Source organism: Pseudomonas sp. TE12234 (assembly GCF_054061835.1).
In genome coordinates this window covers 1-40,881 of the sequence record NZ_JBSSEP010000030.1, presented here as the reverse complement: position 1 = coordinate 40,881, position 40,881 = coordinate 1, and the positions used below count along the sequence as shown (strand labels likewise).

Here is a 40,881-nt window from a genome sequence, read left to right as displayed (position 1 = left end):
CCTTTTTCCGCCTGTTGCCCGCACAAAAAACAAACGCCCCGAACAAGTCGGGGCGTTTGTTGGGCTGGCCTTCAGTGTGTTTTCACACAGTCTTCTTGTGGGCCTTTTTGCTTTTCCATGGGCGAAAAAAAGGGGCGGTTTGACCCGCCCACATTTTTTCCTTATTCCCTTTGTTCCTTTTCATCGTCCTGATGAATCGCTTCCTGCGATGTCCCTTCCCTTCGTCCTTGAAGGGCGTGTCTGTCCGTCGACACAGCCCGAATACTAGAGCGTTCAGCGGTAAGAGCAATCGGGCTCCGGGGCTGGCCCGGCTTGTCATATATCGTAAATCTTAAGTTTTTTACCTACGTTTCAATGGGATAGATCTTCTCTGTCAGATGTATAACCGACGACTGCCCTGGAAAAATAACGAACACTTACGAAAGAGTAAGCAATGACTTACAACGCAAGACTACGAACCAGAGGTCATGCCCGGGGATGCAGTCGTTTTCTCTCCAACAACAAAAAGCCCCGAACCAGTCGGGGCTTTTTTAGCTACGAGACAGTTACTGGAACAGCGACTCGCTGGACAGGCCGTTTTTCTCCAGAATCTCCCGAAGACGCTTCAGGCCTTCAACCTGAATCTGTCTGACTCGTTCCCGAGTCAGGCCAATCTCAAGGCCTACGTCTTCAAGGGTGCTGCTTTCGTGGCCGCGCAGACCGAAACGCCGCACCACCACTTCGCGCTGCTTGTCGGTCAACTCTGAAAGCCACTGATCGATGCTCTGGGACAGGTCGTCATCCTGCAACAGTTCGCATGGATCGGTTGGGCGATCGTCAGTAAGGGTATCCAGCAGGGTTTTATCCGAATCCGGACCCAGCGAGACGTCGACCGAAGAAACCCGCTCGTTCAGGCCCAGCATGCGCTTGACCTCACCTACCGGTTTTTCCAGCAGGTTGGCTATTTCTTCGGGTGAGGGTTCATGGTCGAGTTTTTGCGTCAGCTCCCGTGCGGCCCGCAGGTACACGTTGAGCTCTTTGACCACATGAATCGGCAACCGGATGGTCCGGGTCTGATTCATGATTGCGCGTTCGATGGTTTGACGAATCCACCAGGTTGCGTAGGTCGAGAAGCGGAAGCCGCGTTCAGGGTCAAATTTCTCTACCGCGCGGATCAACCCCAGGTTGCCCTCCTCGATCAGATCCAGCAACGACAAACCGCGATTGACGTAACGCCGGGCAATTTTCACTACCAGCCGCAAGTTACTTTCGATCATGCGTTTGCGTCCGGCCGGATCGCCACTTTGCGACAGGCGCGCAAAATGAACTTCTTCTTCGGGGGACAATAATGGGGAAAAACCGATTTCATTGAGATACAGCTGCGTGGCATCGAGTGCACGCGTGTAATCAATGTATTTGTGCTGCTTTAACGACGCGGAGTGTTTGGATTTGGCACGAACGGAAGGTGGAGCCGCCCCTTCATCATTCGACATCGAATCCGTACCGATGCCGGTCTCCATAAGGAGAACCTCATCGTCGATGTCAAACTCCGGCACTTCTTTACTGAGAGCCATTGTTATAGTCCTTTGGTGAGTTCGACCTCAAGCTCAAGCGGCGCCTTTATCCTTGGCAACGCTGGAGCCTGTCCCCTCTACGATGGAACAGGCTGGTAAGCGATCAACGACGTGGCAGGAATTGCAGCGGATCTACAGGTTTACCTTGCCGGCGAATCTCAAAATGCAGTTTCACCCGGTCCGTACCCGTTGACCCCATTTCGGCAATTGTCTGTCCGACCTTGACCTGCTGCCCCTCCCGAACCAACAGCCTGCGGTTGTGTCCGTAGGCACTGACGTAGGTTTCGCTGTGTTTGATGATCACTAATTCGCCGTAGCCCCTTAAGCCACTCCCGGCGTATACGACAGTCCCATCAGACGCAGCTAAAACAGGCTGTCCCAAATCCCCGGCGATATCAATTCCTTTATTCAAACTACCGTTTGAAGAGAATTTTCCAATTAAAATGCCATTAGATGGCCATCCCCAGCCGGTCGGGGCCGGGCCCGGGGGAGGCAATGGTTCGGGAGCCGGCTTGTTGGCGACGGACGGTACCACCGTCGGCGCAGTGGTGGTCGAACCGTTTACCGGACGACGGATCACCGTGGTTTTAATCGAGGACGATGGCGTTGAATTTGACGAACTGACTGTCGTTGTCGACGTTGAATCGCTGCGTCCGTCGAAGCGAATCGTCTGACCCGGATGGATCGTATAAGGCGCAGGAATGTTGTTGCGCGCCGCCAGGGCCTTGTAGTCCCAGCCATAGCGAAAGGCAATGGAAAACAGGGTGTCTTTGGGGCGAACGACGTACTGCCCCGTCGTCACGGCCGGACGCTGGGCCACGGCATTGTTGCGATCGACCACGCGTACATCGCTGGATTTGTTGCTGGAACATCCGACCAGCAAGGTGCTCAAGACAAGGCCAGTCACCAGGCGCTGAAAGCTCGTTATACCCATACGCTGCGCAATGACTGTGAGACTCACCCGCCGCTCCCTTTATGGTGGCTGAAAATGTGATTTGCCGTGTTTAGGCATGAAGTGTCGCAAGTATAACGGGCCGGGCACGCTTTACCTTTAATGAAGCGAAATGGCTTCGCGCACACGTTTGCTGCCCGATAAAACAACCTGTTTAACTGATCGACGCCGCTATAAGACAAAGGCAATCGAGGAGAATTCAGCGGGCCGAAACAAATGCTCAGGCCAGTGGCCCGTTGAGCAACGGAACGAAGCGCACCGCCTCCAGAACGCGCCTGGAAAAGCCGTGTTCTTCTCGAATGATCAGCAGCAACTGCTGAACCTCTCCCGACCCCACCGGGATCACCATACGCCCGCCGGGTGCCAGTTGATCGAGGAGCGCCTGCGGGACATCGGTCGCCACCGCTGTCACGATAATGCCATTGTACGGCGCCAGCGCCGGCCAGCCTTCCCAGCCATCGCCCCAACGAAACACCACATTGCGCAGGTTCAATTCAACCAGGCGTTCCTTGGCGCGATCCTGAAGGACTTTGATGCGCTCGACGGAAAACACTCGTTCGACCAGCTGCGACAAAACAGCCGTCTGATAACCCGACCCCGTTCCGATTTCCAGCACTTTGTCCAATGGACCGGCTTCCAGCAGCAGCTCGCTCATGCGCGCCACCATATAAGGCTGGGAAATGGTCTGGTTATGCCCGATCGGCAGTGCCGTATCTTCGTAGGCGCGGTGCGCCAGCGCTTCGTCGACGAACAGGTGACGAGGTGTGCGGCGGATGACTTCCAGCACCTTGGCGTTCGACAACCCTTCCTCGTACAAACGCTGGATAAGGCGCTCACGGGTCCGTTGCGAAGTCATCCCGATGCCGCGACGCAGCATATCGTCGTGCTCACGAGACATTAGCGCAGCCCCTCCAGCCAGCCATCGAGACTTCTGAAGGCGTCATTGAAGGTACGATCCAGTTGCAATGGGGTAATGGACACATAGCCCTGCATGACCGCATGAAAATCAGTGCCCGGACCGCCGTCCTCGGCATCCCCGGCAGCCGCGATCCAGTATCCGGCCTTGCCTCGCGGGTCGACCACCTGCGTCGGCGCCGCCGCACGGGCGCGATGGCCGAGACGGGTCAACTGGATACCGCGGATGTGGGCCAGCGGCAAATTCGGAATGTTCACGTTCAATACCGTACGCGGAGGAAGTTCAAGTTCAGCATGAGCTTCGACCAGTTTGCGCGCAAAGTACGCCGCCGTAGGAAGGTTCTCGACTTGTCGTGAGACCAACGAAAAGGCGAACGAAGGACGCGCCAGGAAACGCCCTTCGAGCGCGGCCGCCACGGTTCCGGAATACAGGACATCGTCCCCCAGGTTGGCGCCCAGGTTGATCCCGGACACCACCATGTCCGCTTCACGCTCCAGCAAGCCATTGAGGCCCAGGTGCACGCAATCGGTCGGCGTGCCATTCACGCTGATAAAGCCATTGGTCAGCGTCTGCGGGTGCAACGGACGGTCGAGCGTCAATGAGCTGCTGGCGCCGCTTTTGTCCTGGTCCGGGGCGATAACCACGCACTCGGTGTAATCCGCCAGCGCAGCATAAAGCGCGGCGAGACCGGGTGCGGTTACCCCATCGTCGTTTGAAATCAGAATACGCATGGGCTGTCCGTTTGCCCCACCGGCACCAGATCAACGAGTTCGCGCACCAATACAGTGGCGAAGCATCCGGCCGGCAGGACGAATTCCAGTTGCAGAATGTCAGGCTCGGGATAATGCCACGTCAACCCGGCTATGGGCAGTCGCAGGATGCGACGTTCGTGGCTCATTCCGGCGTTAATCAACCAATCGCGAAGGTCGGCTTCGCGGGCGGCGATTGCCTGCTCCAGTTCATGGACAGCGCCCGCGGTCGGCGAGTCACCTTCGCCCCACTGCGGGCCGGTCGGATGCAGATCGAGAATCGCCAGACGCGGGTCGCTGCACTCGGCCTCACCGGCCGGAAAGAAGCTGCGGCTATCGGTGAATGCCAGCAAATCACCCACTTGGGCGCGCTGCCAGGTGCCATCGGCGACACGGGCGGCCAACACCTGGTTGAACAGAAAACTACGGGCTGTGGAGAGCAGGCGCGACCTGACGTTGCGTTGCTCTGGCAAGGCCTTGCGCGCAGCCCAGGCGCGGGCATCGACCACATTGCCGCCATCGTGCCCGAAGCGCTGGGCGCCGAAATAGTTGGGGATGCCTTGTTGGGCGATCAACTGCAGGCGCTCTTCAATGGCCGCCTTGTTGCCGGCGAACTGCGTCAGGCGCAAAGTAAAGCCATTGGCCGAGTGGGCGCCGCGTTGCAGCTTGCGCTTGTGCCGACTGGTCTTGAGGATTTTCAGCGTGTCGTTTTCTGCCGCCGACAGATCCGGATCGGCCTTGCCCGGCAACTGCACGCTGAACCACTGTCGTGTCAGCGCCTGGCGATCCTTGAGCCCGGCATAGCTGACGGTGCGCAATGGCACGCCAGCGGCCTTGGCAATGCGCCGCGCTGCTTCTTCCGTATTCAGGCCGCGTTTTTCCACCCAGATCCACAGGTGTTCGCCATCACCGCTCAAAGGGATATCAAGGACTTCGTCGACCTGAAAATCTTCCGCGATGGCTTTCAAGACTGCGGTGCCGAGGGCTTCACCATAGGCCCGCGGGCCGAGCAATTGCAGTTCGTTCATGCGCGCAGCAACAAGGCAACGGAGTGCACCGCAATACCTTCTTCGCGACCGACAAAGCCAAGCTTTTCGGTAGTGGTAGCCTTGACGTTCACTTGATCCAACTCAACTTGAAGATCCGCGGCAATCAGCGCGCGCATCGATTCGATATGCGGGGCCATTTTCGGCGCCTGGGCGACGATGGTGTTATCGACGTTGCCGACCTTCCAGCCCTTGGCGTGAATCAGTGCGACGACATGACGCAACAGCCCACGGCTGTCGGCGCCCTTGAATTGCGGGTCGGTGTCCGGGAAATGCTTGCCGATGTCACCCAGCGCAGCCGCGCCGAGCAAGGCATCGCTCAAGGCGTGGAGCAGGACGTCACCGTCGGAATGGGCGAGCAGCCCGAAGCCGTGTGCAATGCGCACGCCGCCCAAAGTGATGAAATCGCCTTCAGCGAAACGGTGCACATCATAGCCGTGGCCAATACGCATAAAAAAACGCCCCGATTTTTGTCAGGGCGTGATTCTACCTGCTATTGAGCGGCTAGTGTCCTGTCTCACAAGTACGTTCCTCTTTTGACGACAACAGACGCCGTCAAAAAGGAACAGTACTTGCGAGACGGGGCACTAAAGCATGCGCGTGATGCCGCAAGTGATCATCGATGAAACTGGCGATGAAGAAATAGCTGTGGTCGTAGCCGGGCTGCAAGCGCAACGTCAGCGGATGACCGGCCAGTTTGGCAGCCTGCTGCAAGGCTTCGGGCTTAAGCTGGGTGGCCAGGAAATCATCGCGATCACCCTGATCGACCAGCAGCGGCAACTTCTCGTCAGCCTCGGCAATCAATGCGCAGGCATCCCACTCGCGCCATTTGGAACGGTCTTCCCCGAGGTATCGGGAAAAAGCCTTCTGCCCCCAAGGGCAGTCCATCGGATTGTTGATCGGCGAAAACGCCGACACCGAGAGATAACGCCCCGGGTTGCGCAAGGCGCAGATCAACGCACCGTGTCCGCCCATGGAGTGACCACTGATGCCGCGCTTGTCCGACGCAGGGAAATGAGCCTCGACCAAGGCAGGTAATTCCTGCACGACGTAGTCATGCATCCGATAGTGACGCGACCAGGGTTCCTGCGTGGCATTCAGATAAAAACCTGCGCCGAGACCGAAGTCCCAAGCGCCATCGGGATCGCCCGCCACCTCCGGACCACGAGGGCTGGTGTCCGGTGCAACGATGATCAATCCCAGCTCGGCAGCCATGCGCATCGCGCCGGCCTTCTGCATGAAGTTCTCGTCGGTGCAGGTCAGGCCGGACAGCCAGTACAGCACCGGCAGTTGACCGCCCTGCTCCGCCTGCGGCGGCAGGTACACGGCAAACACCATGTCGCAGCCGAGCACGTCGGAGCGATGCCGGTAACGCTTGTGCCAGCCGCCGAAGCTTTTCTGGCAGGAAATATTTTCCAGGCTCATGGCTGACCTCAGAAATGGATGACGGTGCGGATGCTTTTTCCTTCATGCATCAGGTCGAAAGCCTTGTTGATATCTTCCAGGCCCATGGTGTGGGTGATGAAGGTGTCCAACGGGATTTCCCCGGTTTCGGCCATTTCCACGTAGCTTGGCAACTCGGTACGGCCGCGTACGCCACCGAACGCCGAACCGCGCCAGACGCGACCGGTGACCAACTGGAACGGACGGGTGGAGATTTCCTGACCGGCACCGGCGACACCGATGATGACCGACTCACCCCACCCCTTGTGGCAGCACTCCAGTGCGGCACGCATCAATTGGACGTTGCCGATGCATTCGAAGGAGAAGTCGACGCCACCATCGGTCATGTCGACGATGACTTCCTGAATCGGACGGTCGAAGTCTTTCGGGTTCACGCAGTCGGTTGCACCCAACTGTTTGGCGATTTCAAATTTGGCCGGGTTGATATCGATGGCAATGATACGGCCGGCCTTGGCTTTGACTGCACCGATGACAGCCGACAGACCGATACCGCCAAGGCCGAAAATGGCCACGGTATCACCGGGTTTCACCTTGGCAGTGTTGAGGACTGCGCCGATGCCGGTGGTGACACCACAACCCAACAGGCAGACTTTTTCCAGGGGCGCTTCTTTAGCGATCTTGGCCACGGAGATTTCCGGCAACACGGTGTACTCGGAAAAAGTCGAAGTGCCCATGTAGTGGAAAATCGTTTCACCCTTGTAGGAAAAACGCGAAGTGCCATCCGGCATCAGACCTTTGCCCTGAGTTGCGCGAATTGCCTGGCAAAGGTTGGTTTTGCCCGACAGACAGAATTTGCACTGACGGCATTCAGGGGTGTACAGCGGGATCACATGGTCGCCGACGGTCACAGAGGTCACGCCCTCGCCAATGGCTTCGACAATCGCACCACCTTCGTGACCGAGAATCGACGGAAAGATACCTTCCGGGTCGGCACCGGACAGGGTGTAGGCATCGGTATGGCAAACACCGGAAGCCACCACGCGCAGCAACACTTCACCGGCCTTGGGCATGGCGACATCGACTTCAACAATCTCCAGAGGTTTCTTGGCCTCGAAGGCAACGGCGGCGCGCGACTTGATCATGGTGATTCTCCAGTGAATAAAAACGAGACAGGGAGTGTATTACAGCGCCTTACGGTGAATAATCCGGACAAAAGCAAAACATTATTGCTACACAGGGATAATCCAGGATGTCCGAAAATCGCTGGGAAGGTATCGACGAATTTGTCGCGGTCGCCGAATGCAGTCAGTTCACCGCTGCCGCCGAACGCCTGGGGGTTTCTTCCTCCCACATCAGTCGACAAATCGTACGACTGGAAGAACGCCTGCAAACCCGCTTGCTCTATCGCAGTACGCGCCGGGTCGCGCTGACCGAAGCTGGGCAAACTTTTTTGCAACATTGCCAGCGTTTGCAGGACGGTCGCGAGGAGGCGTTGCGCGCGGTCGGCGACTTGACCAGCGAGCCCAAGGGCATGTTGCGCATGACCTGCGCCGTAGCCTACGGCGAACGCTTTATCGTGCCACTGGTCACGCGCTTCATGGGGCTCTATCCGCAGTTGCGGATCGACATTGAACTGAGCAATCGCCAGCTCGATCTGGTGCATGAGGGCCTGGACCTGGCCATCCGCCTGGGTCGCTTGCAGGACTCGCGACTGGTCGCCACCCGCCTCGCGCCACGGCGCATGTTTCTTTGCGCGTCGCCTTCCTACCTGGAACGTTATGGTCGCCCACACAGTTTGTCGGAATTGAGCCGTCATAACTGCCTGATCGGCAGCTCCGATCTCTGGCAACTGGAACAGAACGGGCGGGAATTTTCCCAGCGCGTCCAGGGAAACTGGCGCTGTAACAGTGGGCAAGCGGTGCTGGATGCGGCGCTACAGGGCGTAGGGTTATGCCAGCTGCCGGATTATTACGTGCTGGAGCATTTGAAAAGCGGTGCGTTGATTTCGCTATTGGAGGCGCATCAGCCGCCGAACACTGCGGTGTGGGCGCTTTATCCACAGCAACGGCATCTGTCGCCCAAGGTGCGCAAACTGGTCGATTATCTGAAGGAAGGATTGGCCGAAAGACCCGAATATCGGGGTTAGGATCGACTAGCCTCGGTTAGCCCAACGTTGACGCAACCACTCCAAATCTTCAGGGCGAGTGACCTTGAGATTATCGGCGCGCCCTTCGATCAGGCGCGGCGCCATCCCCGCCCACTCCATGGCTGAAGCTTCGTCGGTAATGACGGCGTCGGCCACCAGGCTGTCCGCCAGCGCGCGATGCAATGCGCCAAGACGGAACATCTGCGGCGTATAGGCTTGCCAGATCACGCTGCGATCCACGGTTTCCACCACACGCCCCTGCTTATCGACCCGTTTCAAGGTATCCCGTGCCGGCACCGCCAGCAGTCCACCCACCGGATCCTCCGCCAGGTCGCCCAGCAACTTGTCCAGATCATCGCGACTCAGATTGGGCCGGGCAGCATCGTGCACCAACACCCAATCCTCATCGTCCGCACCTAACGCATGCAAGTGCAGCAACGCATTGAGTACCGATCCGGAACGCTCGGCACCGCCGTCAACGCGTTGAATGCGCCGATCGGAAGCACACGCCAGGTTCGGCCAGTAAGGATCATCAACAGCTAGACTGACCACCAACCCCTTGAGGGCCGGGTGATCAAGGAAACAGCCGAGGCTGTGTTCGAGAATAGTGCGCCCGCCCAATTGCAGGTATTGCTTGGGACGGTCTGCGGCCATACGGGCACCGACGCCCGCGGCAGGAATCACGGCCCAGAAGGCCGGTAGAGACACGTTCATTGCGCCAGCTGGTAAAGGGTTTCACCGTCCTTGACCATGCCCAGCTCATGGCGAGCCCGCTCTTCAACAGTCTCCATGCCCTTTTTCAACTCGCTGACTTCAGCGTCCATCACCCGATTGCGCTCCAGCAACGACTCGTTCTCAGCGTGCTGATCCGCGATCTGCTGAGTCAGTTCGGCCACTTGCGCCAGACTGCCATTGCCCACCCACAGGCGGTACTGCAGGCCAGCCAGCAGCAGGAGCAAGACGAGGAACAACCAATTGGGACTGCGCATCGAATATCAGGTATCCAGTGAAAAAAGACAGCCATACCAAAACATGAAGCTACTGATAGCACGAAGCCTGGATGAACCAGGCTTGTGCTTATAAGGCATCAGATTAGTGGTAAAAACGTCGCCGCAGCGATTTTTCCGACACAATCCGGTGTCTTTTTTACTATGTACTGGTTAGCCGCGGAATTCGCTGCGGCCGTTGTACTTGGCTTTGCCGTTCAACTGCTCTTCGATACGCAGCAGTTGGTTGTACTTGGAAACGCGATCGGAACGGCACAGGGAGCCGGTCTTGATCTGGCCAGCCGAGGTGCCCACAGCCAGGTCGGCAATGGTCGAGTCTTCGGTTTCGCCGGAGCGGTGCGAAATCACGGCGGTGTAACCAGCGGCCTTGGCCATCTGGATGGCTTCCAGGGTTTCGGTCAGGGTGCCGATCTGGTTGAACTTGATCAGGATCGAGTTGGCGATCTTTTTGTCGATGCCTTCTTTCAGGATCTTGGTGTTGGTCACGAACAGGTCGTCGCCTACCAGCTGGGTCTTCTCGCCGATCTTGTCGGTGAGGATTTTCCAGCCAGCCCAGTCGGACTCGTCCAGACCGTCTTCGATGGAAATGATTGGGTAACGCTCGGTCAGACCTTTCAGGTAATCAGCAAAACCTTCAGCGGTGAAGACTTGGCCTTCGCCCGACAGGTTGTATTTACCGTCTTCGTAGAATTCGCTGGCCGCGCAGTCCAGAGCCAGGGTCACGTCGGTGCCCAGCTTGTAACCGGCATTGGCCACGGCTTCGGAGATCACTTTCAAAGCGTCTTCGTTGGAGGCCAGGTTCGGCGCGAAACCACCTTCGTCACCGACGGCAGTGCTCAGGCCACGGGCCTTCAGCACGGCTTTGAGGTGATGGAAAATCTCGGTGCCCATGCGCAGACCTTCCGAGAAAGTCTTGGCGCCTACTGGCTGAACCATGAATTCCTGGATATCGACGTTGTTGTCGGCGTGCTCGCCACCGTTGATGATGTTCATCATCGGAACCGGCATCGAGTAAACACCCGGGGTGCCGTTCAGGTTGGCAATGTGAGCGTACAGCGGCAGATCCTGGTCCTGTGCAGCTGCCTTGGCCGCAGCCAGGGAAACGGCGAGGATCGCGTTGGCGCCCAGGGTTGCCTTGTTTTCAGTACCGTCGAGCTTGATCATCGCCAGATCCAGCGCTTTCTGGTCGCTTGGGTCTGTACCTTTCAACAGGTCGCGGATCGGACCATTGATGTTGGCAACGGCCTTCAGTACACCCTTGCCCAGGTAACGGCTTTTGTCGCCATCACGCAGCTCGAGCGCTTCACGCGAGCCAGTGGAAGCACCGGACGGCGCGCAGGCGCTGCCGATGATGCCGTTGTCGAGAAGCACGTCCGCTTCCACGGTGGGATTGCCACGGGAGTCGAGAACTTCACGACCTTTGATGTCGACGATTTTAGCCATTGTTGTAAACACTCCAAAGTTGACGAAAACGACGCAGCTGTAGGAAATCTTTTATCGTCGGCAAGTGATGTGCAGCGGGCAGACTTGCGGACGACAAGGCCCAGACCCGAGGGCCTGAGCGTTAAATCGTGCGGTACTTTACCGGAGAAATGAGGATTACGCGGTTTCTACCGTCGGAAAACTCTTCACCAGTTCGTCCAGGGCTTTTAGCTGGGCCAGGAATGGCTCCAGTTTGTCCAGACGCAAGGCGCAAGGGCCGTCGCACTTGGCGTTGTCCGGGTCCGGGTGGGCTTCAAGGAACAGGCCAGCCAGGGACTGACTCATGCCTGCCTTGGCCAGATCGGTGACCTGGGCGCGACGACCACCGGCGGAATCGGAGCGACCGCCAGGCATTTGCAAGGCGTGGGTCACGTCGAAGAACACCGGGTATTCGAACTGCTTCATGATGCCGAAGCCCAGCATGTCGACGACCAGGTTGTTGTAGCCAAAGCTCGAACCGCGTTCGCAGAGGATCAACTGATCATTACCGGCCTCCACGCACTTGTTCAGGATGTGTTTCATTTCCTGAGGCGCGAGGAATTGAGCCTTCTTGATATTGATCACGGCACCGGTCCTGGCCATCGCGACCACCAGGTCGGTCTGGCGCGACAGGAAGGCCGGCAGCTGAATGATGTCGCAGACTTCAGCAACGACCGCGGCCTGCTCCGGCTCATGGACGTCGGTGATGATCGGCACACCAAAGGCTTGCTTGATGTCCTGGAAAATCCGCATGCCCTCTTCCAGGCCGGGGCCACGGTAAGAGGTCACGGAGGAGCGGTTAGCCTTGTCGAAACTGGCCTTGAACACGTAAGGGATACCGAGCTTCTCGGTAACCTTCACGTACTCTTCGCAGACCTGCATCGCCATGTCGCGGCTTTCCAGCACGTTCATGCCACCGAACAGCACCATTGGCTTGTCGTTGGCAATCTCGATATCGCCTACACGGATGATCTTCTGCGCCATAAGGTTCAAGCCTTCTTCTGGTGTTGAGCCAAAGCGGCTTTGACGAAACCACTGAACAACGGGTGACCGTCGCGAGGTGTCGAGGTGAACTCAGGGTGGAACTGGCAAGCAACGAACCATGGGTGATCCGGTGCTTCGACCACTTCAACCAGCGCGCCATCACCGGAACGACCGGAGATTTTCAGGCCGGCTTCGATGATTTGCGGCAGCAGGTTGTTGTTCACTTCGTAGCGATGACGGTGACGCTCGACAATCACGTCCTTGCCGTAGCAATCGTGAACCAGGGAACCCGGCTCCAGCAGGCAGTCCTGCGCACCGAGGCGCATGGTGCCGCCCAGATCGGACGCTTCGGTACGGATTTCGACGGCACCTGTGGCATCTTCCCACTCGGTGATCAGGCCCACGACCGGGTGACCGCTGGCGCGATCGAACTCGGTGGAGTTGGCGTCTTTCCAGCCCATGACGTTACGAGCGAACTCGATCACGGCCACCTGCATGCCCAGGCAGATACCCAGGTATGGCACCTTGTTTTCGCGAGCGTATTGAACGGCAGTGATCTTGCCTTCCACGCCACGCAGACCAAAGCCACCCGGGACCAGGATTGCATCAACGCCTTCGAGCAGCGCGGTGCCCTGGTTTTCGATGTCTTCGGAATCGATGTAGCGCAGGTTGACCTTGGTACGGTTGCTGATGCCGGCATGACTCATCGCTTCGATCAGCGACTTGTAGGCGTCCAGCAGCTCCATGTACTTGCCGACCATGGCGATGGTGACTTCGTGCTCCGGGTTCAGCTTGGCGTCGACCACAGCTTCCCACTCGGACAGATCGGCACCGCCACATTGCAGGCCGAAACGCTCGACGACGAAATCGTCCAGACCCTGGGAATGCAGAATGCCCGGGATCTTGTAGATGGTGTCGGCGTCTTCCAGCGCGATCACTGCACGTTCTTCAACGTTGGTGAATTGCGCGATCTTGCGACGCGAAGACACATCAATCGGGTGATCGGAACGGCAAACCAGCACGTCAGGTTGCAGGCCGATGGAGCGCAGCTCCTTGACCGAGTGCTGGGTTGGCTTGGTTTTGGTTTCGCCGGCAGTGGCGATGTACGGCACCAGCGTCAGGTGCATCAGCATCGCGCGCTTGGCGCCGACTTCGAAACGCAACTGGCGGATGGCTTCGAGGAACGGTTGGGATTCGATGTCACCCACGGTGCCACCGATCTCGACCATCGCCACGTCGGCGTCGCCGGCGCCCTTGATGATACGGCGCTTGATTTCGTCGGTGATGTGCGGGATGACCTGGATGGTTGCGCCCAGGTAGTCACCACGACGCTCTTTGCGCAGCACATGCTCATAGACACGGCCGGTGGTGAAGTTGTTGTTCTGGGTCATGGTCGTGCGGATGAACCGCTCGTAGTGGCCCAGGTCCAGGTCGGTCTCGGCGCCGTCGTGGGTGACGAACACTTCTCCGTGCTGGAACGGGCTCATGGTGCCCGGGTCGACGTTGATGTACGGGTCCAGCTTCAGCATGGTGACCTTAAGTCCCCGCGCCTCCAGGATGGCCGCCAATGATGCCGATGCAATGCCTTTCCCCAATGAAGAAACAACACCGCCCGTGACGAATATGTAGCGCGTCATGAAAAACCCTAGAAGTCTGCGTTAAAGCGGTCCGAGCCGCCGGGGAAAGCGAAGGAAGGCCGAAGCCCCCGATCACCTGCATTAATCACAGTGCACCTTTCAAAAAAACCGCCGCGTTGGGACAGACCGGAAGATGAAACACCGGTACGTTGCTCGCTACACATTTTTTGGAATCGCCCAGCAAAGACTGCTTGGTAATCGGCAACTCCTGCAATTCAGGCGAATCCACAGAAGTTGTATCAAGAAGGGAGCGTAGTCTACCGGAAAGCCCCTTTCAGCTCAAACCTTGATCTTCGCTCGGCGGTTGCCAACACAATTTCCAGCCATCTGCCGTACTGCCATCCAGCCCCGGAAGGTTCGCCACCGCCAGCAATTGCTGACCTTTGTACAGCAGCGGCAATCTGCCGCGGACGAACAACGGTACAGCGCTTTCGTTGAGCAAACGCTTCAAGTCGCGATGACCCCGACCTGGCAAATCCATCACCTCGCCCCCTTCACGATAGCGGATCTGCAAGGGGCCATCGGGCATTTGCCCGGCAAGGGCAAGCACACCATTGTCGGGTAGGTCCCGTGGCAGCGCAGGGTCGGGCCACGCGCCAACAGCAGGAGGCGGACGCAACCAGGCGCCGGATAACCACCAGACTCGCCCCCCCGCGCGGTGCAACTCACCCTCCGCCAAGCGCCAGATGGGCCGCGCATCGCCAGTGGCATCGCGCAAATCCTCCCAACCCGACCAATGGTCGCTGTCCGGGAGGTTTGTCAGGGGCTCGAGCCAGTGACTCAAGGCGTTGCGTTGGCGCGCGTCGGAGAGTTTTTCCAACGGTGCCAATTCCAGCGACGGCAATCCCAGCCAGTCGAAATCACCGGGCGTGCTGGCCTGGCTCAAGTCGATTTGTGCCAACTCGCCGAGCAATCCTTGCGCTTCGCCCATATGCCTAGCGCTGCGGGCCATGCTCGCGATTGCCTGCGGCCAGCGCGCGGTCAATACCGGCAATACCTGATGACGCAGATAATTGCGCGAGAAGTGTTGATCCAGGTTGGAAGGGTCCTCAATCCATTTCAATTGATGCTCGGCCGCATAGGCTTCCAGATCGGCGCGAGTCGCATCCAGCAAGGGCCGCACCAGATAGCCTGTACCCAGCCGACGTTGGCGAGGCATCCCCGACAGACCTCGCACCCCCGCCCCCCGCAACAATCGGAACAGCAGCGTTTCCGCCTGGTCGTCATGATGCTGTCCAGTCAACAAAACTTCATTGGCCCGGGTAACCTCGACGAACACACCATAACGGGCATCCCGGGCCGCACGCTCAAGGCTGGCGCCGGGCTGAACCTGCACCCGACTCACGTGCAATGGCACTTGCAGTGCGTCACACACCGACCGGCAATGATCCGGCCAACCATCAGCCACAGGCTGAAGACCGTGATGGACATGAATGGCACTCAATGGCGGCAGGGATTCGGTTTTCGCGAGTTTTGCGAGAAGGTGCAGCAGGACGGTGGAGTCGAGACCACCGGAGAACGCGATGTGCCAGGCTTTGGCGTTGCGCCAGGGCGCGAGATTCAGGAGAAGCCTGGTGGGCAGATCAATATTTGACTGACTCATAACCTTCATTCACTTAAATCAAATGTGGGAGCGAGCTTGCTCGCGATAGCGGTATAACAGACAACGAATTGGTTGAATGTTAAGACTCCATCGCGAGCAAGCTCGCTCCCACATGGTAAAGCGAACAGCGAGGTCAGGTCAGAGACCGTAGCTCATCAGACGCTCGTAGCGACGATCCAGCAACGCCTTGTGATCGAGCTTCTTCAGCATCGCCAGTTGCGAGCTCAGTTCGGCACGGATATTGGCAGCGGCCGCCGCTGGATCACGGTGCGCACCACCCAAAGGCTCGCTGATCACTTTGTCCACGATGCCCAGGCCTTTGAGGCGCTCGGCGGTAATGCCCATGGCTTCAGCGGCGTCCGGTGCCTTCTCGGCGGTTTTCCACAGGATCGAAGCGCAACCTTCCGGCGAGATCACCGCGTAGGTCGAGTACTGCAGCATGTTCAACTGATCGCAAACACCGATCGCCAAAGCGCCACCGGAACCACCCTCACCGATCACGGTGGCGATGATTGGGGTTTTCAGGCGAGCCATGACACGCAGGTTCCAGGCAATGGCTTCGCTCTGGTTGCGCTCTTCGGCGTCGATGCCAGGGTAAGCGCCCGGCGTATCGATGAAGGTCAGAATCGGCATCTTGAAGCGTTCGGCCATTTCCATCAGGCGGCAGGCCTTGCGGTAGCCTTCCGGACGCGGCATGCCGAAGTTGCGGCGAACCTTTTCGCGCACTTCACGGCCTTTCTGGTGACCGATCACCATCACTGGCTGGTCATCCAGACGAGCGATACCGCCTACGATGGCGGCGTCGTCGGAGAAGTGGCGGTCGCCGTGCAACTCATCGAACTCGGTGAAGATATGTTCGATGTAGTCCAGGGTGTACGGGCGACGCGGGTGACGCGCCAGACGCGCGATCTGCCAGCTGGTCAGCTTGCCGAAGATGTCTTCGGTCAGGGTGCTGCTTTTATCCTGCAGGCGGGAGATCTCATCGCCGATATTCAGCGAATTGTCATTACCGACCAAGCGCAACTCTTCGATCTTGGCTTGCAGGTCGGCGATCGGCTGTTCGAAATCTAGAAAATTCGGGTTCATAGGCGTCCGTCTTGGGTCGACGTCCAAGAGAGCTTGGGCCGGCCGGTTGTCTATTCGCGCCCTACCTTAAGGGACAGGCGCGTTCAGGTCGAGATTAAAAATTCAGGTCAAGGTCAGGGCGATCCAACAGCCCTGACCGTCAACGGTATTGGAGGAAGACGTTGTCTCGCCCGAACTGGTCACGCAGGGCTTGAATCAACGCATCCGCCGGATCGATTCGCCAGCCTTCGCCGAACTGCAGCAAGGCTTTCGCATCGGGACTGGTGTAGTCCATGGTGATCGGGCACGCACCGCGGTGACGCTTGAGCAACTCACCCAGCCAGCGTAGCTGATCACCTTTCAAATCTTTCGCGTGCAACTTCAGGCGCAGGCTCTCAGCCAGGTTGGTACGCGCATCTTCCATGCTCATTACCCGCTTGACCCGCAACCGCAGGCCGCCTGAGAAGTCATCGTTGCTGACTTCGCCTTCAACTACCACCATTGCATCGGTCTGCAACAGTGATTGCGCGGAATGGAACGCATCGGCAAACAGCGACGCCTCGATCCGCCCGGAACGGTCATCAAGGGTAATGAACCCCATCTTGTCGCCCTTTTTGTTCTTCATTACACGCAGGGCGATGATCATGCCGGCGACCGTCTGGGTATCGCGCGCAGGCTTGAGATCAATGATGCGCTGACGGGCGAAACGGCGTATTTCACCTTCGTATTCGTCAATCGGGTGACCGGTCAGGTACAGGCCCAGGGTGTCTTTTTCCCCTTTCAACCGCTCCTTGAGGGTCAGTTCCTTGGCTCTGCGATGATTGGCGTAGACATCGGCATCTTCTTCGACGAACAAACCGCCAAACAGGTCGGCATGGCCGCTGTCGTGGGTGCGGGCAGTCTGCTCGGCAGCCTTGATCGCCTCTTCCATAGCCGTCAGCAGGACGGCACGATTGCGGTCGATATTGGCTTGATAGGCCTTCGGCTCGTCGTGGAAATACGGGCCAAGACGATCCAGCGCACCGCTGCGGATCAAGCCGTCGAGAGTGCGCTTGTTGATGCGCTTGAGGTCGACCCGGGCACAGAAATCGAACAGATCCTTGAACGGACCGTCCAGGCGCGCTTCGGTGATCGCTTCGACCGGCCCCTCGCCCACGCCCTTGATTGCGCCCAGGCCGTAAATGATCCGGCCTTCGTCGTTCACCGTGAACTTGAACTCCGAGGTGTTCACATCCGGTGCATCCAGGCGCAGCTTCATCGTGCGCACTTCTTCGATCAAGGTCACGACCTTGTCGGTGTTGTGCATATCCGCCGAAAGCACCGCCGCCATGAATGGCGCCGGGTAGTGCGCCTTGAGCCATGCCGTCTGGTACGAGACCAGACCATAAGCGGCGGAGTGGGATTTGTTGAAGCCGTAGCCGGCGAACTTTTCCACCAGGTCGAAGATGTTACCGGCCAGGTCGGCATCGATATTGTTGGTGGCGCAACCTTCAATGAAACCGCCACGCTGCTTGGCCATTTCTTCGGGCTTTTTCTTACCCATCGCCCGACGCAGCATGTCCGCACCGCCAAGGGTGTAGCCGGCCATGACCTGGGCAATCTGCATCACCTGTTCCTGATACAGGATGATGCCGTAGGTTGGCGCCAATACGGGTTTGAGGCCTTCGTACTGGTAATCCGAGTGCGGGTACGCCAGTTCGGCGCGACCGTGTTTACGGTTGATGAAGTCATCCACCATGCCCGATTGCAGCGGGCCGGGACGGAACAGCGCCACCAGTGCGATCAAGTCTTCCAGGCAGTCGGGCTTGAGCTTCTTGATCAGCTCTTTCATGCCGCGGGATTCGAGCTGGAACACCGCCGTGGTTTCGGCTTTTTGCAGCAGCGTGTAGGTCGGCTTGTCGTCCAGCGGGATAAACGCGATATCCAGCGGCGGCTCGTTGACCTTGGCGCGGTCGCGATTGATGGTTTTCAGCGCCCAGTCGATGATCGTCAGAGTCCGCAGGCCGAGGAAGTCGAACTTCACCAGACCAGCGGCTTCAACGTCGTCCTTGTCGAATTGGGTCACCAGGCCATCGCCTGCTTCGTCGCAATAGATCGGCGAGAAGTCGGTCAGCTTGGTGGGCGCGATCACCACGCCACCGGCGTGCTTGCCGACGTTACGCACCACACCTTCAAGCTTGCGGGCCATCTCCCAGATTTCCGCGGCTTCTTCATCGACCTTGATGAAGTCACGCAGGATCTCTTCCTGTTCGTAGGCCTTTTCCAGGGTCATGCCGACTTCGAACGGAATCATCTTCGACAGACGATCCGCCAGACCATAAGACTTGCCCTGCACCCGCGCCACGTCACGGACCACGGCTTTTGCGGCCATGGAACCGAAGGTGATGATCTGGCTTACCGCGTTGCGGCCGTACTTTTCGGCCACGTAGTCGATCACCCGGTCACGACCGTCCATGCAGAAGTCGACGTCGAAGTCGGGCATGGAGACCCGTTCCGGGTTAAGGAAACGTTCGAACAGCAGGTCATATTCCAGCGGGTCGAGGTCGGTGATCTTCTGTACATAGGCCACCAGCGATCCGGCACCCGATCCACGGCCAGGCCCCACCGGCACGCCGTTGTTCTTGGCCCACTGGATAAAGTCCATCACGATCAGGAAGTAACCCGGGAATCCCATCTGGATGATGATATCCAGCTCGAAATTCAGCCGGTCGACATAGACCTGGCGCTTGGCCTCATAGTCTTCAGTGGTGTCCTTGGGCAGCAGAACCGCAAGCCGCTCCTCAAGACCCTCGAAGGAAACCTTGCGGAAATATTCGTCGATGGTCATGCCATCGGGAATCGGGAAGTTGGGCAGGAAGTGCGTGCCCAGCTTGACTTCGATGTTGCAGCGCTTGGCGATCTCGACCGTGTTTTCCAGCGCTTCGGGAATATCGCTGAACAGCTCGGCCATTTCCTCGGCGCTTTTGAGGTACTGCTGATCGCTGTAATTCTTCGAACGCCGCGGATCGTCGAGGGCGCGGCCCTCACCGATGCAAACGCGGGTTTCGTGGGCCGCGAAGTCTTCCTGCTTGATGAAGCGCACATCGTTGGTCGCCACCAGCGGCGCACCGATTTTCTCGGCCAGCGCCACGGCGCCGTGCAGTTGCTCTTCGTCGTTGGGGCGGTTGGTGCGCTGGATTTCCAGATAGAAGCGGTCCGGGAACACCGCCATCCACTCCCGCGCCAAGGCTTCGGCTTCGTCCGGGTTGCCACTGAGCATCGCCTGGCCGATTTCGCCCTCTTTCGCTGCCGACAGCATGATCAAACCTGCGCTGGCTTCGGCAACCCACTCGCGCTCGATGATGATCGAACCATTACGCTGGCCGTCGATAAAGCCCCGTGAAATCAGCTCGGTAAGATTGCGATAACCTTCGGCGTTCATCACCAACAGGCTGATCCGGCTCAGCGGGTTGTCCGGATCCTTGTTCGACAGCCACAGGTCGGCGCCGCAGATCGGCTTGATCCCGGCACCCATGGCGGCTTTATAGAATTTGACCAGGGAACACATGTTGTTCTGATCGGTGACCGCAACGGCAGGCATGTTCATGCCGACCAGGGTCTTGACCAGCGGCTTGATCCGCACCAGACCGTCGACCAGGGAATATTCAGTGTGCAGGCGTAGATGAACGAATGAAGCCGGCATAGTGATCCTGCGTATATTCATGAAAACAACAAGGCCCGGATTGTACCGGGCCTTGGCAAAAAAAATCAGCCTTGCTGCTAACTCTCGATCAGGCTTTCCCGCGCTTCATAAGCCAGACGCACAGGTGCAAACGAACGTCGGTGGATAGGCGTCGGCCCAAGGCGTGCGAGCGCTTCCAGATGAACTGGCGTCGGGTAGCCTTTATGGCCGCCGATACCATAACCAGGGTAAATCAGCTCGAAAGCCGCCATTTCCCGATCACGACTGACCTTGGCCAGAATCGAAGCCGCTGCAATGGCCGGTACCTTGCCATCCCCCTGCACCACCGCTTCGGCGCGCATCGGCAATTTCGGACAGCGATTCCCGTCGATCATCGCCAGTTTCGGCTGGATATGCAGCCCTGCTACTGCGCGCTGCATGGCCAGCATGGTGGCATGCAGGATGTTCAGCTCGTCGATCTCTTCGACTTCCGCGCGGGCGATACACCAGCTCAGGGCTTTCTCGCAGATTTCATCGTAGAGTTTTTCGCGGCGAGCTTCGGTGAGTTTCTTGGAGTCATTCAAACCGAGAATCGGGCGGTTCGGATCAAGGATTACCGCAGCCGTCACCACGGCACCGCAGAGCGGACCGCGACCAACTTCGTCGACACCGGCAACCAATTCTTCCACTTCAGCGACCAAGGTGAAATCCAGCCCCATCTGCATGCTTGCTTTACTCATTGTACTTGGCCGATCAGGTTCAGCACCGCATCCGCCGCCTGATTAGAGGCATCCAGACGCAAGGTACGGTGGATTTCATCAAAACCGCGGGTTTGCTCTTCGCCACCCTCGATCAGCGGCGACAGGGTCTGGGCCAGGGCTTCGACCGTCGCATCGTCTTGCAGCAACTCGGGCACCAGCAGACGCTGGGCCAGCAGGTTCGGCAGAGAGACGTAGGGACTTTTCACCATCCGCTTGAGAATCCAGAACGTCAGCGGCGCCAAGCGATACGCGACCACCATAGGCCGTTTGTACAACAGGGCTTCAAGCGTTGCCGTTCCAGAGGCGATCAGTACCGCATCGCACGCCGCCAAGGCCAGATGGGATTTGCCATCGAGCAACGTGAGCGGCAGATCGCGACCGGCCAACAGCTCTTCAAGCTGCGCGCGGCGCTGCGCATTGGCACATGGCAAGACAAACCGCACGCCCGGACGCAGTGCCCGCAGGCGTTGGGCCGTGTCGAGAAACAATTCACCGAGACGGCCCACTTCGCCGCCTCGACTGCCGGGCATCAGGGCAACCAACGGCCCATCAGGCAATCCAAGCTCGGCCCGCGCTGCTGCGCGGTCTGCCTCGAGCGGAATGGCATCGGCAAGGGTGTGCCCGACAAACCGTACCGGCACGCCCTTCTCTTCATAGAACTTCGCTTCGAATGGAAATAGCGTGAGCATAAGATCGCAACCTTCGCGAATCTTCAGCACCCGCTTCTGCCGCCATGCCCAGACGGACGGGCTGACATAATGCACGGTCTTGATGCCGGCCTGACGCAGCTTGAGTTCGATATTGAGATTGAAGTCCGGGGCATCGATTCCGATGAACACGTCCGGCTTCGCAGCAATCAGGTCCGCGACCAGTTTCTTGCGACGCGCCAGCAATTCGCGCAACCGACCCAGCACTTCCACCAGGCCCATGACGGACAGGCGCTCCATCGGGAAATACGAGGTCAGGCCCTCAGCCTGCATCAATGGACCGCCGACACCGATGAACTCGACTGCCGGGTGTTGAGCCTTGAGCGCACGCATCAGCCCCGCACCCAGAATGTCACCGGAAGCCTCACCCGCCACCAGCGCGATTCGCAGATTGGCCATGACTAGCGGGTGATGCCGCGGGTCGAAGACTGGATGGAGTCGCGGAACACCGCCACTTCCGGGAATTGCTCAGACGATTCGGCCAGCTCGGCGAGCGCCTGCTCAACCGTCAGCCCCTGGCGGTAGACCACCTTGTAGGCGCGACGCAGGGCGTGGATTGCATCTTCGCTGAAACCACGACGGCGCATGCCCTCGAAGTTCATGCTGCGGGCTTCGGCCGGGTTGCCGAACACCGTGACATAAGCGGGAACGTCTTTACCGATGGCGGTCCCCATGCCGGAGAAGCTATGGGCGCCAATGTGGCAATACTGGTGAACCAGGGTAAAACCGGAAAGGATCGCCCAGTCGTCAACGTGCACATGGCCGGCAAGTGCAGTGTTATTGACCAGAATGCAATGATTGCCGATGACACTGTCGTGACCGATGTGCGCGTAGGCCATGATCAGGTTGTGGTCACCCAGTGTGGTTTCCGAACGGTCTTGAATAGTGCCCCGGTGAATGGTCACGCCTTCGCGGATGACGTTATGGTCGCCAATGACCAGTCGGGTTTCTTCACCCTTGTATTTCAGATCAGGCGTGTCCTCGCCTACCGAGGAAAACTGATAGATGCGATTGTGCTTACCGATTCGGGTCGGACCTTTGAGAATCACGTGCGGCCCGATCACTGTTCCCTCGCCGATTTCCACACCTGCGCCGACGATCGACCACGGGCCGACCTCGACACCGTCGGCCAGAACAGCCGTCGGATCGATGATTGCGCGAGGGTCAATCAAACTCATAGTTTGCGTTCCGCGCAGATGATTTCAGCAGAGCAGACTGGTTTGCCATCGACCGAAGCCTGGCATTCGAACTTCCAGATCTGACGCTTGCAGCTGATGAACTTGGCTTCAAGGATCAACTGGTCACCCGGCAACACCGGCTGGCGGAAACGCAGCTTGTCGGAACCGACGAAGTAGTAAAGCGTGCCATCAGCCGGCTTCACGTCGAGCATTTTGAAACCAAGGATCCCGGCAGCCTGAGCCATCGCCTCGATGATCAGCACGCCCGGCATGATTGGATGCGCGGGGAAGTGACCATTGAAGAATGGTTCGTTGATGCTGACATTCTTGTAGGCGCGAATGCGCTTGCCTTCCACATCCAGATCCACGACCCGATCCACCAGCAGGAACGGGTAACGGTGAGGCAGGTATTCGCGAATCTCGTTGATGTCCATCATTTCGGGGGGAAGCCTATGTAAAGATTGGAAGCGCGCGACTGACGCGCACTCCTCTAGCAAATCAAGGGCGCAGTCTAGCGGCTGTGCACGCTTGATATGGAAATGGTATCAGCCATCTGATGAAGCATTACCGTCAGGGGTCACTTCCCCTACTTGCTTTTCAAGCTGTCGCAAACGCCGTGCGATATCATCGAGCTGACGGATACGGGCCGCGCTTTTGCGCCACTCGGCCGCTGGCTGCATTGCCGTACCGGAAGAGTAGGAACCTGGCTCGGTGATCGAGTGGGTCACCATGGTCATCCCGGTAATGAAAACGTTGTCGCAAATATCGATATGCCCCACCAGCCCCACACCACCAGCAAGCATGCAATGCTTACCGATTTTGGTGCTGCCGGAAATCCCCACGCACGCGGCCATGGCCGTGTGATCACCAATCTGGACGTTGTGGGCGATCTGAATCTGGTTGTCGAGCTTAACGCCATTACCAATGACGGTATCGGCCAGCGCACCGCGGTCGATGGCGGTGTTCACGCCAATTTCCACATCGTCACCAACCAGCACGCCACCGATCTGGGCGATTTTCTGCCAGATACCCTTCTGGTTGGCAAAACCAAAGCCTTCACCACCGAGTACGGCACCGGACTGGATAACCACCCGCTTCCCGACGCGTACATCGTGATAGAGCGTGACCCGCGGCGCGAGCCAGCCACCTTCGCCGATGACACTACGAGCGCCGATGAAGCAGTGCGCACCAACCGTCACACCCGCGCCAATATGCGCGCCGCTTTCGATGACCGCAAAAGCACCAATACTTGCCGCAGGATCGACCACTGCGTCATGCGCAATCACGGCCGTGGGATGAACACCCGCAGCAGCCTTGGGCTTGGGATCGAACAAGTGAGAAATACGAGCGTAGGCGGCGTATGGGTCAGGTACCACCAGTGCATCACCGGCAAAACCTTCAGCATCAGCAGCTTTGAGCAACAAAGCTGCGGCTTGACTGCCTGCCAGGTATTTACGGTACTGGGGATTTGCGAGAAAGCTCAACTGAGTTGGGCCAGCCTCCTGCAAGGTAGCTAGCCCAGTAATTGCTTTGTCCGGGTCGCCACTGAGGGTGGCACCGAGGAACTCGGCCAACTGGCCGAGCTTGATAGTCACGGTCATGGATTATTTCAGCTGATTCATGCGCTCGATAACCTGGCGCGTGATGTCGTACTGAGGTTTGACATCAATCACTGCACCACGCTCGAACACCAGGTCGAAAGCACCTTTCTTGATGACTTCTTCTACAGCGCTATCCAGTTTCGGCTTGAGCTGCTTCAGCATTTCACGGTCGGCAACGGCTTTGGCTTCATTCAACTCCTTGGACTGGAATTGGAAGTCACGAGCCTTTTGCTTGAATTCAAGCTCCAGACGCTCACGCTCGCCTTGCTGCATTTTGTCACCACCAGCCATCAGACGATCCTGAATGCCCTTGGCACTGCTTTCCAGTGTCTTGAGCTTGGTCAGCTGCGGACCAAATTTTTTCTCGGCATCAACGGCGTATTTCTTGGCCGCATCAGACTCCAGCAATGCCATCTGATAGTTCAGAACAGCGATTTTCATGTCGGCAAAAGCCGGGCCTGCTACCAGTACGGAAGCCAGGAGAACCAATTGAGTCAACTTACGCACGATGCACTCCTACAAAATCCATTGTCATTATCTTGGGTCAGACACTTAGAACGTCTGGCCGAGGGAGAATTGGAACACTTGAGTCTCGGCATTGCTGTCCGGCTTTTTAACTGGCATCGCCAACGCGAAGCTCAACGGACCAAGGGCGGTAACCCAAGTCACACCGACACCCACAGAGCTGGCCATATTGCTCAGGCTGATGTCATTACATTGAGTGTTGGACTTCGAGCCATCGGCGTTGGTGCTCTGCTTGCAAGTCGAATCGAACACGTTACCCACATCCCAGAATACCGAGGTACGCAAGGAGCGCTGATCTTTCACGAACGGCAACGGGAACAGAAGCTCTACACCACCTTGAATCAGGACGTTACCACCAAAAGGTAGTGGACTCTGGTCCGGATCGACTGCCGTCCCCGGGTTCACGCCCCGGCTCGGAGTACTACGAGGCCCCAGGGTGCTGTCCTTGAAGCCGCGAACCGAGTTGAAACCACCAGCATAGTAGTTTTCATAGAATGGCAAGCCATCAGTGGAACCATAACCATCGCCATAACCCAGTTCGGTGTGCAGGCGCATGGTGTAGTTTTCAGACAACGGCTGGAACAGTTGACCGCGGTAATCCAGTTTGAAGAACGACAAATCGCTGCCCGGTGTTGTCGCTTCCGCAGTCAGGCTTTGGGAATGACCACGGGTCGCCAGTACGCCTTTGTTCAATGTGGACTCGGACCAACCGGCCGACGCCTTGAAGTTCAGGTACTGATCGCCTTGCTGGTTAACGAAGTTGAAGATTTCGTCGACGGTGTAAAGCCCCGTCTTGATCTTGTCCTGTTGCGCACTCAATCCAAAGGTAAGACGCGAAGTCTCGCTGATCGGATAACCGACACTGACGCCCGCTCCCAAGCTGTCTACGGCGTAGCTGGCAACGTTTACATCAAGGTTTTTATAGTCGGTCGTACGATAGAACGCGTTGTAACCCAGGCTCACACCATCAGCAGTCCAGTACGGGTCGACATAACCGAAGTTATAGCGACTTTGATATTGGCTGCGAGTCAAGCCGATGCTGACCTTGTTACCCGTACCCAGGAAGTTGTTCTGGGTAATCGAACCTCCGAGAATCAGACCTGCACTCTGTGCAAAACCAATACTCGCGGTAATCGAACCGGACGCTTGCTCTTCAACGCTGTAGTTCACATCCACCTGGTCATCGACGCCAGGCACGGCTGGAGTTTCAACGTTGACTTCCTTGAAGAAGCCCAGTCGCTCCAGACGAGTCTTGGATTGATCGATCAGGTAAGTCGACGCCCAACCGCCTTCCATCTGACGCATTTCACGACGCAGCACTTCGTCTTCGGACTTGGTGTTGCCACGGAAGTTGATGCGGTTGACGTAAGCACGCTTGCCCGGATCCACAGCAAAGGTGATATCTACGGTGTGGTCTTCATCATGAGGCTGCGGCACGCCGTTGACGTTGGCGAAGGTATAGCCTTCGTTACCCAGGCGACGAGTGATCAGCTCGGACGTAGTGGTCATCAGCTTACGCGAGAATACCTGGCCTTTCTGCACCAGGAGCAGGGACTTGACCTGATCCTCGGGGACCTTCAGGTCACCGCTCAACTTGACGTCACGTACGGTGTACTTTTCGCCTTCGTTAATATTGACGGTGATGTAGACGTGCTTCTTGTCCGGGGTGATGGAGACCTGGGTCGAAGCGATATCCATGTTGATATAGCCACGGTCCAGGTAGTAGGAACGCAGACGCTCCAGGTCACCGGACAGTTTTTCACGAGCGTACTTGTCGTCGTTCTTGAAGAACGACAACCAGTTGGTTGTCTTGAGTTCAAACAGATCAATGAGGTCTTCATCAGGGAAGACAGTGTTGCCTACCACGTTGATGTGCTGGATAGCTGCGACGGTGCCTTCGTTGATGTTGACCTTCAAGCCGACGCGGTTGCGCGGCTGCGGTACCACCTCGGTGTCGACGGTAGCGGAGTAGCGACCCTGAGCGACGTATTGGCGCTGCAGCTCGTTACGTACACCTTCGAGGGTAGCGCGCTGGAAGATCTCGCCTTCGGCCAGGCCGGATTGTTTAAGGCCCTTCATCAGGTCTTCAGTGGAAATCGCCTTGTTACCTTCGATCTCGATACTGGCGACCGACGGACGCTCGACTACAGTAATAACCAGGACGTTGCCATCGCGGCCCAGCTGGATATCTTGAAAGAAACCGGTTTTGAACAACGCACGAGTGGATTCCACCAGGCGACGATCATCCGCCTGTTCGCCGACGTTCAACGGCAAAGCACCAAAGACGCTACCCGCGGAGACCCGCTGGAGGCCATTGACGCGAATATCAGAGATAGTGAAGGACTCGGCGTGAACTTCGGCGATCATCAATACGGTGAGAACCGCAGTTAGCAGCAGACGTTTCATGAAGTCCTTTCTTATTCCAACTGGCAATAAACAAACTGCCGCAAAATGCGGCAGATTCGCAATTCAGCGACGTTACAGACGACCCAGATCATTGACCAGAGCAAGCAACATCACTCCGACCACCAAACTGATACCGATCTGTATCCCCCAACCTTGCACCCGATCCGACAAGGGACGACCACGCGCCCACTCAATCAGATAAAACAACAAATGCCCCCCATCCAGCACAGGAATGGGCAGCAAATTCAGAACACCCAAGCTAATACTCAGATAAGCAAGGAAATTCAGGAAATCAGCAACACCTGACTGGGCCGAAGCGCCCGCCACTTTAGCAATGGTTATCGGTCCACTCAAGTTTTTTACCGAGAGCTCACCGAACAACATTTTCTTGAGTGAATCCAGGGTCAGCACGCTCATTGTCCAGGTGCGTCGAGCCCCCTCAGCAATTGCGGCCACTGGCCCGTAACTCACCTCGCGAATCATCTCGGGCGGCCAGTCGACAGCCTTCACCCCAGCCCCCAGGTAACCAGTGGGGGCTTTGCTTTCGCCACGGGCAGCCAGCGTGACAGGGACGTCGATTTGAGCACTATCGCGCTCAACCCGCAGCATGATTTTGGTACCAGGATGCATACGAACGGTATCGACCACCTGCTGCCAGTCATCCAGCGCCTTGCCATCCAGTGCCAACAATCGGTCGCCGGTTTTCAGGCCAGCCGCTTGAGCCGGGCCCTTCGGATCCAGTTCGGCCAGTACCGGCGGCAATGCAGGGCGCCAAGGACGGATACCCAGCGAACGAATCGGATCCGGCTCATCAGCCCCCTTGAGCCATTTATCCAGCGCCAGCTCACGAGGAGAGTCAACCGTGGAGCCCTGATCACGAACCAACACCTGCAGCGAACCGCTCTCCCCCAGTCGGCGGACCAATTGCAAATTCACCGCTGCCCAGCCGGTAGTCGGCTCACCGTCGATGGAGATAATTTCCTGTCCAGGGCTCAAACCGGCCCTGGCGGCGATACTGCCCGACTCCACAGCACCGATGACCGGGCGCACCTGCTCGCTACCGAGCATGGCCAATACCCAGAAAAACACCATCGCCAACAGAAAGTTGGCGATCGGTCCCGCTGCCACGATGGCAATGCGCTGGCGCACGGATTTGCGATTGAAGGAATGATCGAGCTGATCGACAGGCACTTCACCTTCGCGCTCATCAAGCATTTTGACGTAGCCGCCCAAAGGGATGGCGGCTATCACGAACTCAGTGCCTTTCTTGTCGTGCCAGCGCAGCAGCGGCATCCCGAAGCCCACGGAAAAGCGCAGCACTTTGACCCCACAGCGACGCGCAACCCAAAAATGGCCGAACTCGTGGAAGGTAACCAGCACGCCCAGAGCCACCAGGGTGCCGACAATCATATAGAGCGCGCTCATCTACTTTCTCCGCATTCCTATCCGGTGCTGCATGGGCCAACGCAGTGCACACTTACCGCCCGTATCGACTCAACCATTGTTCGGCCAGTACACGCGCCTTCGCATCTGCCGTGAACACTGCCTCGAGATCATCCACTGCTACCACAGGCTCGAGATTCAACGTTTCCTCGATGATACTCGCGATTTCGGGGTAGCGGACCCGCCCGTCGAGAAAGGCTGCTACCGCGACCTCATTTGCCGCATTCAACATGGCCGGAGCACTGTTGCCTGCTTCGGCCGCCAGGCGCGCCAGCCGCAGACAAGGAAACCGCTCTTCGTCGGGCGCCTGGAAGTCCAGGCGCGCGATAGCAAACAGATCCAGCGGTGCCACCCCCGAATCGATTCGCTCTGGCCAGGCCAGGGCGTTGGCGATTGGCGTGCGCATGTCCGGGTTGCCCAACTGAGCCAACACCGAGCCATCGATGTAATCGACCAGCGAATGAATCACGCTCTGCGGATGAACCACCACTTCGACCTGCGACGGCGCGGCATCAAACAGCCAACAGGCTTCGATCAACTCGAGACCTTTATTCATCATGCTGGCCGAATCGACCGAAATCTTGCGCCCCATGGACCAGTTCGGATGAGCACAGGCCTGCTCGGGAGTCACATGGGCCAGTTCAGCCATGGGCGTCTGGCGGAACGGGCCGCCAGAGGCTGTCAGCAAAATCCGACGCACACCCACCGCACCGAGACCACGGGCAAAATCCTGCGGCATGCACTGGAATATCGCGTTGTGCTCACTGTCGATCGGCAGCAACACCGAACCACTCTTGCGCACGGCCTGCATGAACAACGCACCGGACATTACCAGCGCTTCTTTGTTGGCCAGGAGAATTTTCTTGCCCGCCTCGACGGCCGCCAGGGTTGGACGCAATCCCGCCGCACCGACAATGGCCGCCATGACCGCATCGACTTCAGGGTCCGCAGCAATCTGACACAGCCCTTCTTCCCCCACCAGAACCCGGGTTGAAAGCCCCGCCGCATGCAGATCATCCTGCAAGGCTCGAGCGACTCCTGCCTCTGGCACAACAGCGAACCGCGGCGCGTGACGCACGCATAGTGCCAACAACTCACGCAAACGCGTGAAGCCGCTCAGGGCAAAGACTTGATAACGCCCGGGATGGCGAGCAATGACATCGAGAGTACTCAGACCGATCGAACCGGTCGCTCCCAGAACGGTAATCTGCTGTGGGCGGTTCAAGGCGCAGCCATCCACAACAGTACGGCAAACACGGGAATAGCCGCCGTCAGACTGTCGATCCGATCCAGCACTCCGCCATGCCCCGGCAACAGATTACTACTGTCCTTGATCCCGGACTGACGCTTGAACATGCTTTCGGTGAGGTCACCCACAACCGAGACAAACACGATCAAGGCTGCGCCGACCAGCCCCTTGAACAGCTGAGCAACCGTCCAGTCCCGAACAAATCCGACGATTACAGTGATGAGCAGGCTCGCCACCAAACCGCCGTAAACGCCTTCCCAACTCTTGCCAGGACTGACCTGCGGCGCCAGCTTGCGCTTGCCAAAGGCCCGGCCGGAAAAATATGCACCGATATCGGCGCCCCAGACCAGCACCATCACCGCCATGATCAACCAGTTCCCCAGCGGTTCCTGCTTGATCAAGACCAGCCCCTGCCAGGCTGGCAATAGAATCAACAGTCCGACCACCAGCTTGCAGGCCGCGCTGGCCCAATGCTCGCTGGTCTGCGGATAGGTAAGCACGAGATAGGTCGCACCCCCCCACCAGATGACAGAAGCCCCCAGTATCCAGGGCGCGAGACCGGGTAGCAGGTGCATGACCAACAACATCACCGCGACGACAGCAGCATAGCCAATACGCATCGACTGGGCGGTAAAGCCTGCCAGGCGAGCCCATTCCCAGGCACCGAGAGTCACAACCAACCCGATGAACAAGGCAAAAGCGGAGCCCTCGAGGAGAAAAAAACCGCACAGGGCAATCGGCAGCAGGATCAATGCCGTGATGATTCGTTGTTTAAGCATTAAACCCGGGCTCCAGCCTCTACCTGCTCGCTCGTTTTACCGAAGCGGCGCTGGCGAGATGCGAAATCGGCCAGCGCGTTCCGCATGGCATCGTGTTTGAAGTCCGGCCAGAACAGGTCGGAAAAATACAACTCGGCATAAGCCAACTGCCACAGCAGAAAGTTGCTGATGCGGTGCTCGCCTCCGGTACGGATGCACAGATCCGGCAACGGCAGATCGCCCGTAGCCAGACAGGTTTGCAGCAGTTCCGGGGTGATGTCTTCAGGACGCAGATGCCCGGCCTGAACTTCCCGCGCCAGGCGCTGTGCGGCTTGCGCGATATCCCATTGACCGCCGTAGTTGGCCGCGATCTGCAGGATGAAGCGATTGGTGCCAGCCGTCATGGCCTCGGCCTCACGCATGGCAGCCTGAAGCTCCGGGTGAAAACGCGAGCGGTCGCCAATGATGCGCAAACTGATGTTGTTCTCATTGAGGCGCTTGGCCTCACGACGCAATGCCTTGAAGAACAAGTCCATCAAGGCACTGACCTCATCGGCCGGACGCTGCCAGTTCTCGCTCGAGAACGCGAACAAGGTGAGCACTTCGACTCCTGCCTCGGCACACACCTCGATAACCGCACGAACCGCATCCACACCCGCTTTATGCCCGGCGACGCCAGGCATAAAGCGTTTTTTCGCCCAGCGATTATTACCATCCATGATGATCGCGACATGGCGCGGCACCGTGGACGGTGCAACCTGCTTGGTCTTTTCCATGAAAACGCGACCCTTATACGGCCATCAGGTCTTTTTCTTTCTCTGCCAGCTTCGCGTCGATTTCAGCCACGAACTTCTTGGTCAGATCGTCGATTTCGCCGGTGGCGCGACGCTCTTCGTCTTCGCTGATTTCTTTTTCCTTGACCAGATCCTTCAGCGAGCTGTTGGCATCACGACGGATGTTGCGCACGGCTACACGGGCGTCTTCGGCAACGTCACGAGCCTGCTTGGTGAAGCCCCGACGGGTTTCTTCAGTCAGGGCAGGCATGGAGATCAGCAGCAACTCGCCAAGGTTGGTCGGGTTCAGGTTCAGACCGGCGCTGCCGATCGCCTTGTCGACGGCGCCGAGCATGTTGCGCTCGAATGCAACGACTTGCAGGGTACGAGCATCTTTAACGGTGATGTTGGCCACTTGCTTGATCGGAGTATCGGAACCGTAGTACGGCACCATCACGCCTTCCAGGATGCTTGGGTGTGCTTGACCGGTACGAATACGGCCGAAGTTGTGCGCCAGCGACTCCACGGATTTCTGCATGCGCTCTTTAGCGTCTTTCTTGATTTCGTTGATCATTGTTGGCCTTCCTCGATCAGGGTCCCTTCAGCGCCGCCGTGCACGATGTTCAGCAGGGCGCCGGGCTTGTTCATGTTAAATACGCGCAATGGCATCTTGTGGTCGCGGCACAGGCAAATGGCCGTCAGATCCATCACCCCAAGCTTGCGATCCAGTACTTCATCGTAGGTCAGATGATCGAACTTCTCGGCATGCGGGTCTTTGAATGGGTCAGCGGTGTAGACGCCATCGACCTTGGTCGCCTTGAGCACGACATCGGCATCGATTTCGATCGCGCGCAGGCAGGCTGCCGAATCCGTAGTGAAGAATGGATTGCCGGTACCGGCCGCGAAAATCACTACATCCTTGGAGTTGAGGTGGCGCATGGCCTTGCGGCGATCATAATGATCGGTTACGCCAACCATGGAAATGGCCGACATCACGATGGCGGAGATATTGGCACGTTCGAGCGCGTCGCGCATGGCCAAGGCGTTCATCACAGTGGCCAGCATGCCCATGTGGTCGCCAGTGACCCGATCCATGCCAGCCTTGCTCAGCGCCTCGCCGCGGAACAGGTTTCCGCCGCCGATCACCAGACCGACCTGAACACCGATGCCAACCAGCTGGCCAACTTCCAGCGCCATGCGATCCAGAACTTTCGGATCGATCCCGAACTCTTCCGAGCCCATCAGGGCCTCGCCGCTAAGCTTGAGTAGAATGCGTTTATAGCGAGCCTGATAACCACTGCCCTGCTGAGCCATTGCGAATCTCTCCTGCGGCGTATTTTAAAAATTCTTTGCGAGCTGTTTTCAGCTGGCGTTCACTCTAGCTTGGCGCTGCTTCAGCGCCATCGGAACATGGCTTTGTAAGCCAGTTCCAAAAGGAAACCAATTAAAAATTGGTACCCCATCTGAAAAGAGGCTGCGCGCGTGAGCGGGCAGCCTCTTCAGGGCGACAGTTAAAAAAACCGTCTTATTGCTTGGAAGCAGCCGCAACCTGAGCAGCAACTTCTTCAGCGAAGTTGTCAACCGGCTTCTCGATGCCTTCGCCAACCTTGAAGTAGGTGAAGGAAACGATTTCTGCGCCAGCTTTCTTGGCCAGAGCACCAACGGTGACTTCTGGATTCATGACGAAAGCTTGCTCGACCAGGCTGGCTTCGGCCAGGAACTTGGTGATACGGCCGGCGATCATCTTCTCGACGATTTCTGCTGGCTTGCCTTTCATCTTGTCTTCGTTCAGGGTCAGGAAAACACCCTTCTCGCGCTCGATGGCTTCTGGCGAAACCTGCGATGGCAGCAGGAACTCAGGGTTGCTTGCCGCCACGTGCATGGCAATCTCTTTGGCCAGCTGAACATCGCCGCCCTTGAGAACAACAGCAACACCGATCTTGTTACCGTGCAGGTAGGTGCCGACAACGTCACCCTCTACACGGACCAGACGACGGATGTTGACGTTTTCGCCAACTTTGGCAACCAGGGCTTCACGAGCCGATTCCTGAGCGGCGATCAGCGGAGCTGCGTCGGTCAGTTTTTCGGCGAACGCTTTTTCTACGCTGGCAGCAACGAAGTTCTTGAAGTCGTCTTGCAGGGCCAGGAAGTCGGTCTGCGAGTTCACTTCCAGCAGTACCGCGGACTTGTCGTCAGCCTTGATGGCGATTGCGCCTTCAGCAGCAACGTTACCCGCTTTCTTGGCAGCCTTGATGGCGCCCGAAGCACGCATATCATCAATGGCTTTTTCGATGTCGCCGCCAGCCTTGGTCAAGGCTTTTTTGCAGTCCATCATGCCTTCGCCAGTACGCTCGCGCAGTTCTTTGACCAACGCTGCAGTAATCTCTGCCATTTCAAAATTCCTCTTGGATAGGTTATCAACCATTCCACCCGATCGAACGGGCGTTCAATTCTTCCCGAACCACCCTTGTTAGCTGCCGCACGTTACAGATAAAGCAGTGGGCGCCGACAAATGGTTTTCGAGGTGGCAAAAAGGGGGCCAAGCCCCCTTTTTGCTTACTGAGTCAACGCCAGGGCGTCAATTACTCAGCTGCAGCTGCCGGAGCTTCTTCAACGAAAACTTCGGTGCCGCCAGCAACGTTGTTGCGACCACGGATAACAGCGTCAGCCATCGAACCCATGTACAGCTGGATAGCGCGGATTGCGTCATCGTTGCCTGGGATGATGTAGTCAACGCCTTCCGGGCTGCTGTTGGTATCGACTACGCCGATAACCGGGATGCCCAGCTTGTTGGCTTCGGTGATCGCGATGCGCTCGTGATCAACGTCGATTACGAACAGAGCGTCTGGCAGACCGCCCATGTCCTTGATACCACCCAGGGAACGATCCAGCTTTTCCAGGTCACGGGAGCGCATCAGCGCTTCTTTCTTGGTCAGCTTGGCGAAAGTACCGTCTTCGGCTTGTACTTCAAGGTCACGCAGACGCTTGATGGAAGCACGGATGGTTTTGAAGTTGGTCAGCATGCCGCCCAACCAGCGGTGGTCGACGTACGGCGAACCGCAACGTGCTGCTTCTTCAGCAACGATCTTGCCAGCGGAACGCTTGGTGCCGACGAACAGAATCTTGTTTTTGCCCTGGGCCAGACGCTCTACGAAAGTCAGAGCTTCGTTGAACATTGGCAGGGTTTTTTCAAGGTTGATGATGTGGATCTTGTTACGCGCGCCGAAAATGTATTTACCCATTTTCGGGTTCCAGTAACGGGTCTGGTGACCGAAGTGCACACCGGCCTTCAGCATATCGCGCATGTTGACTTGGGACATGATAGTTCCTTAATAAGTCGGGTTTGGCCTCCACGTATCCCAATGACCAACCAGCAGCATCAGCTGAAGGCACCCAGGTCATCGTGTCGACACGTGTGTGGATTTAGGCTTTTCGGGGCATCCCCGGAAAGCGGCGCATTTTATATCACAGGGGAGAAAAAAACGAAACCCGGATTCTGAAATCCTGGCGACCACGCAGCTCCATCCCTTGGAATCCGCCCACAATGCACCATTCTATGGAGAGAAGCGATGCACAGAGCGGCGGATTTGCCCTGATCGTCTGTTAGAATTGCGTTTTTCAGGGCTGCGAAGTTCGATTGCGCAACGCCCTTTTCGTTGAGAAGCGCCATCGAGCGCAGAGAGAGCCTGTATGACCGTCACCCTCAAAACCCCCGAGGACATCGCAAAAATGCGCGTCGCCGGCAAACTGGCCGCCGATGTGCTGGAAATGATTGCCGAATACGTCAAGCCGGGTGTGACCACCGATCAACTGAACCAGATCTGCCACGACTATATTGTCAACGAGCAGAAAGCCATCCCTGCCCCGCTGAATTACAAGGGCTACCCGAAGTCGATTTGCACGTCGATCAACCACGTGGTCTGCCACGGCATCCCGAACGACAAGCCGCTGAAAGATGGCGACACCCTGAACATCGACGTCACTGTCATCAAGGACGGCTTCCACGGTGATACCAGCCGCATGTTCCACGTCGGCACCGTGCCGGTCTGGGCCGAGCGTCTGTCGCAAGTGACCCAGGAATGCATGTACAAGGCGATTGAAATCGTCAAACCCGGTTGCCGCCTTGGCGACATCGGTGAAATCATCCAGAAACACGCTGAAAAGAATGGTTTCTCGGTGGTTCGCGAATTCTGTGGTCACGGCATCGGCAAAGTCTTCCACGAAGAACCGCAGATCCTGCATTACGGACGCGCAGGCACCGGCATGGAACTGCAAGCCGGCATGACCTTCACCATCGAGCCGATGATCAACCAGGGCAAGGCTGACACCAAGGTGCTGGGTGACGGCTGGACTGCGATCACCAAGGACCGCAAGCTGTCGGCACAGTGGGAACACACGCTGCTGGTGACCGAGACCGGTTACGAGATCTTCACCTTGCGCAGCGATGACACCATCCCGCGCATTTCGGCCTGATCCGCCCCGCTCCACTCCCAGCCTTATAGAAAGGAAAGCCAATCGATGCCGCAGGTGGATCCAGAACTCTTCGATCGCGGCCAGTTCCAGGCTGAACTGGCCCTGAAGGCAAGCCCCATTGCGGCCTTCAAGAAGGCGATCCGCCAGGCCCGCGAGGTGCTCGACGGGCGCTTTCGCAGCGGCCGGGACATTCGCCGGCTGATCGAGGACCGTGCCTGGTTCGTCGATAACATCCTGCAAAAGGCCTGGGAGCAGTTCAACTGGAGTGAAGACGCCGACATCGCACTGGTAGCGGTCGGTGGCTATGGTCGGGGCGAACTGCACCCGTATTCAGACATTGACCTGTTGATCCTGCTCGACAGCGCCGATCACGAAATCTTCCGTGACTCCATCGAGCGCTTTCTGACGTTACTGTGGGACATTGGCCTGGAAGTCGGTCAGAGCGTTCGCTCGATCGAAGAGTGCGCCGTCGAGGCCCGCGCCGATCTGACGGTGGTCACCAACCTGATGGAAAGCCGCACCATCTGTGGCCCCGAGCGCTTGCGCCAACGCATGCTGGACGTCACCAGCACCGCACACATGTGGCCGAGCAAGGATTTCTTCCTGGCCAAGCGTGCCGAACAGAAGGCCCGTCACCACAAGTACAACGACACCGAATACAACCTGGAACCCAACGTCAAAGGCTCGCCGGGCGGACTAAGGGATATTCAGACGATTCTGTGGGTGGCTCGTCGCGAGTACGGCACCCTGAACCTGCGCGCACTGGCAGGAGAAGGTTTCCTGGTAGAAAGCGAAAACGCCCTGCTGGCCTCGTCCCAGGAGTTCCTGTGGAAGGTGCGTTACGCCCTGCACATGCTCGCTGGCCGTTCGGAAGATCGCCTGCTGTTCGATCACCAGCGCACCATTGCCAAGCTGCTGGGGTTCGAAGGTGACGATGCCAAGCAAGCCATCGAAAACTTCATGCAGCAGTATTACCGGGTGGTGATGAGCATCGCTCAGCTCAGCGACTTGATCATCCAGCACTTCGAAGAGGTCATCCTCGCGCCGGATGATCAAGCGCCGCCGCAGCCGATCAACTCGCGATTCCAGCTCCACGATGGCTACATCGAGGCGCGCAACGACAACGTGTTCCGCCGCACTCCGTTTGCCATGCTCGAAATTTTCGTGCTGATGGCCCAGCAACCGGAAATCAAGGGCGTACGTGCCGATACCATTCGCCTGCTGCGCGAGAACCGGCACCTGATCGACGACGATTTCCGCAACGATATTCGCAACACCAGCCTGTTCATCGAATTGTTCAAGTGCAAGATCGGCATCCATCGCAACCTGCGCCGCATGAACCGTTACGGCATCCTCGGGCGCTATCTGCCGGAATTCGGCTTTATCGTCGGACAGATGCAGCACGACCTGTTTCACATCTATACGGTCGACGCCCACACCCTGAATCTGATCAAACACCTGCGTAAGTTGCAGTACACGCAGGTGTCGGAAAAATTCCCGCTGGCCAGCAAGCTCATGGGCAAACTGCCCAAACCCGAGCTGATCTACCTGGCCGGGCTGTACCACGACATCGGCAAGGGCCGGCATGGCGACCACTCGGATATCGGCGCCGTGGATGCGGAGGCTTTTTGCCAGCGTCACCAACTGCCCGTGTGGGACAGTCGCCTGATCGTCTGGCTGGTGCAGAACCATCTGGTGATGTCGACCACCGCCCAGCGCAAGGACTTGTCAGACCCGCAGGTGATCCACGATTTCGCACAGATCGTCGGCGATGAAACCCGCCTCAATTACCTCTACGTGCTGACCGTCGCCGACATCAACGCCACCAACCCGACGCTGTGGAACTCCTGGCGCGCCAGCCTCCTGCGCCAGCTCTACACCGAAACCAAGCGTGCCCTTCGACGCGGCCTGGAAAACCCGGTTGATCGCGAAGAGCAGATCCGCCAGACCCAGAGCGCCGCCCTGGACATCCTGGTGCGCGGCGGCACCGATCCGGACGATGTCGAGCAGCTTTGGGCGCAACTGGGCGATGACTATTTCCTGCGCCATACCGCCGGCGACGTGGCCTGGCACAGCGATGCGATCCTTCAGCAGCCAGCCGATGGCGGGCCACTGGTGCTGATCAAGGAAACCACTCAGCGCGAGTTCGAGGGTGGCACGCAGATCTTCATCTACGCCCCCGACCAGCACGACTTCTTTGCCGTGACCGTCGCCGCGATGGACCAGCTCAACCTGAACATCCACGACGCCCGGGTCATCACCTCCAGCAGCCAGTTCACCCTCGACACCTACATTGTGCTCGACGCGGATGGCGACTCAATCGGCGATAACCCGGAGCGGGTCAAGGAGATCCGCGACGGACTGACCGAAGCCTTGCGAAATCCGGACGACTACCCGACCATCATCCAGCGCCGGGTCCCCCGCCAGCTCAAGCATTTCGCCTTCGCGCCGCAGGTGACGATCCACAACGACGCCCAGCGCCCGGTCACCGTGCTTGAACTGACCGCTCCCGACCGCCCTGGTCTGCTGGCGCGGATCGGCACGATCTTCCTGGAATTCGACCTGTCGTTGCAGAACGCCAAGATTGCGACCTTGGGCGAACGGGTGGAAGACGTGTTTTTCATCACCGACGCCAACAACCAGCCATTGTCCGACCCGCAGCTGTGCAGCCGGTTACAGGATGCAATCGTCGAGCAGTTAAGCGTCAATCAGGAACCCGATATCAAACTGTCGCGAATCAGTATCTGATATGACAAATTTTCCCCTGTGGAAGCGAGCCAGCCCTTCGTTGTAGCTGGCTTGCCAGCGATGGGCCCAAGAACACCGCGCTTACCCGGCAAGCACGCGTTATCGTTAACGACCATCGCTGGCAAGCCGGCTCCCACAGGAAACATGGGTTGTCCACACCCCGCACCGAACGAGATCTACCGATGAACAACGCTCTGACCCAGCTCCAGCCTTACCCTTTCGAAAAGCTCCGCGCGCTGCTCGGTAGCGTCACGCCAAACCCGGAAAAACGTGCCATCGCACTGTCCATCGGCGAGCCGAAACACCGTTCGCCAAGCTTTGTCGCCGAAGCCCTGGCAAGCAATCTGGATCAGATGGCCGTATACCCGACCACCCTCGGCATCCCGGCCCTGCGTGAAGCCATCGCCGCATGGTGCGAGCGTCGCTTCAACGTCCCGAACGGCTGGATTGACCCGGCGCGCAACGTGCTGCCAGTCAACGGTACCCGTGAAGCGCTGTTCGCCTTCACCCAGACCGTCGTCAACCGTGGCGACGATGCACTGGTGGTCAGCCCGAACCCGTTCTATCAGATCTACGAAGGCGCCGCGTTCCTGGCCGGAGCCAAGCCGCACTACTTGCCATGCCTGGATGAAAACGGCTTCAACCCGGATTTCGACGCCGTTTCACCTGACATCTGGAAACGCTGCCAGATCCTGTTCCTGTGCTCGCCAGGCAATCCGACCGGCGCACTGATCCCGGTCGAAACGCTGAAAAAGCTGATTGCCCTGGCCGATGAGTACGACTTCGTGATCGCTGCCGACGAGTGCTACAGCGAACTGTACTTCGACGAACAAACCCCGCCGGCCGGCCTGCTCAGTGCCTGCGTGGAACTGGGCCGCAAGGACTTCAAGCGTTGCGTGGTATTCCATAGCCTGTCCAAGCGCTCGAACCTGCCGGGCCTGCGTTCGGGTTTTGTCGCCGGTGATGCGGACATTCTCAAAGGCTTCTTGCTGTATCGCACTTACCACGGCTGCGCGATGCCGGTGCAAACCCAACTGGCCAGCGTTGCCGCGTGGAACGACGAAGTGCACGTTCGCGCCAACCGTGCGCTGTACCGCGAGAAGTATGACGCGGTGCTGGAGATCCTCAGCCCGGTCATGGACGTACAGCGCCCGGATGGTGGTTTTTACCTGTGGCCGAATGTGGCCGGTGACGACGCGGCCTTCTGCCGTGACCTGTTCGAACAGGAGCATGTGACCGTGGTGCCGGGTTCTTACCTGTCGCGGGATGTCGATGGCGTCAACCCGGGAGCTGGCCGTGTGCGCATGGCCCTGGTTGCACCGTTGGCTGAATGTGTCGAGGCTGCAGAACGTATCCGCGACTTCATCCAGCGCCGTAAATAAGCGCAATACCTGCAGGAACCGAGTTTGCTCGCGATGGTGTTTTCAAGAGCTCCATCGCCGGCAAGCCCTACTCTTGCTGGACAAACGGTTATTTGACCTGACCGAGTTTCACCCCACTCAAGTCCTGTTCACCCAGCACCTCGCGCAGTACGTCATCGGCAATCTGGTGGACAGACGCCAGACGCTCTGCCCCCAGACAAACCGCAACACCAGCAGCACCAGGAATATAACTGGGCTTCTTGGGCCGTTCTGTAATTCAGAGTCAGGATAAAGCAAGGCAGGGCTTGGCCTTGAAGATTTTGTCCCGTGCAAAACTCTATCTCACACAGTGTGTGATCGTTGTTAAATAGTCTTTGATCTTTGTGTAGTTGGCACAGACGCCAAAGCGAAAGGACTTGCAACGAGAAACAGTCAATACACAGACACCCCGGCGAGCCAATGAGACTGGGGAAAAAATTACCTGGCACCCACACAACCACTAAATCAGGTCGAATACTAAGTAGTCGTTAAACTTTAACGTCTACGGTGAACTCCAATTAATGCCATTGACGCTTTATTTCCTGCCACTGGTTGTCTGACAGCCACTTATCTGCCACCGCGGTACGTGTCAAGGTACCTGTCGCCTTGCTCCTACAGTTGTTAGCCTGTTGCACCCCTAATTTCAGGGCGTTCCGGGTTTAAATACACCGCATC

The 40,881-nt window shown here is 57.9% G+C and carries 36 protein-coding genes; 5 read left to right on the top strand and 31 right to left on the bottom strand.

What is annotated here, in order from left to right; genetic code table 11:
- Positions 1 to 268: hypothetical protein (locus ACVWYU_RS29335; RefSeq protein WP_457374353.1), on the top strand; the 268-nt coding region annotated here is incomplete at its 5' end.
- A 277-nt stretch (positions 269 to 545) separates the two neighbouring features.
- On the opposite strand, the gene rpoS is transcribed toward ACVWYU_RS29335, so the two are convergent.
- The 8 genes from rpoS to ACVWYU_RS29295 form a co-directional block, all read right to left on the bottom strand.
- Positions 546 to 1,553 carry an RNA polymerase sigma factor RpoS gene (gene rpoS / locus ACVWYU_RS29330; protein WP_059407844.1) on the bottom strand — a complete coding sequence of 336 codons (1,008 nt, stop codon included), beginning with the start codon at positions 1,551 to 1,553 and terminating at the stop codon, positions 546 to 548.
- A 103-nt stretch (positions 1,554 to 1,656) separates the two neighbouring features.
- The gene (locus ACVWYU_RS29325; RefSeq protein ID WP_090316990.1) at positions 1,657 to 2,514 is read right to left on the bottom strand and encodes a peptidoglycan DD-metalloendopeptidase family protein; all 858 of its coding nucleotides are present in this window, start codon (positions 2,512 to 2,514) and stop codon (positions 1,657 to 1,659) included.
- A 211-nt stretch (positions 2,515 to 2,725) separates the two neighbouring features.
- A complete protein-coding gene (locus ACVWYU_RS29320) occupies positions 2,726 to 3,361 on the bottom strand; it encodes a protein-L-isoaspartate(D-aspartate) O-methyltransferase (RefSeq protein ID WP_247254909.1) in 636 nt (211 codons plus the stop codon).
- A gap of 41 nt (positions 3,362 to 3,402) precedes the next feature.
- Positions 3,403 to 4,152, bottom strand: a complete 750-nt coding sequence (gene surE / locus ACVWYU_RS29315) for a 5'/3'-nucleotidase SurE (RefSeq protein WP_247254872.1) — start codon at positions 4,150 to 4,152, stop codon at positions 3,403 to 3,405.
- A complete protein-coding gene (truD, locus tag ACVWYU_RS29310; protein ID WP_457374352.1) occupies positions 4,140 to 5,198 on the bottom strand; it encodes a tRNA pseudouridine(13) synthase TruD in 1,059 nt (352 codons plus the stop codon). The genes surE and truD overlap by 13 nt, the downstream gene beginning before the upstream one ends.
- A complete protein-coding gene (gene ispF / locus ACVWYU_RS29305) occupies positions 5,195 to 5,668 on the bottom strand; it encodes a 2-C-methyl-D-erythritol 2,4-cyclodiphosphate synthase (RefSeq protein WP_090316982.1) in 474 nt (157 codons plus the stop codon). The genes truD and ispF overlap by 4 nt, the downstream gene beginning before the upstream one ends.
- A 103-nt stretch (positions 5,669 to 5,771) precedes the next feature.
- Positions 5,772 to 6,641: an S-formylglutathione hydrolase gene (fghA, locus tag ACVWYU_RS29300; protein ID WP_247254873.1), complete on the bottom strand. Its 870-nt coding sequence runs from the start codon at positions 6,639 to 6,641 to the stop codon at positions 5,772 to 5,774.
- An 8-nt stretch (positions 6,642 to 6,649) separates the two neighbouring features.
- On the bottom strand, positions 6,650 to 7,762 hold the full coding sequence (locus ACVWYU_RS29295; RefSeq protein ID WP_457374351.1) for an S-(hydroxymethyl)glutathione dehydrogenase/class III alcohol dehydrogenase: 1,113 nt from the start codon (positions 7,760 to 7,762) through the stop codon (positions 6,650 to 6,652).
- Positions 7,763 to 7,869: 107 nt separating this feature from the next.
- Between ACVWYU_RS29295 and ACVWYU_RS29290 the strand changes: the two genes are divergently transcribed.
- Positions 7,870 to 8,766, top strand: a complete 897-nt coding sequence (locus tag ACVWYU_RS29290; protein WP_090316976.1) for a LysR substrate-binding domain-containing protein — start codon at positions 7,870 to 7,872, stop codon at positions 8,764 to 8,766.
- A gap of 6 nt (positions 8,767 to 8,772) precedes the next feature.
- On the opposite strand, the gene ispD is transcribed toward ACVWYU_RS29290, so the two are convergent.
- From ispD to rpsB, 23 genes are all read right to left on the bottom strand, one after another.
- Positions 8,773 to 9,480 (bottom strand): 2-C-methyl-D-erythritol 4-phosphate cytidylyltransferase, encoded by a 708-nt coding sequence (gene ispD / locus ACVWYU_RS29285; protein WP_247254875.1) that lies wholly within the window; start codon positions 9,478 to 9,480, stop codon positions 8,773 to 8,775.
- Positions 9,477 to 9,755: a cell division protein FtsB gene (ftsB, locus tag ACVWYU_RS29280; protein ID WP_047526337.1), complete on the bottom strand. Its 279-nt coding sequence runs from the start codon at positions 9,753 to 9,755 to the stop codon at positions 9,477 to 9,479. The genes ispD and ftsB overlap by 4 nt, the downstream gene beginning before the upstream one ends.
- Before the next feature lie 171 nt (positions 9,756 to 9,926).
- A complete protein-coding gene (gene eno, locus ACVWYU_RS29275; protein WP_090316970.1) occupies positions 9,927 to 11,216 on the bottom strand; it encodes a phosphopyruvate hydratase in 1,290 nt (429 codons plus the stop codon).
- 156 nt (positions 11,217 to 11,372) lie between these two features.
- A complete protein-coding gene (gene kdsA / locus ACVWYU_RS29270; RefSeq protein ID WP_247254876.1) occupies positions 11,373 to 12,218 on the bottom strand; it encodes a 3-deoxy-8-phosphooctulonate synthase in 846 nt (281 codons plus the stop codon).
- Between the two features lie 5 nt (positions 12,219 to 12,223).
- Positions 12,224 to 13,855 carry a CTP synthase gene (locus ACVWYU_RS29265; protein WP_090316963.1) on the bottom strand — a complete coding sequence of 544 codons (1,632 nt, stop codon included), beginning with the start codon at positions 13,853 to 13,855 and terminating at the stop codon, positions 12,224 to 12,226.
- A gap of 274 nt (positions 13,856 to 14,129) precedes the next feature.
- Positions 14,130 to 15,458, bottom strand: a complete 1,329-nt coding sequence (gene tilS / locus ACVWYU_RS29260; protein WP_457374350.1) for a tRNA lysidine(34) synthetase TilS — start codon at positions 15,456 to 15,458, stop codon at positions 14,130 to 14,132.
- Positions 15,459 to 15,596: 138 nt separating this feature from the next.
- Positions 15,597 to 16,544: an acetyl-CoA carboxylase carboxyltransferase subunit alpha gene (locus ACVWYU_RS29255; RefSeq protein ID WP_090316955.1), complete on the bottom strand. Its 948-nt coding sequence runs from the start codon at positions 16,542 to 16,544 to the stop codon at positions 15,597 to 15,599.
- A 139-nt stretch (positions 16,545 to 16,683) separates the two neighbouring features.
- Positions 16,684 to 20,205, bottom strand: a complete 3,522-nt coding sequence (dnaE, locus tag ACVWYU_RS29250) for a DNA polymerase III subunit alpha (protein WP_247254878.1) — start codon at positions 20,203 to 20,205, stop codon at positions 16,684 to 16,686.
- 77 nt (positions 20,206 to 20,282) lie between these two features.
- Positions 20,283 to 20,909: a ribonuclease HII gene (gene rnhB, locus ACVWYU_RS29245; RefSeq protein ID WP_060541039.1), complete on the bottom strand. Its 627-nt coding sequence runs from the start codon at positions 20,907 to 20,909 to the stop codon at positions 20,283 to 20,285.
- 11 nt (positions 20,910 to 20,920) lie between these two features.
- A complete protein-coding gene (lpxB, locus tag ACVWYU_RS29240; RefSeq protein ID WP_457374349.1) occupies positions 20,921 to 22,051 on the bottom strand; it encodes a lipid-A-disaccharide synthase in 1,131 nt (376 codons plus the stop codon).
- Between the two features lie 2 nt (positions 22,052 to 22,053).
- Positions 22,054 to 22,830: an acyl-ACP--UDP-N-acetylglucosamine O-acyltransferase gene (gene lpxA / locus ACVWYU_RS29235; protein ID WP_390959050.1), complete on the bottom strand. Its 777-nt coding sequence runs from the start codon at positions 22,828 to 22,830 to the stop codon at positions 22,054 to 22,056.
- Complete coding sequence (fabZ, locus tag ACVWYU_RS29230; RefSeq protein WP_007940511.1) at positions 22,827 to 23,267, bottom strand: 3-hydroxyacyl-ACP dehydratase FabZ; 441 nt, start codon at positions 23,265 to 23,267, stop codon at positions 22,827 to 22,829. Before fabZ ends, lpxA begins: the two co-directional genes overlap by 4 nt.
- A gap of 108 nt (positions 23,268 to 23,375) precedes the next feature.
- Positions 23,376 to 24,431: a UDP-3-O-(3-hydroxymyristoyl)glucosamine N-acyltransferase gene (lpxD, locus tag ACVWYU_RS29225; protein WP_247254881.1), complete on the bottom strand. Its 1,056-nt coding sequence runs from the start codon at positions 24,429 to 24,431 to the stop codon at positions 23,376 to 23,378.
- 3 nt (positions 24,432 to 24,434) lie between these two features.
- Positions 24,435 to 24,938, bottom strand: coding sequence for an OmpH family outer membrane protein (locus ACVWYU_RS29220; RefSeq protein ID WP_007990260.1), 504 nt, complete (start codon positions 24,936 to 24,938; stop codon positions 24,435 to 24,437).
- A gap of 45 nt (positions 24,939 to 24,983) precedes the next feature.
- Positions 24,984 to 27,362, bottom strand: a complete 2,379-nt coding sequence (gene bamA / locus ACVWYU_RS29215; protein ID WP_457374348.1) for an outer membrane protein assembly factor BamA — start codon at positions 27,360 to 27,362, stop codon at positions 24,984 to 24,986.
- Between the two features lie 72 nt (positions 27,363 to 27,434).
- Positions 27,435 to 28,787, bottom strand: a complete 1,353-nt coding sequence (rseP, locus tag ACVWYU_RS29210; RefSeq protein WP_390959046.1) for a sigma E protease regulator RseP — start codon at positions 28,785 to 28,787, stop codon at positions 27,435 to 27,437.
- Positions 28,788 to 28,839: 52 nt separating this feature from the next.
- Positions 28,840 to 30,030 carry a 1-deoxy-D-xylulose-5-phosphate reductoisomerase gene (gene ispC / locus ACVWYU_RS29205; RefSeq protein WP_457374347.1) on the bottom strand — a complete coding sequence of 397 codons (1,191 nt, stop codon included), beginning with the start codon at positions 30,028 to 30,030 and terminating at the stop codon, positions 28,840 to 28,842.
- Complete coding sequence (locus tag ACVWYU_RS29200) at positions 30,027 to 30,833, bottom strand: phosphatidate cytidylyltransferase (RefSeq protein WP_457374346.1); 807 nt, start codon at positions 30,831 to 30,833, stop codon at positions 30,027 to 30,029. Before ACVWYU_RS29200 ends, ispC begins: the two co-directional genes overlap by 4 nt.
- Positions 30,833 to 31,588: a polyprenyl diphosphate synthase gene (gene uppS, locus ACVWYU_RS29195; protein WP_247254886.1), complete on the bottom strand. Its 756-nt coding sequence runs from the start codon at positions 31,586 to 31,588 to the stop codon at positions 30,833 to 30,835. The genes ACVWYU_RS29200 and uppS overlap by 1 nt, the downstream gene beginning before the upstream one ends.
- A 13-nt stretch (positions 31,589 to 31,601) precedes the next feature.
- A complete protein-coding gene (gene frr, locus ACVWYU_RS29190) occupies positions 31,602 to 32,159 on the bottom strand; it encodes a ribosome recycling factor (RefSeq protein ID WP_007978385.1) in 558 nt (185 codons plus the stop codon).
- On the bottom strand, positions 32,156 to 32,899 hold the full coding sequence (gene pyrH / locus ACVWYU_RS29185) for a UMP kinase (protein ID WP_003222124.1): 744 nt from the start codon (positions 32,897 to 32,899) through the stop codon (positions 32,156 to 32,158). The genes frr and pyrH overlap by 4 nt, the downstream gene beginning before the upstream one ends.
- 211 nt (positions 32,900 to 33,110) lie before the next feature.
- Positions 33,111 to 33,977 (bottom strand): translation elongation factor Ts, encoded by an 867-nt coding sequence (gene tsf, locus ACVWYU_RS29180; protein ID WP_090316925.1) that lies wholly within the window; start codon positions 33,975 to 33,977, stop codon positions 33,111 to 33,113.
- A gap of 190 nt (positions 33,978 to 34,167) precedes the next feature.
- Complete coding sequence (gene rpsB, locus ACVWYU_RS29175; RefSeq protein ID WP_008057307.1) at positions 34,168 to 34,905, bottom strand: 30S ribosomal protein S2; 738 nt, start codon at positions 34,903 to 34,905, stop codon at positions 34,168 to 34,170.
- Between the two features lie 370 nt (positions 34,906 to 35,275).
- Between rpsB and map the strand changes: the two genes are divergently transcribed.
- The 3 genes from map (at position 35,276) to dapC (ending at position 40,188) form a co-directional block, all read left to right on the top strand.
- Positions 35,276 to 36,058 carry a type I methionyl aminopeptidase gene (map, locus tag ACVWYU_RS29170; RefSeq protein ID WP_247254887.1) on the top strand — a complete coding sequence of 261 codons (783 nt, stop codon included), beginning with the start codon at positions 35,276 to 35,278 and terminating at the stop codon, positions 36,056 to 36,058.
- 45 nt (positions 36,059 to 36,103) lie between these two features.
- Positions 36,104 to 38,806, top strand: a complete 2,703-nt coding sequence (locus tag ACVWYU_RS29165; RefSeq protein ID WP_457374345.1) for a [protein-PII] uridylyltransferase — start codon at positions 36,104 to 36,106, stop codon at positions 38,804 to 38,806.
- A 182-nt stretch (positions 38,807 to 38,988) separates the two neighbouring features.
- A complete protein-coding gene (gene dapC, locus ACVWYU_RS29160; RefSeq protein ID WP_457374344.1) occupies positions 38,989 to 40,188 on the top strand; it encodes a succinyldiaminopimelate transaminase in 1,200 nt (399 codons plus the stop codon).
- Positions 40,189 to 40,881 lie beyond the last annotated feature (693 nt).

Excerpts from the sequence above, each read along its gene's own strand:
- ACVWYU_RS29165 (WP_457374345.1), top strand. The coding sequence starts at position 36,104 with ATGCCGCAGGTGGATCCAGAACTCTTCGATCGCGGCCAGTTCCAGGCT.
- lpxA (WP_390959050.1), bottom strand. The coding sequence starts at position 22,830 with ATGAGTTTGATTGACCCTCGCGCAATCATCGATCCGACGGCTGTTCTG.
- ACVWYU_RS29255 (WP_090316955.1), bottom strand. The coding sequence starts at position 16,544 with ATGAACCCGAATTTTCTAGATTTCGAACAGCCGATCGCCGACCTGCAA.
- rseP (WP_390959046.1), bottom strand. The coding sequence starts at position 28,787 with ATGAGCGCGCTCTATATGATTGTCGGCACCCTGGTGGCTCTGGGCGTG.
- rpoS (WP_059407844.1), bottom strand. The coding sequence starts at position 1,553 with ATGGCTCTCAGTAAAGAAGTGCCGGAGTTTGACATCGACGATGAGGTT.
- eno (WP_090316970.1), bottom strand. The coding sequence starts at position 11,216 with ATGGCTAAAATCGTCGACATCAAAGGTCGTGAAGTTCTCGACTCCCGT.
- ispD (WP_247254875.1), bottom strand. The coding sequence starts at position 9,480 with ATGAACGTGTCTCTACCGGCCTTCTGGGCCGTGATTCCTGCCGCGGGC.
- truD (WP_457374352.1), bottom strand. The coding sequence starts at position 5,198 with ATGAACGAACTGCAATTGCTCGGCCCGCGGGCCTATGGTGAAGCCCTC.
- tilS (WP_457374350.1), bottom strand. The coding sequence starts at position 15,458 with ATGAGTCAGTCAAATATTGATCTGCCCACCAGGCTTCTCCTGAATCTC.
- pyrH (WP_003222124.1), bottom strand. The coding sequence starts at position 32,899 with ATGGCTCAGCAGGGCAGTGGTTATCAGGCTCGCTATAAACGCATTCTA.
- lpxB (WP_457374349.1), bottom strand. The coding sequence starts at position 22,051 with ATGGCCAATCTGCGAATCGCGCTGGTGGCGGGTGAGGCTTCCGGTGAC.
- fghA (WP_247254873.1), bottom strand. The coding sequence starts at position 6,641 with ATGAGCCTGGAAAATATTTCCTGCCAGAAAAGCTTCGGCGGCTGGCAC.
- ACVWYU_RS29320 (WP_247254909.1), bottom strand. The coding sequence starts at position 3,361 with ATGACTTCGCAACGGACCCGTGAGCGCCTTATCCAGCGTTTGTACGAG.
- bamA (WP_457374348.1), bottom strand. The coding sequence starts at position 27,362 with ATGAAACGTCTGCTGCTAACTGCGGTTCTCACCGTATTGATGATCGCC.
- rnhB (WP_060541039.1), bottom strand. The coding sequence starts at position 20,909 with ATGCAGATGGGGCTGGATTTCACCTTGGTCGCTGAAGTGGAAGAATTG.
- frr (WP_007978385.1), bottom strand. The coding sequence starts at position 32,159 with ATGATCAACGAAATCAAGAAAGACGCTAAAGAGCGCATGCAGAAATCC.
- ACVWYU_RS29200 (WP_457374346.1), bottom strand. The coding sequence starts at position 30,833 with ATGCTTAAACAACGAATCATCACGGCATTGATCCTGCTGCCGATTGCC.
- surE (WP_247254872.1), bottom strand. The coding sequence starts at position 4,152 with ATGCGTATTCTGATTTCAAACGACGATGGGGTAACCGCACCCGGTCTC.
- dnaE (WP_247254878.1), bottom strand. The coding sequence starts at position 20,205 with ATGCCGGCTTCATTCGTTCATCTACGCCTGCACACTGAATATTCCCTG.
- ispF (WP_090316982.1), bottom strand. The coding sequence starts at position 5,668 with ATGCGTATTGGCCACGGCTATGATGTGCACCGTTTCGCTGAAGGCGAT.
- dapC (WP_457374344.1), top strand. The coding sequence starts at position 38,989 with ATGAACAACGCTCTGACCCAGCTCCAGCCTTACCCTTTCGAAAAGCTC.
- ACVWYU_RS29295 (WP_457374351.1), bottom strand. The coding sequence starts at position 7,762 with ATGATCAAGTCGCGCGCCGCCGTTGCCTTCGAGGCCAAGAAACCTCTG.
- kdsA (WP_247254876.1), bottom strand. The coding sequence starts at position 12,218 with ATGGCGCAGAAGATCATCCGTGTAGGCGATATCGAGATTGCCAACGAC.
- ACVWYU_RS29265 (WP_090316963.1), bottom strand. The coding sequence starts at position 13,855 with ATGACGCGCTACATATTCGTCACGGGCGGTGTTGTTTCTTCATTGGGG.
- uppS (WP_247254886.1), bottom strand. The coding sequence starts at position 31,588 with ATGGAAAAGACCAAGCAGGTTGCACCGTCCACGGTGCCGCGCCATGTC.
- map (WP_247254887.1), top strand. The coding sequence starts at position 35,276 with ATGACCGTCACCCTCAAAACCCCCGAGGACATCGCAAAAATGCGCGTC.
- ftsB (WP_047526337.1), bottom strand. The coding sequence starts at position 9,755 with ATGCGCAGTCCCAATTGGTTGTTCCTCGTCTTGCTCCTGCTGCTGGCT.
- ACVWYU_RS29290 (WP_090316976.1), top strand. The coding sequence starts at position 7,870 with ATGTCCGAAAATCGCTGGGAAGGTATCGACGAATTTGTCGCGGTCGCC.
- rpsB (WP_008057307.1), bottom strand. The coding sequence starts at position 34,905 with ATGTCCCAAGTCAACATGCGCGATATGCTGAAGGCCGGTGTGCACTTC.
- lpxD (WP_247254881.1), bottom strand. The coding sequence starts at position 24,431 with ATGACCGTGACTATCAAGCTCGGCCAGTTGGCCGAGTTCCTCGGTGCC.
- fabZ (WP_007940511.1), bottom strand. The coding sequence starts at position 23,267 with ATGATGGACATCAACGAGATTCGCGAATACCTGCCTCACCGTTACCCG.
- tsf (WP_090316925.1), bottom strand. The coding sequence starts at position 33,977 with ATGGCAGAGATTACTGCAGCGTTGGTCAAAGAACTGCGCGAGCGTACT.